Below are 50,319 nucleotides of genomic sequence, written 5' to 3' on the forward strand. Positions count from 1 at the left end.
CATTAAGGTCATTTAGGCATTAAGTTCTACGTTAAGGAAGGGAGGCTTGAGGGCAACCCTTAAGGTCATTTAGGCATTAAGTTCTACGTTAAGGAGGGGGCATCAGGTGGTAGCTTCTGCCTTCCTAAAACTGCCGGTACAAATATGCTTTCACCTTAGCCGTTAAGGTCGTCTCGACGTAAAGGCCGATGGGAGCTGCAATAAGGGTACTGATTACCATACCCAGCAAAACCAGCGTCCATGGAGAAAGGCTGTCGCCAAAGTGCATCCGCATCAGTTCCAGTACGCTGTAATGGGTCAGGTACAGGGTGTAAGAAAATGCGGCGTTGGTACGGGAGAACCATGCCAGTAACCTGGGCCAGGTAACGGTGGCAAAAAAGTGTACCATCAGCAGAATCACGGCCGTGGCGAGAAAGGCCAGAATGGGATCAAACTCCTTGCCGGTTTTCCAGAAACGGATGATGCCCAGCACCGTAAGCCAGCCAGCTAATAAAAGGGATTGCTTACGGGTAACGACCTTTAAATAGCCGGCTTCGATCACGAGATAGGCAAGGGAACCCATTAGCCAGGTTATCATCAGGCCATTGCCTTTGCCACCCCAGGTGTTGAACGAGGGGACAACAAGAAGCGGGATCAGGATGGCCCAGTCCGTCCAGCGTCGTTCAGCAGGGAGAAAAATGCGCAGGAGGCACCAACCGAAAAACATATAAATCCACCACTCAATGGCCAGCGTCCAGAGCGGCTGGCCGGAGCCAAATGAGGTTAAGGGCTGACCGATTAACTGGGGGACCCCCGGGATGTCTTGCAGCATGAGCAGGTTCCCCAGGAAGGTCGTCAGATTAAAGCTAGCCTCGTAGACGTAAGCGGTGGGGTAGAGCTGCCGGCTGATGGTGTCGAGTACAAGGACAATGAAAAGCGCAGGTAAAAGGGTGACATAAATGCGGGCGAAACGATCGATAAAGTAGGTTCGAAAACCATAATCTTCCCGTCGTCGTATCTTATTAGCCGTGGAGTAGGAAATTAAAAAGCCCGACAATACGAAAAAGATAAGTACGGCAAAATTCTGTACCACTAAAACTCCGGGGTCAGTATCTAAGCCAATGATACCAAAGAAGAAGAGGGCGTGGCCGAAAACGACGGCCTGGGCACTAAAACCCCGGATGAGGTCCAGCAGGATGGAGTTTCCGTCAGTAAGGCGGAAGACGGAACGTTGTTCGGGCATTCTCTATGGCTTAATTCAATCTGCCGGTATAGCCGGAAACGGGTGAAGGAAAACTAAATGAAAATTTCACATAAATGTTTAGACGTGTATTGTGAGTGTCCAGTGTGGATATAACCTGATAGCTTTGCAAACTAACCATGCTTTTTACTTCCGCCGCCTTTCTCATCTTATTGGTCGTCACTTTTGTGGCTTATTATCTGATCCCCAGTCAAAAGGGGCAGGTTGGCTTATTGATCTGCGCAAGTTTGGTGTTCTATGCATGGAATTTTCCCACCTTGCTTTTGTTGCTGATCGCTTCTATTCTGACGAACTGGGGTATTAGCTACGTTATAGTGTCCACCCTGGATTCCCCGCGCCGTAAATTATTTGCCACCCTGGGGGTCGCGCTCAACCTCTCTATCCTTGCCTTCTTCAAGTATTCGCCATTGATCGGGGAGACTTTCTTTCCGGATACTTCCGCCATCGGAGATTTTCTGCTCACCATCCCTCTTCCCATTGGCATCTCCTTTTTCACTTTCCAGGGAATCAGTCTGGTTGTGGATACCTACCGGGGTGAAGAATTACAACGGACCGAAGCCACCGATCGGCCGATGGGTTTGCTGGCGAATATCGCTTTTTACCTCGCCTTCTTTCCCCAGCTGATTGCCGGTCCCATTGTAAAGGCTCATGACTTCCTGCCACAGATCCGACGCAAATTCTTGCGCGACATCGATTGGGAGACGGCCTTCCGCTTCATGGTAACGGGGTATTTTCTGAAAATGGTCATTGCCGACAACCTTAAGGACTACACCTATTGGATGAGCTACCCCTGGTTCCAAAACCTTTCAGTCGCCGATCTGCTCGTTCTCCTGTTGGGTTATTCCGTTCAAATATTTGCCGACTTCGCGGGCTACTCCCTCATCGCTATTGGCATTGCCCGCCTGTTCGGCTACGTTTTAATGGACAACTTCGACTTTCCCTACATCGCTAAAAGCTTTTCAGAATTCTGGCGGCGTTGGCATATCTCTCTATCTACCTTCCTCAAGGAGTACCTCTATTTTGCGCTGGGCGGCAATCGGCACGGCGCACTCAAGACGTATCGTAACCTCCTGCTTACCATGGTGCTCGGCGGCCTGTGGCACGGGGCCGCATGGAGCTACGCCGTGTGGGGAGCCTACCACGGTATGGCGCTGGCTTTAGAGCGGCTGGCGCGCGACCATGGCTTCCGACCACTGACGAACATCTGGCTGCGCCGCTTGTGGGTGTTCGGAGTAGTAACCGTTGGGTGGCTGTTGTTCCGATTGCCGGAGTTCGGCCATGCTATATTGTACCTCCAGAAAATTTTTACGAACCAGCCCTTTGGTAATCTCGAACGCCTCGGCCTGGTCCTGGTATATTGTCTACCCGTCGTCTTTTACCACCTGGGGTATTTGTATCTCAACAAAGGAAAAACGGTGTACCGCTCCATTATTCAGCCGCTGGCCTATGGATTGATGATCTTCCTGATCTTCACCAATGCGGGTTCCTCCGGTGATTTCATCTACTTCCAATTCTAAAAGCATATGATCTTTCGGGCAATACTGGCGGCAGTGGCTTTGTTTTTGATCTGGATGGTGACCATTCGGTACCTGCCGGCCGATCTGGATACCAGCCAGACGTTGTGGGGGGAGAACTTAATCCATGCTCAAGACTACTTGTACACGGAAAAAGCAGCAACTGATCTCGCCATCGTGGGATCCTCTCTTTCGGAAAACCTGACGTTGGATCAAATCAATGGTCGGCAGGTACATAACCTGGGCTTTAGTGGCCAGGGGGTAAATGACGGGCTCAACGTTATCGTGGGAGCAGATAAGTTGCCTGGCTGCCTGTTGGTAGAAATGAACGTGATCATGCAGGAAGAAAACGAGCAATTTCGAAAGGTCGTTTTACAGCCAGCAACTAACCTCGCCCGGGAGTACTTACCGGTACTGCGGCAACGGTATCAGCCCGTAGGCGTGTTAAAAGGGATCGTTTCGGGCAAAAAAACTACTAAGGAGCTCAACGATTCTCTGCAGGACCGGCCGATCAACCAGTTGAGTCTGGACCTGAAAATCAAGGATTATTCACAGGGTGTTGACCGCGTCGAATTGAGGGAGGTGCTCGTCGCCTTGTCTGAGCGCATTCGTTGGTTGCAGGAGCACGGCGTACAAATTCTGTTTTATGAGTTGCCGGTGCACCCGAAATTATGTCAGGCACCTAAGGCGGTCGCCATTCGGGAGGGCTTCCGGTCCGTCTTCCCGCCCACTGAGTTTACTTACATCTTACAACCTCAGTGCGCGGACTATTCCACTACCGATGGGCATCACCTCGGAGAACGATCACTGGACCTTTATTCGGACTGGTTGAAGCAGGAGATCGCTCTCTTGCTTAAATAGGACAGGCCGCTACGAACTATTACCTTTGCCCCCTCATCCTAACCCCTTTTCTTTTTTCCTCGTTTTCTTTCCCCTCTTCCATGCCGTATACCCACGTATTCTCTACCCACGCTATTTTGCAGGAATACCTGACGGATGCCATCATCCGGCAAGAGGGGATAGATCCTGAGCGGGTACTCGTACTCAGGGTTCGGGGCAGTTTTCAGCCGGACGGAACGGCTGCTTATACCGTGTTGAATGGGGACAACTATCAAAGTCAGGGTGGCCGTAACATCCTTAAGCATCGTCGGTTTAACAAACGCCGGTACGCCAGCTTTAAAACGGATGTGCTCGATCAATTGGCCCCGGGCTTCCAGATGTACGCGCCGATGTATACCTACTGGTACCTGCAAGTGCTCGCCAGCAAAGCAGGAAGCTATCACGTGCTGGAAGATGGGTTTGGGAGTTACCAATCATTGGAAGAGTTACAACGATTTTTTGACCTCATCGTTCCCCAAAACTGGCAAGAACGATTCGCTCAAATGAGGCGACGAATGGTGTTGCTACCCGAACAAAAAGAAACTCCGGGACAAACCATTAAGATGTTGGAGGGGGTCGAGAGATGCTACGGCACCCTGGAGGGATGCTTTCCCTGGAAGCCGGTGCAGGAACGGGTGGTGGTTAAAGACGTTTTTCCTCCCAGCCATACCGGAGAGTATGAAGGTGCCTGGCTTATGGCGACTTCCTGCCTCGTGGAAACCGGGAACATTGATTTGGCCACCTATCTGGAAATTTTGCGGGAGACCCTGAAGCTTGTAGTTGGCCGAGGCATTAAAGTGTTGTACCTCAAGCTTCATCCTGCGCAATTCAGGCACCAGGAGAATGTCATTGCTTACCGTAAAGTGATGGCGGAGTTTTTGGGCCAAATTGATATTCGGGAAATGGCGCAAAATCTGTCACTCGAACGAATTGCCGCAGGCAATCGCATCCACTTCATTACCGGCATCAGTACGCTGGGCTTCCACGTAGCCTCCACCGGTTCGGAGGTGTACCGCTACCATGAAGTCATTGAGCGCCTTGCCCCCGGGGCTACCGATTATTTGGCGAAGACCGGCGTCGAGATTTTTCACCGCATCACCCGTCCGCTTTAGTATGGCTACGTTAATGATCACCCAACGGTTCCCACCACACGTGGGCGCTGCCGCCCGGCGACTGGGACACCTGGCTCAGGTGTTTGCCCGGGAGGGGGAGGTCTTCGTTATCCGCTCAGGAACCGACGGGGAAGATGATCCTGCAGTCACGGAAACGTTTAACCTGCCAACGCAGGATTTACGCCGCCTCTCCGCCGGGACGGGAAGTACACTGGACACCCGCAAGAAACAGCAGCCCATATTGCGGATATTGTTACGCCTCCGGCAGGCCTACCCATTTTTGTATTTGACCGATGATGGAGGCCCTGCCTACCGCCAGAAAGCTTTTGCATTGGCGGTCGAATTGGTTGAAAAAAACGAGGTGAAAACCATCTACTCTTCCTTCCGGCCCTGGACGGATCACCTGGTTGCCTGGCGGTTGAAAAAGAAATTCCCTGAACTGAACTGGATCGCTGATTTTCGGGACTTGCCGGTGGATCCCGTCCGCGCCGATGTATGGTTTCCCGCGCTCCAGCGGTGGTGGGGAAAACGAATCATTGCCGATGCGACGGAGGTGTGGACCGTGTCCGAAGGCCAAAAAGCTCAGCTGACTGGCTGGCATCCTAACCTGCGGGTGCGGTATAATTCCTTATTCGCCTTGCCGCCGGAACGGTCGGCGCCGGCTAGTGACCGGTTCACGATTACGTACACCGGGAGCCTTTATCCAGGCCTGCAGAACATGGACGTAATGGTACGGGCGCTGAGGGAATTGATCACAGAGGGCCGGATTTCGCCCTACAAAGTTTGCTTGCAATACCGCGGTAAGGATGCTGAAATATTCAGGTCCTGGACGGCTGGCTTACCCGCGCATTGCCTGGATGTGGAAACTTCCATTGCACCTGCGACCGCGCAAAAAATGCAGCATGCCGCTACAATTTTGCTGCTGTTGAATTGGTCAGCCCCAGGATATTATGGTGTGCTGACCGCAAAATTATGGGATTATCTTGCAACCGGACGGCCCATTTTGGCTTTGGTTAATGGGCCCGGTGATCAGGAATTGAACGACATTATTCTGGGCGCGGACGCAGGTGCCGTGTTCAAAACAGCGGAGCAAGGAGAGGTAAAAGCATGGCTCCTTGCCCGGTTCCAGCATTGGAAAACTGAATGTACCCTGCCTTGGGAGACCAATCGTGAAACCCTAAAGCGCTATTTGACGTAGTTAAGCGAACGGATCGACCAAAATACCAATAGACCAAAATTCCAACCTTGTCAACGAATATTCTCATCGTCATTCCGGCCCGTGGAGGCTCAAAGGGCATCCCCCGCAAAAACCTGCGTGCACTAAACGGTCGTCCACTTTTGTATTACAGCATCCGGACGACAACGGCCAGCAGGCACCAGCCCGACGTAGTGGTTAGTTCCGAAGATGAGGAGATCAGAATGGTTGCCCGGAAACTGGGGGCCGGGGTCATTAAACGGGATCCTTCCCTTAGTCAGGACGATACGACCCTGGATGGGGTGATCCATGATGCCATGCGCCAGGCGGAAGCTGCCAACGGTAAAACTTACGACCTGGTCATCACCGCCCAGGCCACCTCCCCTTTGCTGGAGACCCGTACGCTGGACGAGGCCATCGACCAGATGCTGGCTGACCCGAGTATCGATACCATGATCAGTGCCGTTGACGACCGTCACCTGAGCTGGGAAGAGGAGGGCGGGAAACTGGTGCCTGCTTATTCTGCCCGGCTCAACCGGCAGTACCTGCCCGTCCGTTACCGGGAAACCGGTGGTTTTTTCATTGCCCGTCGGCGGGTGGTTACCCCTACTTCACGGTTTGGTGCTTCGGTCAGGGTATGCCCCGTTTCTGACCGGGAAAGTATTGACATTGACACCTATGCTGATTGGGCTTTGTGCGAGTACTACCTGACCCGTAAACGGGTACTGATGGTCACGACTGGCTACCCCGAGATTGGCCTGGGCCATGTTTACAATTTACTGGCCATCGCCGGAGGTATGGTTGGCCATGAACTCATCTTTCTGGTTGACGATAAAAGCCGGCTGGCCTTTGATACGATTGCCGCTTACAACTATCTGGTCAGCATGACCGAGCCCGGAGGCTTAGCGGCCGCCATTAAAGCCTGTAAGCCAGACACGGTCATTAACGACCGTTTGGATACGACCAAAGCCTACATGGACGAGTTGAAGGCAACCGGCGCGACCTTGATCAACTTCGAGGATTTGGGGCCGGGCGCAGCCGTCGCCGACCTGGTTATTAACGCCATGTATCCTGAACGGGCGGTGATTCCCAATCATTTTTTCGGACATCGCTACTTTTGCCTACGGTCTGAGTTCTTGCTCACCCGGGAGACGGTAGTCATTAAGCCGACGGTCAGGCAAGTCTTGCTTACCTTCGGCGGCGTAGATCCCAACAATTACACCCGCCGGGTGCTCAGCCTGATCGTGCCGGAATGCCGGCAGCGGGGGATTAGCGTCCGGGTAATTCTGGGCCGGGGTTACCGGGAGCAGGCCAGTCTGGAGGCGTTTTCGGCCGACGTGGAGATCCTGAGCGATGTGGTAAATATGTCGGAGCTGATGCTCGACGCTGACCTGGCCTTCACCTCTGCGGGAAGAACAACTTTCGAGACGGCGAGCCTTGGCTTGCCGTCCGTTGTCATCTGCCAGAACCAACGGGAAATGACGCACTTTTTTGCGGGAGCCAATTATGGCTTCCGAAACCTTGGCCTGGGCACGGAGATTGGAGATGATACCATACGCAACGCCTTTTTGGAGTTGATTGACGACGAAGGGCAGCGGGGGTACATGTCGGAGTTAATGCTGGCCCAGCAGATTAAATCAGGGCGAGACAACGTATTACAACTAATAAAGCAAACCATCGACCAGGCATGAGCTTAGCTGATTATATAAAGCATTTCGACCCCCATGCAGCGGTCGTCCACCGTCCATTTGTTATTGCCGAAGCCGGGGTGAATCATGAAGGTTCGCTGGAATTAGCCAAGCGGCTGATCGACGAGGCCGCCGAAGGCGGCGCGCAGGCCATCAAGTTTCAATCCTACAAAGCAGACAAAATTGCTGCCCGTGAGAGCCCGGCCTACTGGGACCTGAGCAAGGAGCCGACCACCAGCCAACACGAACTTTTTAAGAAGTACGATAAGTTCTGGAAAAAAGAATTTGAAGCCCTTAAAATGTATTGCGATCAGGTCGGGATCGAATTCCTTTCTACCCCTTTTGACGTGGAGAGCGCAACTTTCCTTAATGAGCTGATGGACGTGTATAAGATCAGTTCTTCGGACCTGACGAATCACCCATTTATCGAATTTATGTGCGATTTCGGCAAGCCGATACTGCTTTCCACCGGAGCGGCAAACCTCGATGAAATATTTGCTGCGGTCAACCTCATCAAGGCAAAAGGAAATCCGCTTTGCCTCCTCCACTGTATCCTCAACTATCCGACCCCCGACCAGAACGCTAACCTGGGGATGATCCTGGATCTCCGTCGCCGGTTCCCCGACGTAGTACCCGGTTACAGCGACCATACCTTGCCAGGAGACATGGGGGTGCTTGAAACAGCGCTACTGTTGGGGGCTCCGGTTCTGGAAAAACATTTTACCCACGATAAAAGCCTGCCCGGAAATGACCATTACCATGCCATGGACCGGGAAGACCTGAAGCATTTCTTTCAGCGGGTGGACACGCTATTTGGCCGACTGGGAGGATTTAACAAGCAGGCGCTGGCCGACGAGGCTCCCGCTCGCCGAAACGCCCGCCGCAGCCTGGTGCTGAAGCGAGATGTCGCTAAAGGAGTTGCCTTGACTTATGACGACCTTACCTGGAAGCGGCCTGCTTTCGGTATCTCCCCACAATTTATCGATGAAGTAATTGGTAAAACGGCGCTGGACAACCTGGCCACTGATGCCATTTTACACTGGAACCAGTTATCATGAGCAAACCCTACTACGTAACCCTTACGGGATCCCGGAATAATGCCGGAGATTTTCTCATCCGACATCGTGCGCATGCCCTGCTCCGGCACCTGCGGCCGGACCGCAACATTGTGGACATGAATTCCTGGGAGGCTTTCTCCGACGAACAACTGGAGATCGTCAACGGAGCGGTTGCCCTCATTTTATTAGGTGGCCCGGCGCTGCGCCAGGACATGTACCCCAAGGTTTACCCCCTGGTGGCTGACCTTGACCGCATTAAAGTCCCCATCACCATTATGGGCGCCGGCTGGCACGCTTCGCCCGGTACGTGGGAAGACAGCCGGGAATACACCTTTACGCCAGCTACCCTGAGACTGCTTCAGCGGATAGATGCCGGGACCACTGCTCTGAGTGTGCGTGATTACCGGAGCCTGAACGCCCTGGCGGTGGCGGGGATCTCCAACGGCGTGATGACTGGCTGCCCGGCCCTGTACATTCCCGAAAACATAGGCTCCCCTTTTGTCGGGTTTCCCAAGGCGGGTGTTAAAAATCTGGTTGTTTCCCCGGGGGTGACCTTTATTCGCAGTGCAGCGCTGGAGCAGCAATTGAAAAACCTGATCGCGGAACTTCAGTCTGGATTCCCTGACGCGAACCTGACCGTTGCCTTTCACCATTCCATACAGCCAGACGTGCTGAAGAAGGCCTACGATAATGATCAGACGGCTGCTGCCAACCGGCAACTGGCCCTGGTGGAATGGCTCAATGAGCAAGGCGTTGATTATATTGACGTTAGCGGTGGCGTAGAGAAACTGATTCAATTGTACGATGCGGCAGACTTTCACGTCGGCTACCGTGTTCATGCCCATATTTTCATGTGCAGCCAGCGTAAGCCCAGCGTGCTACTGACCGAAGATGGCCGTGGCCGGGGGCTTAAAGACGTACTCGGCGGGGTGATTTTCGATTCCTGGAAAAAGCGGGAATATTCGGTTAAAGACAGAATTCGACAAAGGGTAACCCGACAAAGGCCGGAACGCTACGTTGCTTTCTCCGGAATAGCCGCTGATGTGAAGCGAATAGTTAGCTATGAAGCGGAATTTCGTTACCCCCGGTTTTCCCAGCCAAAACAAAGAATAGACTTGCATTATGCCATGATGAAGGGGTACATAATGGGGCTGCCGTAGACTTAGGTGAACCTCAGTAAAATGGGGTACTTTTGCGTTCCTGATTCCTGGAGAACCAGTCTTTGTTTCGTTATTAATAATTCTGCTGCTGTTATCAAAAGCAAAGCAACCCTGGCCCTGGTCGCTAATTCCGCCTGGAATCTTTACAACTTCCGGCGAGGCCTCATCGATGCTTTACAGGCAGAAGGTTATCGGGTGCTGCTTGTCGCGCCAGACGGTCCGGAGCGAAAGAAGCTGGAAGCGACCGGGGCGAAATTTGTCCCACTGGCAAACCTCCGGCGTAAGGGATTAAATCCCTTGCGTGATTTGAAACTAGTAATGGAGTTGTACCGCATCTATCGGCAGGAAGAGGTTAAGGGAGCCCTGCACTTTACCATTAAGCCAACGATCTATGGCTCATTTGCCGCCCGGAGGGCGGGCATCCGCAACGTATGTACCTTAACTGGATTGGGATATACCTTTCTGTCTGGCAGGAAAACCAACAGACTGGTGCGGATGCTGTACCGGCAGGCATTGGGAAGTGCCGATGCCGTCTTCTTTCATAATCCGGATGACCTGTCGTTGTTCCTAGAGGATGGCCTGACCCCAAAAGACAAATCCTTTGTAGTGGCCGGATCGGGTCTCCAACTTTCGGAATACCCATATACAACTTACGAGAATGCAATTCCCGGAAGGTGTCTTTTTGTTGGTCGTTTGCTGACGGATAAAGGTATTCGGGAGTTCGTCGCGGCAGCACGACTGGCTAAAATTCGTAACCCTAATCTGACGTTTCACATTCTCGGACCATTTGACCCCGGCAATCCCGCAGGGATTTCTGCCGATGAACTGGAGACCTGGACCCGGGAGGGCGTAGTAGAATATGATGGTGTAGCCACAGATATTCGTCCTCACCTGACGCGCTCATCGGTGGTGGTCCTGCCGTCTTATCGGGAAGGGTGCCCCCGGGTACTGTTGGAAGCTGCCGCCATGGGGCGTGCCATGATTGGAACTGATGTGGCAGGCGTGCGGGAGGTGGTGCTGGATGGCGAAAACGGTTGGTTAGTTCCGACAAAGAATGTGGAGAAGCTGGCAGATGCCATGCTGGACGCAGGTGCACCGGGAAGCCCATTGGTGGCAATGGGCCTGGCAGGGCGTAAGCATGTTGAACACCATTTTTCGGTAGAAAGCGTTGCTGAAAAATACCTGGAGGCTGTTTCTGCTTGCTTGCTGGTCGAAGACCTTTCCGGCGGCGAGTAGACACGTCGCGCTCCGCGAGCCTGAACTGCTCTGTTGGTGGAGGTAACATTACCGGATCATGGTGCTGTAATTGATACCTTTGCCGTAAGAAGGCCCCAAAAGGGATGATTTCAATATGGAAGGTGCTAAAAAAGTATTACTGGTTCCTTATTACTGGCCACCGAGCGGTGGGGCCGGGGTGCAACGTTGGTTAAAGCTCTCCCATTATTTAGCAGAGCTGGGCGTTGAGGTGCACGTTTTAACGGTGGATCCGGCGTATGCCAGTTATATGCAGACGGATGAAAGCCTGTTGGAAGATGTTGATCCTCGGGTGACCGTCCACCATACGAAGTCCTTCGAGCCGATCAATTACTATGGCAAACTTGTCGGGAAATCGAAAATACCTACGAATGGTTTTTCCAACGTGGATGAAAGCAACTGGAAACAACAGTTGGTCATAACGCTGCGCAGTCATCTCTTTATCCCTGATCCCCGGCGTGGCTGGAAACCCTTTGCCGTCAGGGCCGCAAAAAAGATCATCAAACTACACGGAATCGAAACCGTGATAACTACCTCAACGCCCCAGTCTGTACACCTGATCGGCCTGGCCCTGCAGCGTAGTTTAGGCATCCGTTGGATCGCGGATTTCAGGGACCCCTGGACCGACATATATTTCTACAACTTGCTGCGACACAGCCGCCTCTCGGCGGCAATTGATAAGCGGATTGAGCTTAAGGTCTTACGCAAGGCAGATCAACTGATCACCGCCTGGCAGGGTATTAAAACACTGTTTCTCCAACACGTGCCGGAACGCAACCCCAATGATATCCTGGTCATCCCTAATGGGTACGACGATCGGGACTTTGCCGGCCCAATTGGTATTCCTCCCTTTACGGCGTTTACCATTGCTTACACGGGGTCAATATCTGACCAGTACGAGCCCGAACCCTTCCTGGAGGCCCTGGCCAATGCCATTCAACGACGTAAGGAAATTAAGGTCCAATTACTGCTGGTAGGACATGCCTCCGAAGGTATTCGGGCAACGATAGCCGAAAAGGGAATACCCTTATTAGATATTGGTCCGGTGCCTCACGCCGAGGTCAATGATTACCAGCGACGGGCCGATGCACTGCTTCTTGTTGCCCCGAAGATGAAAGGAGGTAAGGGCATTTTGCCTGGAAAGCTTTTCGAGTATATGGCAGCACAGCGGCCAATTTTATCGTTGGGTATGCCCGGCGCTGATGTTCAGGGCATTTTGGAGAAAACGGGGACCGGGCGTCATTTTGATGGAGGAGAAGTGGCGCAAATGACCAACTACCTGATTCAACTCATTGACGGCGAACACCGTTGTAGTTTCAACGAAGCAGAAATTGCTGCATACAGTCGTCAACGACAGGCTGAACAGGTAATGGCGTTGATTTGATCCAAAAATTCGTTTTTCTCTGTTGCCATTGGCGCAAAACCACTCTAAGGAAATGACTGATACTTATTTCGTCCATCCCACGGCCATTATCGATGACGGTTGTCGTATTGGTGCCGGCACCAAGATTTGGCATTTTAGTCACCTGATGTCTGGCTGTGAGTTAGGAGGGAGTTGTAATGTCGGTCAGAATGTAGTCGTTTCTCCGGGGGTGAAGTTGGGCAAAAACGTAAAGGTTCAAAATAACGTCTCGATTTATACCGGGGTGATTTGTGCGGACGATGTTTTTCTGGGCCCCTCCTGTGTTTTTACCAACGTGATTAATCCGCGCAGCGCAATCAATCGCCAGGGAGAATACCAACAAACCCTCGTGGGGCAGGGGGCCAGTATTGGGGCGAATGCCACCATAATTTGTGGAAATGCCATTGGCGCGTATGCTATGATTGGCGCCGGAGCCGTGGTTACTAAAACTGTCCCTCCCTATGCGCTGCTGGTAGGTAACCCCGCCCGACAAATTGGCTGGGTCGGCGAATACGGACATCGGATAAAATTCGACGAAAAGGGGTGGGCGACCTGCCCGGAAAGCGGTCAGAAATACCAGTTGGAGGAAAATAAGGTACATCGGGTGAGTTGAACGAGTTCCCAAACAAAGACTTAGCTTTGCCTCCAATCTTGCACCATGAAAAACTTTGTACTCATCGGAGCTGCCGGCTACATTGCTCCCCGGCATATGAAGGCAATCAAGGATACAGGGAACAACCTCCTTGCGGCCTATGATCCCTGTGATTCCGTCGGTGTAATCGACAGTTATTTTCCTGAAGCTGACTTTTTTACGGAGTTTGAACGCTTTGACCGCCACCTGGAGAAGTTGAAACGTAAGCAGGTCAAAATCGACTACGTAAGCATTTGTTCCCCCAACTACTTACACGATGCACACATCAGGTTTGGCCTTCGCCTTGGCGCTGACGTGATTTGTGAAAAGCCCATCGTCCTGAATCCATGGAATCTGGAAGCGCTGGTGGACCTGGAAAAAGAATACCCCGGTAACATTTATAACATCCTGCAGCTTCGATTACATGAAAGCGTTGTGGCCCTGAAAAAACGAATCGATGACGGTCCGGCGGATACACTTTACGATGTTGATTTACAGTACGTCACCGCACGTGGTAAGTGGTATGATTACAGCTGGAAAGGAGATGTGTCAAAATCGGGCGGCATTGCCACTAACATCGGAGTACACTTTTTCGATATGCTGATGTGGATATTCGGTGAAGTAAAAGCAGTGGAAGTGTTTGAGCATGGCAAAAGCATTGCTCGAGGTCGCCTGAAATTGGCCAGGGCCAACGTCAATTGGGTGCTAAGTGTAGACTACGATAATCTCCCCGAAAGTGTTAAGGCTACCGGCGAACGAACTTATCGCTCGCTTAAGATTGGACGAGAAGCGTTTGAATTCAGCGGAGGTTTCACGGAGTTGCATACCCGTAGCTATCAGGACATCCTGAATGGCGGAGGCTTTCGGGCCGAAGCAGCTATGCCGGCTATTGAGTTGGTGCATGCTGTGCGAAATAGTGGTGGCTGATGGGGTGGGCGCGGGCGCGGGTGCAATTTTTGTTGGAGGGCAAGTGAAGCCAGCAGCGTAGTTTTTCAAGCTTAGCCTGGGCCAATGCCATTAAAGAATTACGCAACAACTACGCTTACTAAGCGTACTAATTTAATAACTACGAGGTATGAGAATTGGCATGATTTTGGACGAGAAATTTCCCCCGGATCCCAGAGTGGAGAACGAGGCCATGTCCTTAATTGCTGCAGGCCATGAGGTACACCTCTACTGTCTGAAGTTTGGGAGTGATTCACGCGAGAAAGTTATCCATAATGGTATTCATTTACACCGCTACGGGGTGCCGAAATGGCTTAGAAGCATCTCTGCATTGGCTTACACCATTCCCCTCTACCATCTCATGTTGAAGCCTTCAGTAAAAGATTTTATTGAAACAAGTGGAGTCGAGGTTTTACACATTCAGGATATGCGAAGTGCCCGGACGGTATTTTGGTGCAATGCCAGCGCAAAGCTTCCGGTTGTACTTGATTTGCACGAGAACCGTCCGGAAATCATGAAATTCTACGCCCACGTCAAGTCTTTTCTGGGCAGGTTACTCATCTACCCTTCCTGGTGGAAAAAGCGGGAGTACGAGTATATTCGAAAGGCAGATCGGGTCATCGTAATCACTGATGCAGCTAAAGACTATTACGTGGAGGAAGTTGGTAAACCGGCCAATGAAATCGTCGTTGTCCCCAACTCTGTGCGCAGAAATTTTTACGAAAAATACCAACTTGATCAAGAGATCATTGAACGTTACAAGGATTACTTCACGATCCTGTACTTAGGGGACACGGGGCTTCGCCGCGGGCTTAAGACCGCCATTGCCGGTATGCCAGATATCCTGGAGAAAATCCCTAGTGCGAAGCTCGTTATCGTAGGGTCTAGTAAGGATGATGATACTTTAAAGGCCTATTCTAAAGAAATGGGCGTGGAAAAAAATGTGGATCATCTTGGCTGGCAAAAATTTCCCTTATTTCCCTCGTTCATCCTCGCAAGTGACATCGGCATCTGCCCCCTGCATCGAAACCTCCATCACGATACGACGTTTGCCAATAAGATCTTCCAATCTATGGCTTTTGGTAAACCGATCGTAGTCAGCGACGCGACCGCTCAGGCGCGTCTGGTAAAGAAGTATGATTCCGGAGAGGTCTTTACCGAGCGTCAGGTAGATCAGTACGTCGCTGCGGTGGTGAAGTTATACCAAAATAAAGAGCATTACCACCGCCTTTCTGGGAATGCCAAGCGGGCAATTGAAGAAGAGCTACACTGGGAAGTCTACTCCAGGGAAATATTGAAAATGTACGCGGGACCTTTGACCAATCACTAGTTTGGCTTACTGTTGAAGCCCGCCCCCTTTTTGATGAAACCTAGATAAGCATTGTAGAAAAACGGCTTCGCATCTACATATGCTGACCAATCTTTCGTGAGCTGACGTTCCGCCTTGCGAGTTGTATCATCAATGAAAATGGTATAGCTTTCTGCCATGCGATCCCTGAAAAAGTGGAAGACACGGGAACGATCAGCGGTGCGTTTTTCCCGCTTTATGGCTGGCCCGTCAATGATCAGTAGATCAGGTTTGAAATCTGCTAATACTTCGTTCAAGACAGTTTCATCGTACCAAAAGCCTCCCGGCCCATTGGCTCGGGGAACATGAGTTACGCTGGCATAACCTTGGTTGTCGTTCGAAGAAATAACGTTAGATACGTGACTGGCCCATTCGGCATTCTCTTCAATGGATAGCAAGCGACGATCAACCTTGTCGTCAGATATTTGGGAAAGACACTGCGCAATTATCTGTGTGGAAGTACCAGCCCCTAATTCTAGTATCCTGGAGCGTTTATTGATAATAATCTCGTTAACTATCCAGTTGATAGTTGAAGGCTGAAGAGATACAATAGTAGAAGGTATTGGAACCGGGATATTACGGGTGATCCACTGCAATTCCTGAGAAGATCTGATCTCTGATTTGGCCTCCTGCAAGAGCCACTTTCTATAGGCTCTCGCTTTCGCCTTTATAAAAGTCCGCATTTTGTTACAAATTTACAGCGACGAAGGTAGCTTTACTTTTGGGTTTAAACAGTTGAATATTGGGAGTCATTCAAAGACAGGGCTTTAAACGAACCATAGTAACCTATTCCGCTACACTGCTGGGTGCAATAGGTACTTTGTTCATTTATCCTATGGCATTCGACGCTTACGGGGAAATTCGTTTCGTGTTGAGCATGGTGGCTTTTCTGTACCCGTTGCTCACTCTAGGCATCACAAGTCTTCCGGTTAGGTTTTTCCCAGACTTTTCTCAGGGGGAAGGCCGAAATGGATTTCTCTCCATTTTATTGATCGCTTTCTCTTGTGCTTTGATCTTGTCTGGAATAGGGGTCTACTTTTTTTTGGAATACTTCTGGGGCTTCCTTAATTGGATGAATTTTGACATAACGCTGTTCCAAAAGAATAAGTCGATCATAGCCTTCCTGTTGGTAGTCGTGGGGCTTTCCGACCTGCTCAAGCGCTACATCTCAAATTTTGGCAGAATAGTAATTCCTGAGATAATCACCAACACCCTGTTGAAATTCTTCCTGCCTTTACTGGTGTTGGCTATTTCTCTTCAGGTTATTTCGCCCAACTCCTTTGGCTGGATTCTGATCGCTGTTTACGCCTTGATGAATGTGCTGCTCATTATCTACCTTGGAACGCTCGGTGGACTAGAATGGAAGGTTAATTGGAAGTTCCTTACCAGGACAAGGACTAAAGAAATTGGAGGCTATGCACTCTACGGATTAATTGGCTCTTTGGGTAGTGTGATCGCATTTAATATTGACGCCATCATGGTGACGGGTATGAAGGACACCTTTGCAAACGGACAGTACACGAACGCATTGAATTTTGCCGGGTTTCTCTCCGTACCTCAGGTCGCAATCGCAGCTATTTCAGGACCAATCATTAGTAAAGCCGTGTTCGGCAATCGTTGGGATGAGGTCAGTGACATTTACAAGAAATCGTCTCTGAACCTGACCTTTATAGGTGGAACCGGCTTTATCCTGATTTTGACTAACCTGGCAGACCTGTTTTTAATCTCCTCTAATCCCAAGGATATGCAAGCACTCTGGTGGCCTGTGTGCTTTCTTGGTCTGGCAAAGGTGATCGATATGATGGGGGGGACGAACAGGGAAATAATGGGCTACTCCCACCTGTACAAGTATAATCTTGGAATAGTGCTGATCCTCGCCGTTAGCAACGGCTTTGCAAACTATTACTTAATCCCTATTTACGGTATTAACGGAGCGGCTGTTGCTACCCTTATCAGCCTCACCCTCGTGAACCTCATTCGCGGCGTATTTCTTTACTTCTCCGTCGGTATTCAGCCCTTCAAAAAGCAGCACTTTTTCGTGATCCTTGTGCTAGCGCTGCTCTTTTTAATCATCTTCAACCTGCGCCTGCCCTTTTGGCCCTTCTTCAACATTATTGTTCGTAGCGGCCTGACGGTCTTAGTGATTATAGGGATCAATCACCGGTTTAATATGTCCCCGCTAATTAAATCCGGCGTCATAGATATGATCGAGGTTGTTCGATCTCGATGGAATAAAAGCTTAAAAGAAGGAGAGTAGTTGCCTGGTAAGGCGGTCTATCCGGAATTGCTCTTTCAGGTCACTGCCGGACTTGGTTTTGCCTGAAACTTCTTCTTTCGCCAAGCGGATGAGCATTTCACTCACGGATGCTTCATTCACCCTGGCCTGGTAGTGGCCTTCGGCGTATAGCTGCTGAAAAATCTCTTTTTCAGGGCCGATGTAGAGTATTTTTTTGTCCAGCGCTAGGTACTCGAAGGTCTTCGAGGGTAAGGTCAGTGTATGGGCAGGGTCATCGAAGACAATAGCAAAACTTGCGTTTGAAATAAGTTGAAGCATTTCTTCGGCAGGAACGGGGTGCAGAATCGTCACGTAATGATCATACGCAGCTTGGAGATCATTCGGAACAGTCTCCACGGATATCGCGGTATTGGTATAAAGGTGGATTCGAAATTTCTCTCGAAGTATGGGCAAATCATTTTTGCTCAGTGCAGACAACAGAAAGAACAGAGACGTTTGTCGTTTGCCAGCCAGGGAGCCAGGGTGGATCGCGACCCAATAGTCCTCCGAGGGTTTACTCTCCTGTACACCCGTGATGTCTTCCGGATCGTACCCATTGGAAAGGACCCGCAACTTGTCCGCAATTAATGGGAACTTGTCAGCGTAGGCTTTCTGGTGATCCGTCGTTGTCACCCACACCTGATCCATTTGTTGCAGCGCTGCATATTCTCGGGCAACAATTCCAGCGGGTGATGAGGCATCACTGGCCTTTTGATAGTACGACCAAGGGTCACGATAATCCACCACAAAACAAACGTCCGGGAATTGTTCCTTGAGTTGTGGTAGTTTAAGCAAAGGGGAAAACGGACCTACCGTAAGGATTACGGCATCATACTTATGTTTATTAAGTAGTTCAGTACATTTCCGATGCATCGTTGAAGACCATCCCTGAGCAGCGTCGATAGGATGGGTCGTCCGCTTAAGAATTCGCGACCCGGCCTTGGTTACAAATCCTCGCGCTGGCTTAAGCAGGTAAGGCGGGTACCCGCCTTTAGTAGGGTGTGCCACAATCAGTGGATTATTGGATATGTCGTGACACCAGTTAACTTTGTCGGCGTATGGGTACTGGCTTGTCACCACGTCTACGTGTACACCATTTTGGCTCAGGTATTTAGCAAGCTTTGACCAACGCCTGGTCCCAACTCCTCCACGAGGACACCAAGCATGAGCAAGTAAAAGCAGCCGGTTATTTGTTGTGTGGTGCAATGGAGAGAAGTTGAAAATGAAAAAAATATGAAAGCAAATATAAGTTGTCCGGTTTGCTCAAGTGACGAGAGTGCCCAAATCGCCCACCATGTTTTTTCGTCTGAAGGGAAAAACGAACGAACCAATTTACTAAACAAACTCTACCGGGATCATTTCAGTCCGGCAGGAGAGGTTGCTGTAAAGGAATGTGAGAACTGTGGTTTTATTTGGACAGACCCCCGGCTGAGTCAGGAAGACCTGAAATTAAAGTATCGACTCATCTCTGATTTCGATCTGAGCAGCAGAAAGGGACGGCCTCCTCATCTCCCCGAACGGCGCGCAAGGACCGTAGCGCTTAGTCAACAGTTGTTGACAAATAAAACTAACGCCAGGATACTTGACTACGGTGGCGCTGAAGGATACTTGCTGTCACCACTCATTGATCGAGGCCATAGCGGTTACGTCATTGATTATATTGATTATCCCAAGGAAGATGACCGTATCACCTATCTTGGAAATGATCTGCAAGCCGGTCCGGTTTTAGAAGAACCATTTGACTTGATTTTTGCTTTACATACCCTAGAACATGTTAGCGATCCGGTAAGTGTTTTAAAGGAACTTGCTACGCTATTACGGCCCGATGGAAAACTGTATGTTGAAGTGCCACTGGGCGCCTGGCTGGAATGGGCGTTCCTCCGGGAACCACTTACCCACATTAACTTTTTCAGCGAACAATCTTTCGCCGCCGTAGCGCAAGAGGCTGGCCTCCATGTACACCACATTGATTCTGTATGGCAATATGTTACCCACTTGCGGAAAACTGCCTGTATCAATATGGTTGTCGGTAAAACCCCTCCGGCAGCATCAGTATCGCCACTTACCACCCGGCAACAAAAGCAGGCATTCAGCCAGGGCTTAACACCCTTGATGATCCATCCTCGTTTCTATCTGAAGAACATGGTGAAGTACACAACATCTGGTCCTGTCTGAACTTTCCCAACTTAATAACGCTTATACGAATTGGTGTAGCCATCGACGGTGAGTTCTCTATTGACTAATTCGACGTTGTTTCAATTTTTAGTTCGTCATCCCATGCTTTCGACCTTAGTCCAATCCCCCCTCCTCCTCCTCTTCACCGTCATTGCCATCGGCTACGGCATCGGTGAAATACGTATCCGGGGGTTTAAACTTGGCGTCGCTGCAGTACTCTTTGTTGGCCTGGGTTTCGGGGCGCTCAGCCCGGAGCTCTCCGTGCCAGAGTTCCTCATTTTTCTCGGATTAGCAATTTTTGTATACACCGTCGGGCTAAGTTCCGCCCCAGCCTTTTTTGCCAGCTTCCGTCACCACGGTTTCAAAGATGTCTATTTCGCCACCTTCACGGTGCTGATCTCTGCGCTCATGGCCATTGGCCTGGGTAAGTGGCTTTCCTTCGATGCGGCACTTACGGGAGGTTTATACGCAGGCGCATCCACTAATACGCCGGCTTTGGCGGGCTTGTTGGATGCCATTCAGAAGGGCGCGGACGCAGGTGCAATCGCCGGAGCAAGTGAGCAGGCAGTGGTCGGCTATTCCTTAGCCTACCCTATGGGAGTACTCGGGGTCATGTTGGCTTTGTTCCTCATGCAAAAAATCCTGAAGATTGATTACCAGACTGAAGCCGGGGAACTTCACCGCGATTATCCGCTGGGGGAAGAGCTGACGAGCCGGACCTTTGCCGTTAAGCACCCGGACATTGTCGGTAATAGCCTGCGCAGCTTCCGCCGCGACCACGACGTCAACGTTGCCTTCGGCCGCATTCAACATGAAGGGCTGACGACACTGAGTACCTGGGATACCGTTCCTCAGGAAGATGACCTGCTGGTCTTAGTTGGCACAGAAGAAAGCATCTTGCGGGCCGCAGCCTTCATTGGCCCTATCGCTGAAGGGCAGTTGTCTTATGATCGTACCATCTTTGACGTCCGGCGCCTTTTTATCTCCAATGATGACGTGGCGGGTAAAACCATCGCCAGCCTCAACCTGCAGCAGCGGTTCAACCTGCTCATCACCCGCGTGCAACGCGGGGACATGGACCTGCTTGCCACGGGAGACACCGTCCTCGAACTGGGAGACCGGATCCTCATGGTGGCACATCGTGATGACCTCCCGGAAATCTTCAAGGTCTTCGGTAATAGTTACGAGGCCCTTTCCCGCATCAACCTGTTGTCCTTCGGGCTGGGTATCGCCCTTGGCCTACTCCTGGGGATGATAAGCATTACCCTGCCGGGCGGTTACAGCTTCAGCCTGGGGTTTGCCGGCGGACCCCTCATTGTCGCCCTGGCCCTTGGCCAGCTACGGCGTACCGGCCCCATTGTCTGGACGCTGCCCTATGGGGCGAATCTTACGCTCCGGCAGGTAGGCCTCATCTTCTTACTGGCGGGGATCGGTATTCGCTCCGGACAAACCTTTTATCAAACCCTGCAAACAGAATTGGGCTACCAGGTCTTTTTGGCGGGAGGCGCAATTGCCATCATTTCCACGCTGGCAACATTGCTCATTGGTTACAAAATGCTGAAGATCCCCTTCAGCTTCTTAGGCGGGATGGTTGGTAGTCAACCCGCCGTACTTGATTTCGCCGTAGAACAAGCCGGGAACAAGTACCCGGTCATCGGCTACACCCGAATGTTGCCGGTGGTGTTGATTGGGAAAATTTTGGCGGTGCAGATTTTGTATAATCTGTTGAGTTGAGGATCGGAAAAGTCTTTGACTCGGGCACCGAGCGGTAACGCCGGCCGCGTGGCGAAGTGCGTTAAGTTCTACTTGCTTTATTAGATTAGTGCCCCTTTAAGTTTAAACGGGTTCAATATTGATTCCTAAACATTGGTTCCTCTCTGGAGAATAATTTTATGTAAATCTGGAATGGAATTCCAGGTTTACATAAAGTCCCCTTTATCGTTTAACCAGTTGTATAGGTTGATGCCAGCCAGTTCCCCATTGTAGATCAAACGTTTATCAACTCCTTGTTCAAGGTGGCTAGTATACTGTAACGTAAGTTTTTGTATTTCGCATAGCGAACACCCTACCTCTAGTTCACCCCGGACAAAGTCCGGGGTTGTGGATCAATCTCCAACAGCACGACGCGAAGCGTCGTCAGGCCAGAAGGACATTTTCGTTACTTGGGACTGTGTCGTTCCTCCTTGTCCCAGACAACTCAAAGGACAGTCGCTACGCGATAAGTAGGGAAATACATAAACTTATGATACAGAGACAACTGTCCGCGTTCTGCAAAACAAACAAAGCCCCCGCCTGCTTTCCGCAAACGGGGGCTTCAATTCTCCTCACCTGACAACCTCCGGTTAAGGTCCCACTATTGGGTGTATCTGTAACTATTGTCAGGTTTATACTTTTCTAAGCGGGTGCAACCACTAGCGAAAAGGGAGCGCTTGCCTTTCCCGGGCGTTGCCGCGCTCCAGGTTGGGTCTTAGTGTATTTTACTGAAGTGCGATCTGCTTTTCGTCGATCATCTTGCGCATGTTGATCAGGGCGTAACGCATCCGGCCGAGGGCCGTGTTGATGGAGACGCGGGTGAGCTTAGCAATTTCCTTGAAGCTCATGTCTGCGTAGTGGCGCAGGATAACTACCTCGCGCTGTTCGGGTGGGAGTGCATCGACCAGGCGACGAACTTTGTCGTGTGTCTGGGTGCGGATCATGTCTGCCTCGGCATTGCGCTCCGGGCTTTGTAGCACGTCGAAAATGTTGAAGGTCTCCGTTTGGCCAACCTTCGGCCGGCGCTTGTGGCGGCGGAACGAATCAACACACATATTGTAGCTGATGCGCATGGCCCACTGAAGGAACTTGCCCTCGTGGTTATACTTGCCACGACGGAGCGTGTCAATAATCTTGATGAACACCTCCTGGAAGATGTCCTCAGCCTGACTGTGGTCCTTGGTAAAGAGGTAGATGCTGGTATAGATCTTCTGTTGGTGACGGCCGAGGAGTTCCTCGAACGCGCGATCTTCGCCAGAAAGGTATTGTGTGATCAGTTCCTGATCATTGAATGACTTAAAGTCCATGACTTAACGTGTTATACTAAAACTTGGGATTATTCCCGGAGGAAACCGTGCAATTCCGGTTGAGTTAGAGTAGACGTTGGTCTATAGAAGTCATTTTTAATGAAAGGGACGATGATGGGCCACTACTAGTGGCAACGGCCCAAAGATAAGCAGCCCTTCCTGACAATAACAAATGGAAAGTGTCCGTTAGCTGCCTTTAACGTGCCTTTAACGGTGAATGGGGAGAAGAAAAGTAGCTGTTTTTCTATTGTTTACGTGGCTTGTAGGGCTTTTGTGGCTTGGGGCGGAATTTTCTTCCGCAGCAGAAAAAACTTAGGCGAGGCATACTTTTTTCGCCTGGGCATGTTTCGTTGCTTGTTTTTTTTGCTTTTTAACCTCTCTTTTGCACCTGCGACCTCGCCACCTGAAAAATAGCGGAAGTATTCCTGAAAAAAACCTTTCTCACTTCCATGAAAAGCAGTACCTTTGCGGACCAATTCAGACCCTGAATACTAAAATTAGAAGAAAATGGCACATCACCAGTCCGCAAAGAAGCGCATCCGTCAAGACGAAAAGAAGCGTTTACACAACCGCTACTACAAAAAATCCACTCGTACCGCCATCAAGAAGGTGCGTGAGATGGAAGATAAAGATGAAGCTGTGAAGCAGCTACCTGGCCTGTTCAGCATGATTGACCGGCTGGCCAAGCGCAACCTCTTCCACCCAAACAAAGCTGCTAACCTGAAGTCTGGCCTTGCCAAGCACATCCAACGCTTGGGCTAATCGCCATTTCTAGGGTTATGAAGGAAAGCCTCTTCTCCGTTCGCGGGGGAGAGGCTTTTTGCGTGCGCGCCTGCGGCGCGTAACGATATGGGGTAAGCGATAAGTGATATTTGATAGGCGATTTAGCTGCGCACGTACACGCTCGCTTCGCTCGTTTGGGTGAGGCTGATTTCCCCTTGCTACGACAGGACTTAATGCCTGAATACTCTTAATGGTTCCTCCCACACTTCCCTTAGTGTAGCTTCTTAGTGCGCTTAATGCCTTAGTGGTTAAATCTTCTTCCCCAAGATACTCCGAACAATCACCCCCCCATGATCCCGGGTATTCTCAATGAAGAGTTTGCTGGTCTGTTTGCCGGCGCAGGCCACCCCTGCCATGTAAACGTTGGGCAAGGTGGTTTCGAGGGTGTCCTCATTGAAGACCGGTTTGCAGGCGTCGTCGTCACTGATGGGCAGACCGAGGGCCTCAAAAAGGCTGTAATTGGGTTGGTAGCCAGTCATGGCCAGTACAAAATCGTTGTCAATAGTCAGCGGCCCGCCGGGCGTTACTAAGTCTACTTCCGTGGGGCGAATGGCGGATACGGTGGTGTTGAAGTAGGCGGTGATGCTGCCTTCCTTAATCCGGTTTTCGATGTCCGGTTTGATCCAGTACTTCACACGGTCGTAGATTTCACCGCTGCGGATGGCCATCGTTACCTCCGCTCCTTTACGCCAGCACTCCAGTGCAGCATCGCAGGCACTGTTGGCCGCGCCGACAACCAGGACCTTTTGCCCAATGTAAGCATGTGGATCATCGTAATAATGCTTGACTTTCGGCAAGCCTTCACCTGGAACGGACATCATGCGGGGCGTATCGTAAAAACCGGTAGACACACAGATCGCCCTGGCGTGGTAGTCTCCTTTGGTGGTATAGACGGTGTACGACCCGTCCCCAACGGGCATCATCTCCTTCACTTCCTCGTATAGGTTGATGTTGAGTTGCTGCGACTGCACGAGCCGCCGGTAATATTCTAATGCCTCACTCCGCGTCGGCTTGTCGCCATGGCTGATAAAGGGAATATCGTGGATTTCCAGTTTTAACGAAGTACTGAAAAAGGTCATATTGACCGGGAAGTAAAATAAGCTGTTGACTACCATCCCCTTTTCCAGAATCAGGTAGGACAGGCCCGCTTTGCGGGCACTGATGGCGACGTTGATGCCGGAAGGGCCGCCGCCGATGATGATGAGGTCGTAGGTCATGGGGATTGTTGATTTTTAATTGTTGATTGCTGAGCCTTAGACCCTGAAAACTGAATCCTGGGCCCTGAATTCTAAAAACTGAATCCTGAAAACTAATTCACTCCTCTTCAAAAGGAAGCAATAATTGAACGCCTCCAGCGCCTTCTCGTTCAAGGTTGGAAACACTTAGGCCAAGAAGCCGGACTACGGGGACTTCTTCAATGTTCTCGTCGAGTAGTTGATAAGCCGTTTCTTTAAAATCGGAAAGGGACCGTACTTCGCCGGCAAAGGATCTGGACCGGGTGTGGGTTACGAAGTCCGGCGTCTTCATTTTCAGGGTGATGGTGCGGCCAAAATTGTTTTTCTCCTTGAGGTAACTGAACACCTTTTCTGCCAACCAATCGAGTTTCTGGCGCATCTCGTGGCGGTTGGCTACGTCATCGGAATAGGTCCGTTCGGCGCCGACGCTTTTTCGAATGCGGTTAGGGTTGACCGGGCGATTATCGAGGGCGTGGACGATACTGTAAAGTCGACGGCCCATTTTGCCGAAGCGTTGAGCTATTTCCAGTTCGGTCAGGACAACGAGGTCCGCACCGGTCCGAAAGCCCATTTTTTCGAGGCGCGCAGCCGTCTTCTTTCCAACGCCGTGAAAGTCTTTGACCGGTAGGGCGGCGAGGAAAGCAGGCGCTTCTTCCCGGGTGATGACTTTCATACCGTTGGGCTTGTTGATGTCAGAAGCCACCTTGGCCAAAAACTTATTGAAACTCACGCCGGCTGAGGCGGTAAGCTGGGTGGTCTCCTGAATTTCCTTGCGGATGGCCTGGGCAATTAATGTCGCACTGGCCGGCCCGCGTTTAGGCTCGGTTACATCTAGGAAAGCTTCGTCCAGGCTGAGGGGTTCCACCAGGTCGGTATAGCTGAGGAATATCTGTCTGATCTGCTCGGAGACCTCCTGGTACCGCTCAAAATTATGCTTGACGAAGATTAGGTGGGGGCAGAGTCGCTTGGCCGTAATGCTCGGCATGGCCGAGCGGACGCCGAAAACCCGGGCCTCATAGCTGGCAGCGGCCACCACTCCCCGCATTTTGGAGCCACCTACAGCAACGGGCTTGCCTCGCAGCTCGGGATGGTCCCGCTGCTCAACACTGGCAAAAAAGGCATCCATGTCAATATGGATGATCTTCCTTTCCGTAGGTGGCTTTTTCATAAATGCTTAGTGGGGGAGTGCCGGTTTGCTTTTTTCTTCCATTTCATTCATCAGCACTTCGGTCTCGGCGGTGAGATCATCCAATTTACGTTTAGCATCCGTAGAGAGTTCACTTCCTTTTTCGCCAACCAGGCCTTCCAGCTCTTTGCGGCGCTCATCCAATTCATCGAGGCGGTCAAGTATGCCGGAGTCTTTAAGGTCCTGCGCCTTGCCTTTCAGGCTAGAGTAAAGACCGTCCAGCTTTTCGAGGGCATCATCATATTTGCCATCTTTCATTTTCTGGCGTTCGGCTTTCAACAGGTTCCAGGCGTCTTTACCCAAGTCGCCTACTTTGCCGACAATCTCCCGGCTTTGCTCCTTTTCCTCAACATTGCCGAAGAAGTAATTGTATCCGAGCAGGCCTACGACCAGCACTAGGCCGAGTTTAATAATGGTTTTGATCATGATAAGGGAATTTGATGCTAAGGTACGGGGTTTTAGGAGTCAGATAGTCAAAGAGTCAGATAGTAATGTGGTAGCTCGCTTCGCTCGTGGGGCTGCTACGCAGCTTGGTTCTCACAGTGGGCAGCACGGAGGGAGGCACGGAGGGGGCACAGAGTTAAGGAGCCGGGGAGTCCGTACTATTTGACTCCTGGACTATCTGACTAGTCACGCTTAGTCTCCTGATCCACCGCCCCCAAAACATCCGGCATCCGATATTTTCCCGCCATGCTACGGATGTGCCCGGCAGCAACCTGCGGCGGCATACCGTAGGCCGTAACGTACAACGGTTTTTTACTCTTTCCCCGCAGCACCGGCACGGCATTATTGTTCCGGAAATAAGACTTGGCCACCCCGATGACCGGAACCTTGTCGTTCAGCTCATGAAACAGGTGTCCGCCTAGTCCCAGCCGGCCATTCGCGTCGAGGTAGACGTAGCCATCCACAATGATCGCCTCTACGTCCTCCAGGTTGAAATCTTCCAATGCTTTGATGATTAGGGGCATCTCCCTTAGGTAGAATTGACCGGGCTGGTAGGGGGCGGCAGCGCCGGAGGTCCATACGTGGATATCCAGTGGAGTGGGATCGGTCCAATCGTTGAAACTGGCGGCTACCAGTTTGCTGGCGGTGTTGGAGTAGTGGGCGTCGAAGGCGAGGATCATGGTCTTGTAGTCTTTTAGTCTTGTGGTCTTGTAGTACGGCTCTGCTCGCTTCGCTCATACGGCGAACCTCTGTGAGAACCAAGCTGCGAAGCAGCCGCACGAGCGGAACGAGCTCCCCTTGCGGTAGCCTACAAGACTACCGAACTACAAGATCACAAGACTATTTCATATACTCCCAGGCAGTCTGATACAACCCATGCTTTTCAACATACTCCAGGAACCCCGCAAAGAACTTATCGTTCCCGATCGTAGCACTATCCCCAATTACGATGAGGTACTTCTTAGCCCGCGTAATGGCCACGTTCATCCGGCGGTAATCGCCGAGGAAACCAATCTCTTGTTTTTCGTTGGAGCGGACGAGGGAGAGGTATACCACGTCCCGTTCCCGGCCCTGGAAACCGTCAACGGTATTGATGGTGAGGTTGAAATCGTCAATGCGAGGTTCTTCATCGAAGAGGTCCTCGGCTTTCATCACTTGCTGGCGATAGGGGGTGATGACCGCCACTGTGGGCAGCAGGTCTTCGGGGGGGATGGCACTGCGCAGATCGAGCAAGTGTTCCATCAGGATGTTCAGTTCCCCGTCGTTGTACCGGCTTTTGAACCGGGGGTGCAGTTTTTCTTCGAAGCCCGTGCCGGCTGTATCGATAAAGACTACGGACTCCGCCAGTGGAACACCGGGCAGGCTCCACTTCGCGACCAAATCAGCTGCTTTCAACCGCCCCTCGTAGAAGTACTCGTTGCTGTAACCCATGATGGGTTCGTTCATTCGGTACTGTACTTCCAGCAGGGCGTTGCGGCCGTGGATGGCCAGAGATTTTTCCAGTAGCGTTTCCGTGAATCCCTTTTTCTCCGCCTCCCGGTTTTTGACCGTTGGTGGCAGCTGGTAGGGGTCTCCGGCCAGCACAACGCGGTTGGATTTCAGGATGGGAATCCAGGTGGCCGGTTCAAGTGCCTGAGCGGCTTCGTCGATGATGCAGGTCTTGAAGTCATGGTTACTCAGGATGCTGGCCGCGGCGCCGATGAGGGTGCAGACCACCACCTGGGTAGTGTCCAGTACGTGATCCAGCGTACGATCCTCGAGCTGGCTTGCCCATTTGCTCAGTCGACCGGCGTCCCGAAAAGCGAGGCCTTTTTCGCGGCCCTTTCTCTTGTTGGCCTTCTTGCGGAGGTCCGCCGCTTCTTTGCGCAGTTTTTTTACCTGTTCGGTGTCCGGATGTCCGGCAATCTGGATGTCGAGGGTATGGCGCAATACATCTTCTTCTACCCGACTGATGTTGCCGGTCCGGACGACGCTGAGGCCCATTTCTGCCAGTCGCATCGTGACCAGATCCGCCGCAGAGTTGCTGGGTGTACAGAAAAGGACGCGGTGTTCGGTTTTTACGAGTTCGCCCACTGCGGCTACCAGCGTCGTCGTTTTACCCGTTCCGGGTGGGCCGTGGATGAGACTGAGGTGGTCGGACCCAAGTACCTCCTGCACGGCAGATCGTTGGCTGTCGTTCAAGTGGCCGAGGTGGGCCACGGCCGAAGGATCGACGGGCCGGTATTCCGCTGGTCTTACGCCCATGATCACGTCGCGCAGCTCCGCGACGCGGCCGCCTTCGGCGTCTTCCAGCCGTTGCAGAGCGCGGTCCATTTCCACGTAGGTCCGTTCGTCGAACATCAGGTCAACGCCCACGCCGCCGCCGTTGAGCCAGTCTGGCAGGTCTTCGCCGCCCAGCACGATCTTCATCGTGTTTTTCTTGATGTAGTGAATCACCCCGGACCGTTGCGGACCATTGACCATCGGCTGGGTCGTCATCAGGTTGATGGACGTACCCGACCGGAACCGGTGGCTCTCTTCCCCTTCCCGCACCACCGTCACCGTCGGCCGGCCGCCAATACCGTAGCCCGTTTCGGTGACCTGCAGCGGGTACCAGCTGTAGCCTTTGGCTACACGTTTCACCAGCGGCATGGCCTGGATGACTTCCAGGTGCAGCCGCCGTTCTTCGTCCCGTTCCAGTTGGACCAGATGGCGTTGGTGGGTTAGGTAGGTTTTTTGCGCGTCGGTCAAAGTTGTGGGGTAAGTTGAGCCTGTTAACTCCTGGGGAGGGGGAAGGGTTGCAATAGTACGGTTATTTGGGGTTTTGGGGGCGGGGGCGCTGGTGCTATTTTGGTTGGAGGAGCAGGGTGGCCGTCCGACAAATCCTTTTCGGCCTGGCGCAGCCGGACGAAAAGTTTGTCTGCCGGCTTTGGAGAGGTTCTAAGTATGTTGGTCTGACTTTGGAGGTTTTTGCCCCTGACCCGTCAGACAAACTTTTTCGCGTTTGGCTCCTTCGTCGCCCCGCAAAAAAGGATCCGTCGGACGGGCACCGGCCTCAAAACCTCCACAGCACCCGCGTCCCCGCCCCAAAAAAAACACTCCATAAAAAACCTCACCAAAACCGATTAGGACAAACCACCCCCTCAGAAAAAATCCGGTACCCCACATGAATCTCATTGCTGCCAGCGGCAGCCGTCCGAATCTTAGACAGCACCAGGTCGAAGGAATAACTGACCGATACCCGATCATTGAGTAACAGCCCACCAAATACGGCAAAGGAGTCTTCGTGCCGGTAATTGCCGCCCAGCCAGTAGCGATCCTGCAGCATCACCTTCGCATTTAGTTCGTAAGAAATAGGCGCGCCGGCAACTTGTTTGACCAAAACAGAAGGCACTAGAAAGGCTTCGTAGCCCAGCTTTAATTTCACGCCAGCCATTACGAAGTAATGCCGTAAAAGGGCGGTTTCGGGCGCGAATTCGCCGGCGGTTCCCCCGGCCTCATAATCCGGGTTGAAGAGTTGAGAGGAGGAAGCGCCCGCAAAGAATTCCTCGTTGTACAGCCAAACGCCAGCCCCTAAATCCAACAGGACTTTGCCGACGCTTTGCTGAATCGTGGGATCATCCGGATCCAACACATGATCCGTGTAGCCCTCCGGATTAAAAGAGAAACCTTTGATGCCACCGTTCAGTCCGAAGGAGGCCCGCAACCCGTGTCGGTTCAGGGCAAAATTATAGGCGAAGGTGAGGCTGCCGTTGCTTTGCTTCAGCGGGCCAGTCTTGTCGTGCGACAGCGTCATCCCCACTGCTGTCCGGCTGGCGGTAGCGGCCTGTTTGCCATACCCCCTTCTCACGGGATTCAGGCTGGAATGAGCGGAGAAATAAGCCGTCTGCGGTGCATCCTTGAAACCACTCCATTGCGAGCGGTAGCCCGCCCGCAGGTCAATAAAGTCCTCCGTTCCGGCCAGCGCCGGATTCACCAAAAAAGGATTTAGGGAGAACTGGGTGTATTGTGGCAATTGTTGCGCGTGCAAGGCAACGAAGGTGGGAACGATAGTACCCAGTAACAGAAAACAAAGTTGGTAGATTGAATGCATATTTTATTGGGAGGTAAGTTGTTGGTATACAGAACTTGAATTTGAGGCGGGCTTAGGGATCACTCGTCGGCCGAGACGCGACGCAGGAGCTGGCTCGTCCGCCGAGGGGTTCCGGGTCTTCCACGACCGCTAACCCTGGCTCCTCCGTCGAGTGATTCCGGGCCTGTCACGACCGCTCGGCCGACGAGTCAGGCCTGACAGCCGCTTCGTCGGACGAGCTAAAATCAGCGAACAATCGTCACGCTACCAGTAACCACCTCAGTCCCGGCACGCTTCAAATCAATGACGAAATAATAGGTAGCCACCGGAAGCGGTTCTCCATTTTTCCAGGTCCCTGGCCAGTCGTTTTGGTATTGTGAGGTTTGATAAACGACGCTCCCCCAGCGATTAAAGACCGTTACGTCCGCATTGGGGTATTCCTCAATATCATCGATGTACCAGGTTTCATTAAGGCCATCTCCGTTGGGCGAGAATATTTGTGTCGGATCAATGAGGTAGATCAGGTCCACTTCTACGTCTACTTCCTCCAGGCAGTTGTCCGTCACGACCAGCGCGGTGAAATAGGTCGGCTCGGTGGGGCTCACGACGAGGGTCGTGCTGTCTGAATCCATGACCATACCCGTTTCATCCGTCCATTCGATGGTGTAACTGGTGTTTGCCGGAAACGTAGACACCCCAACCTCAATGGCCTGGGAATTCCCCTCGACCACTTCGTAAGGGCCGCCCGGTACGGCATCAATTCCGGCAACGGTAAGACTAATCGGAATGCGCGGTCCGGCACAACCAGAAATATTCTGGTTTACCCAGAATTGATAGGCCTGGGCCACGTCGGTATAGACTAGCGGCGAAGCTATACTTCCCGAATCTGCATTGGCACTTGCGTGCCAGCGCAGGCCTTCGCCGGTCACCAACCCAGCGAGGTCAGGGGACGGATCACCCACGCACAGGTCGGTCGGGTCCATGAGGTCGGGGGCTTCCGGGATGGCATTTACGACGAACCCAACTTCCACGCGGGGGCTTTCACAACCATTTTCGGACTGACTCACCCAAAAGGAATACACCTGCGCTGATTCGGAACTGGTGGTCGGCACGGTGCTCGTTCCAACGCCGCCGGTGGGCTCGTTGTACCACTGCAGATTCATACCCGCCACCGCACCTCCCAACTCGTGTGCCTGCGCACCCGCACAGATATCCGGCAGGTCAGCGACGACCTGCGGTAAAGGTGAGGTCGGTAATATCTTATAGGGCACTTCGGCCCGCGGACTCTCACACCCATCAAGTGTTTGGCTCACCCAAACCCCATAGCTTCCGGGAACATCGGTCGTTGCGATGGGGATGGTGTTGCTACCGCTCCCTCCGTCCCGGTTCTGGTACCACCTTATGTCGGTGCCCGTTACCATAGCATCCAGGTCGGGTGCTGCGGTACCTACGCATAATTCCTGCGGTTGTTGGACTTGGGGCGCGCTCGGAATTGGGTTGATGATAAACGAAACTTCGGCGCGCTCGCTTTCGCAACCGGCCACGGTTTGGCTCACCCAGTTGGTGTAGATGCCGGGCGCAGCGGAATTTATGGCTGGCGGCGTATCTGCGCTGGTTCCGGCCGTGGCATTCGAGTACCAGCGTAAGTTGTCGCCACTTACTGCCCGGGCAAGGTTGGGTACCGTGCCTCCTGCACAAAAATCAATTAGGTCGGCAACGGCTGGCGTATCCGGTACGGGATGTACGGTATACTGAAGCGGAAGGCGTTCGCTCTCGCAGTTGTTTTCGGTCTGGCTGATCCAAAATGTGAAGGTACCCGTGGTGTCCAGACTTGCGGCCGTAAACGCATCCGTGGCTACCAGCGTGTCTTGGTCTACATACCAACTCAACTGCTGACCAGTTGCGTAGGTGGACAGGTTAAGGGTGCCGTTGTCCCGGCACTGGTCAGCGGGGTCGGTAATCGTCGGTGGCTGCACCTCGGGCTGGACGGTGTAAGTAACCTCCGCGCGCGGACTTTCGCAATTGGTGCTGGTTTGGCTGACCCAGACGGAATACGTTCCGGGAGTATTTGTGTCAATATTTGGCGCCGTAGAACGGCTTGCTCCCCCGGTTTCACTCGGGTACCACAGCAGATCCGTTCCGGGCACCCTTGTAGTAAGGTCTGGCGGAGCATCTCCGAAACAGATGTTTGTGGGAGGTAACACTTGTGGTGGAGCACTCACGTCAATTACCGTATAGGAGACCAGCACGCGTTCACTTTCGCAGGTTGCATCTGCGCTGCTTATCCAGTGCTGAAAGGTCCCCGCCTGAGCGGTAGAAATCGCCGGCGTCTGATTACTCCCGGTACCGCCGGTTTCCTGATCGTACCAAATTATGTTTGGTCCCGTGACAAAGGAAGCCAGATCGGGCGCAGTTTCGCCTTCGCAAAGGTTTGGTGTCGGAGTTACGGACGGCGGGGCGGGCAGTTCAACTACGGTATAGGTGAACGGCGCGCGGGGGCCTTCGCACCCGCTGATGGTCTGACTGACCCAGTGGCTGAAGGTGCCCGGCGTATTGATCGGCATGTCCGGTGCGTCAAATCGCCCCGAATTATCGCTGGGAGAATCGTACCAGCTTAGCTGTTGGCCACTGACGTAAGTCGTAACGTCGATCTGGTCGGCTTGCCGGCAAAAATCGGCTGGATCACTTACCGTTGGTAGGGGGATGTCCTGTTTTATAACCGGAATCATCAGGCTGACGGTGTCCTTACAGAAATACTCGGACGTTAATACTAACATTTGGGTCCGGTCCACATCCTGTAGACTCAGGGCCGGCTCCAGGCAATCATCGCAGGAGAGTCCGGTAGCGGGCAACCATTCAATGCCGGTCAGGTCTCTGCCGTTGCTGTGTCCGGCCCTTAGCCGGACTTCCGTAAACTTGCAGGCTACGTCATCCACCATTTCGAGATTCGCCCGGAATTGAAAGTCTCTTTGGCCAGCCTGGTTATTCCCATAATTCAGCTCATTGAAACCGGTAGGGGGGAATTCGGAATTGACGGACATAACGTTTAAATCCGATGCAGGCCAGGTAATGGGTATGGGGACGTCCGCATCGGCGTTGAAAACTGCCCAGACCTGGTCGAGTTTGGGTTTGCTGGCGGGTACGATTGCGACAAAGTCCACCCGGTCATCTTTTCCGTACACCACTTCGTCCAGGTAATAGGTCCCCAATACGGTTGGTGCCGGCGTAGCGCTTCTCGGGTCTTCATCAAAGAAGGTAACCGGCATACCCACGCGGATGGTATCGTACCCGTAGTTGTCCATACGGAAGGACACCCGAAGGCTGTCTTCCCTATAGCAATCTACCCGGTTGATGCGTAAATGGCCGTCGATGGTAGGATCAACCACCGGTAATTTAAATGGCCCCATGGTATCGGTACACATCGCTCCGTTTCGTGCGATCAGCGTAATGAAATAGTCGCCTGGCTCCAGGAAAGTATGGTTCAGGTCGGTTGAGTCAGAAAAGAAATCGGGCTGGGCCGGTGCCATGCTGTCGTAGGGCTCGTGTACGACGGTCCATTCAAAGGAGGTGGCATTGACGGACCGGTTAGTGAAAAGTACGGAGTCGATCATTTTTCCCCCCGGTTGCTTGGCGGCAATGAATCGCACGTTGGGCGTAAAGCGGGCGTCGATCGCCAGGCAGGTAACGCGTATCGTTCGGGAATAGGAAGTATAGCAATCCGGGTCCGCGCTGTTCCAGGCTTTCAGGTAAACCCGGAACTTTCCCGTTTCGGAAAAGGTATGCGTTAAATCAGGCGTGGTCGCCACCGTTGACGTGGAGGGGGCGTAGCCTTCCAGCCAGGCAATGGAGTAGTTGAAAGAAGGGCTCCCCATGCGTTCTACGTACCATTCGTACGTGTCTACCGAATCGGTACCGGTGATCGAACTGGTAAAATCGTAAGGCACGTTGGGTTCCCGGTAGCGCTCGTTAATGTCAAACGAAATATTGAAGTCAGCCGTACATGGTCGGTTACAGGCATCATTGTTACTGGGGGCTTCTATGGCAAGTTGGTTTCGATAGTTGTCGATGACGAAATGCATCTTATCGGCCTGGCCCTGGGTGAATTCATTGGGGCAGGAACTGTAGTCCATGAAATTGGACGTCATGTCCGGTACATCAGTGGGGAAGAAACCATTACTGTAGTTGGACAAGGTATCGGTATCACAGCTGTTCTGGTTACAGCCCGCCCGACTGTTGTCGGGCGGCGTATCGCAAATACCGTCCCCGTCGACCAGGCAGTCATTATTGGAGCAGCCACCCGCAAAGGTGTGCGCTAAACTCAGGTAATGGCCGTTCTCATGGGCGACCAGGGCTGCGCCCAGGCCAACCACGATCACGCCATCCGTAGGCGCATCGGGACCCACTACGCCGCCGGGCCCGCCGGAATAACCTCCTAAGCCACTGTCCCGGTCCCAGCTGGTACTCCCCCGGTAGCTTTGGTCTATTTCCGTGTCGATGCCGCTCGAAACTACCCAAATGTTCAGGTATCGACGAGGGTCCCACTGGCCCTGTGTTTTTAGTTTGGCGTCCTCCAGGTCCACATCCATGCGGGCGTAGTCCGTTTCCCATCGGACGATGCCGTTGGTTAATCCGCCGTCTGGTGCCCGCTGTGCCAGACAAAACTCGATCTCGGTATCTACTCCACGGGTGCCGATGCTGAAGTCGCCACCGTTGGGATATTTTTGAGAATGGGTGTAGGCATTATTCAGGGAGGCTACGGCATTAACTACGGCCTCGTCCGATATGCCCGGTACGTCTTCCAGCAGGTGAATGACGATCGGAAGAGTGCGGGTCGTCGGGGCCTTCGACTGTTTTGACGCAGCTTGCTGCCAGGCTAAAAACAGGTCGGCTTCTTCCTGTTTTTCTTCCCGTGACCTTTCTTCAGCAGGGCCGCAAAAGGCCTGGTTGCTAATGCGAAAGGCGGTTGAATCACCTGGCGGGGTTTCCCCCTGGCTTTGGGCGACTAAAAAAGCCAGGTACTGAAAAACGAAAAACAGTGTCAAAATCCATTTCATATAAAGCGTGCGTTTCTGTTTTGAGTAAAAAAAGGTCGGTTTTGATGCGTAGCGTATCCTACCTCCAGCTGCATTTATGCACTGGGGGAATAGGTGAAAACGGGGTAGGGGGAAGGATTACACCGCAGGTAGGTACTTCAGAATATTGTCCGAACTAATGGGAATACGATATGGTGTCGATGGTCTTTGGGCAAAAGAAGGGACCTCTTCAGAGCGTCAGCTTGGTAAGCTCATAACACGCAGAAATGTGAAGATTCAAGATCCCATGGCATTGTTTCCAACCGAAAAACAACCTAAAAAATAAGTAACTAATGTTTAAAACGACTGGAGTCTAGCTGATCGAAAGTACCTGAAAAGCATTAACTGTTCCCACATCGAATCCTGTGGGTACGGAAAAAACGCTCAAAAGCATTGTTGTTATTGTCGACCACTAAGCTGTTTAGTGTACGGTGCTTGTTCTTTACGGACCGGCACTGAGTTGCAGAATGAGTGAGTGGTAGCTGCGGCATCAGTGATTCACCAATTCACCAACTCACTTTCTGGGCGGGGCCGCAGGTGCAAAGGGAAGGACAAGTGCAGTGCAACATAAATGTATCAACCTAATTGACGCTGGTTAATTTTAGCCTTCAATGATGAAGTCCCACTCGCCCTGAACGCAAAAAAGTGTTGCATTTTTGGCGACGAAACTTATGTTATACCGTACTAGTGCAGGCAGCGCGCACGATGTAGCTCGTCTGAATACGGTGGTGAAAAATTAATAGCATGAACTACGACAGCATTGCCACGCAAATAATTGGTTTGAAGAAGGCGGACTTAGCGCTTCGAAGCAGGTTAGTTCGGGCAGGACAACTCAACGAAGGCTACCACCCAGAAATGGAAGCCCTGCACGTTAGGAATGCTGATACTCTAAATGAGCTAATCGATGAAATTGGCTACCCGACAGTTAATAAAGTAGGGGAGGAGGCCTGCAGTGCCGCCTGGCTGGTTATTCAACACGCCATCAGTAAGCCAGGCTTTATGAAGAAGTGCAGGAGACTATTAGAAAAGGCAGTCGCCGAGAAAAAAGTTCCTGCCCAAAACTTGGTCTATCTGACTGACCGGATTGACGTCTTCGAGGGGAAGCCGCAACAATACGGTACCCAGTTTGACTGGGATGAAAACGGAGAGCTAAGCCCAAATCTCTTTGACGACTTAACCAAGGTGAACGAAAGAAGGAAAGCTGTAGGGCTAAACACCCTTGAAGTGCAAACATCCCTCATCCGAAGACAGGCAAAGGAAGAGAACCAATCTCCACCAATAAACCTGGAAAGCAAAAAGGCGGCCTATGAAAAATGGAGAAGAAAGGTCGGCTGGACAGTCTAAAACTGATATTATTAAGCAGAATACATGCCTCATGGAATTTCGAAAATTCACAGCAGCAGACTACCCTGATTACAGTAGCTGGTTTAATGATCCTCAACTTCAACGGGCATTAGGACCTATTGACGAAGAGTGGTTGAACCACATACTCAACGATGACGAAGAAGGCATGGAACTAGCGGTATTCTTGGATTCAAAACTGGTGGCTGTAGTCGGTATCACACTCCCGCATGATCAGTACGATTATCGCGTGATAACTGGTATTGGCGTTAAGCCCGCTCTACGTAATCAAGGATTGGGAAGCAAGGTGTTATTGCAGTTACTCGAGGAAGTGCAATTGGAAGCGGGCTGTTTTTGGGTGAGTTATGTGGAGAAGTTCAATTTTTGCGGGCAGGCTTTCTTTGAGAAGCATGAATGGATGAAATTCGAAGAAGAAGAGATGTACAGGTATACGTACAGCGGGTGAAATCGATTTGCTGCAGAACAGTGGGAGGGCAGGAATACTGAATTACTGCGTCGTGAATAAGTCGATGAAATGTTTGTCCCCTGCGACAATTTGGTCTAAGCCCATACACATCATTCTAAAGCGAAAGCAGTATTCCCCCTTGCCCTAAAAACCACCCCTGCACCCGCGTCCCCGCCCAAAAAATGGCATTAAAATAGGCGTGCGCTCCAAAACCTGGTGCGCACGCCTCAACTGTTATAATATTCAGCGCTGACCTTTTACCACCACGCGCTTAAGCTACTTCTGCTAATTCAGTCAGGTCCGAGGTCTCCCCAACGAATGTCTCCAGGACCTCAAAGAAATTCAAAATATCCGCCGCCGTATTATTAGCATTAACCGTCACTAAGCGAACGAAGGTATCCCCACCAAAAGAGCCAAAGCCTACGACCGTAACCTGGTGCTCGTAGAGTGCCGTACAAAGCGCCTTCGGGTCAATGTCCTTATAGTTGAAGCAAATGGAAACGGAATCGTCGAAGCTGTACAGGGTATAGTCGGGGTTACTTCTGATGTAGTCGAGCGCAACGTTGGCCAATTCAAACTGGTGGTCGATGATCTGCCCCAGGCCGTTGGTGCCAACAGACTTCCACAAGGTCCAAAACTTCAGGGCATCGTTTCTTCTGCCACATTGGAACGACGTTTTGCCCAGGTTGAAATCGTCACCGTCGGTTTGGTACAGGTAGGAGGCGTCATTGCTGAACGAATCATACAACCGCTTCTTATCCTTCCCCTTAGCCTGCTGCAGTGCGCGCGCCAGATGTTTCTGCGGTGCTTTTGGGCGCGGCCGCAGGTGCAGTGGGAGGTTTGGGGGCAGGGTTTTGCTTTGCTTTACGTCTCTCTACCCCAAACGCCTGGTACTAACCCAAATCCTAAGACGGGGTATACTGCTGACCATCTTTAGGGAATGTATAGACATTTCCTGACTTCTACGACAATGGGATTAGAAACATCATCGTAGGCGCGGTCGCTAACGTGAGCGCCAGAACTGACATTGGTGCGCTTTGGGAAAATTTTCTCGTCTCCGAAAGAATCAAACAGAATAAATACAAGTTGACACTAGCCAAGTCTCATTTTTGGAGGACCACCCAACAACAGGAAATTGACTACGTAGAAGACGTCGGAAATTCCCTGAAGGCCTTTGAATTCAAATGGAATCCCAAAAAGAAAGCCAGAATATCGAAGACTTTCACCAACCAATACAACGCTGAAGGTTCTGTTGTTAATCGAGATAATTTTAGATCGTTCGTGATCATTTGAATTAAGTCATCCAAGCGTGTGCATAACTAAATGCACAACCTGCTAGTGCCGGGCTTCACTCATTGCCCTGACCTTGAGCGCCGGTAGTGCATGCGGTGGCAAGGCAGCAATACCGGAGCTTAGCCGTAGCTAAGTGAGGATATTGCTAACGTCGCCACCGTGCGGAATAACCAGCTGAAGCCCGGCACTAGTGGGTGAGTCCGGACGCCCGCAGGTCAACCAACCCCCTCCGCTTCGCTTCTGGGTTTGGCTGACGCTAAGGGGTCCTAAGCGAGTCGAGGACTCCATGGCGTCCCGGGCCCTGAAATTGCGTAGCAGTTAAGGGGCTAAGGGACCCGCGGGCGTCCGGGCTGGAAAGCTTCAATTTGTGCAATTTGTTATGCACACACACTTTGTCAGTGAATTTGCACCACCTGGAAAACGAGCTATCTTTATCGTGAAGAGGTCTATTTCAGGTGCCTGTAATCGCTGTGCGATGAAGGTTGTTAACCTCAGCTAAATCATTGGCCTTGATCAAATTTTCGATCGCGCTGAAGCTGTAATAAAATGCTTGTTGTCTGATACCATAATTTCGTAATTAATGATGAGAGCCGTACTATTTACATTTGTTTTCTGCTGTTGGATTCCAATAATCCAGGCATCCCCGATTGAAAAGGATACTTTAAAAAAGAAGCCGAACATCGTCCTGATCATGTCGGACGATCACGGACAGTGGGCAATGGGGTGCTCCGGGCAAGAACTTATCCGCACCCCTAACCTGGACGCTATGGCCAACGCGGGGGTGCACTTCACCAACGCGATGACCGTCGCCCCGGTATGCTCTCCGGCGCGCGCTTCCTTTTACACCGGTCGAACGCCTTCGCAGCACGGGGTGCATGATTTCCTGTCGGACGGTCCGGGGTATAATTCAAATTGGCTCAAAGGGGAGGAATTGCTTTCCGAAAAAATGCAGCAACTGGGCTATCGGGTAGGACTGTTTGGCAAATGGCATTGTACCACCAATAGCCCTGAGCCGCAGCGGGGGTTCGATCAATGGCTGAGCTACGTGGTGAAAAACGGCGAGTGGATAACGCAGTACGCGCACAGTGGCACGGTTCACTTTTCGGACAATGGCGTAGCTAAAGATTACACCGGGTTCCAGGCCAATTTCCTGACGAGTGCGGCCATAGATTTTATGGATGAAAAGGAAGACAAACCATTTTTCATCAGCCTCAACCTTGTGGAACCTCATTTTCCCTTTGAAGGCCTTCCGGAGAGATTGGTGGAGTACTATCGGGGCGTTGCGCAGAAAATAGTACCTGCAGGATCAGCCTCTGAAGCCAAAGTGGTCCGCGATTTTGCCGTTGTGGGCCGGGACCACAATGAAAAACTGGCGCAATACCTGGCGGCGGTATCCCTGATCGACGAGCAGGTCGGTAGAATGTGGGAAGGCCTGGAAGGACGCGATCTACTGGAGAACACCATTTTCGTTTACACCTCGGACCATGGTCACCTGACGGGGCAGTACGGCGCTTATGGTAAGACCAATTCTACCCAGCCCTTCAATTTTTATGAAGAAAACATCAGAATTCCACTCCTTGTCATGGGACCCGAAGAAATGGTCTGGCCGGGACAAGTGCGTAATGAATTTGTGGATTTATGTGACCTGCACCAGTTTTTCCTCGACGTTGGGGGCGTCGATCAGAACGTGAAGCACGATCCGAAAGACGGACCGGGACGTTCCATTACCCCCTTAGTGATGGGCGAAAGAAATGCAGACTGGAGGTCTTTCCAGTGTTCAGAACATGGCAACGGTAGAATGATCACTGACGGCAGGTGGAAACTGGTGCGTTATTATGCGCAAGACCCTGCCGAAAAACCAACCGACTATTGGTACGATTTGTCCCACCCATTTGGGGAAGCCCGTACGAGCCCTCCGCCCCGGGAAGCGGTCAAAACCCTGCTGGTGAAGCAGCTGGAGGAGTACTTTAAAACCTATGAAAATGAGGCGCATAGCGGAAGGCATGTCTGGAGTCAGCCACCCTGCAATGGGGGGGAGCCCTGGCGGACTGAGCCTGTGCCGGTGCGGCGGTTCTCTCATTGATTTTTCAGGTAGGGCTGGCGGTTTTAAAATCTCCTACGCGCTGTACTTCGTACTCGGGATGACCCATGTTTCAAACGGTCGTTAGCCCAATTTGAAAAGTTTTGTTTCGCTGCTACTTCGTAGTCTCGAAGGTCCTCTACCTTAGACTACTCCGCTGCCGCTCCGGGTACCAAGTGGTCAGAAATTGAACATGGTGTTATCGTTCGCCAGGTTCGCGGTCGGGATTTCCTGAATGACGTCCCAGTGCTCCACTACCTGCCCGTTTTCCATGCGGAACAAATCGTAGAACACCTGCTGTTTCCCACTCCATTCGCCTTCACTCACGATCAGGACAAAGTTGCCTTCCCCCAGCACCTTGTGGATTTTGGTGTACTTGAACATATTGTTTTGCTCGGTCAGGTACTGTACCGCTTCGACGATACCGCTCAGGCCGTCTTTGATGCCCGGGTTGTGCTGGTCGTACTGTTGGGCACTGATGTACTCCGTGATCTTACCTGGGTTTTTGCCCATCAGAACGTCTTCGATCAGTGCTACGGCCAGGGCCTTATTCTCCGCTGTTTTGTCCAGGTCTGTAATGGTGGTCGGGCCGTCCGTTTGCGTTCTCCCGCTGGCCGTTTCTTTTACTACCGGGGTCATCGCATCCCAGTGTTCCGCTACTTTGCCGTTTTCATCGACACGGATGATGTCGAACGAGACCATCTCGTCGGCACCAAACGGTTTGGCGTTTTTCCAGACGTTGTGCATAAAGACGTAGTTCCCGTCCTGAAACATGCGAACGTTCTCGGCGGTCGTACCGTTTTCCTGCAGCATAGGTAGCATTTGGATAAATGGTTCCAGCCCCGTTGGCAGGAATGGATTGTGCTGAACGTAATCGGCGTTGGCCAGTTCGCGCATGGTGCTGGGGTTGTTAGTTAGTACGGCACCTAAAAAGGTGCCCACGGTTTCTTTCGTACTCATGGTTGGCGTTTTTGGAGTGGAGTTTTCGGTTTGGTTGGTACTTCTCGTCGTAGTGGTTGCCGGGCTGCACGCTACGAGAAGGCTGGTGAGCAGTAGGAGAATGATGGAGTTTTTCATGTGTTGAATTATTATTACTTTTGTTTCGAAAGCAAAACTAAGAGTATAACTTGCAAAATGCAAGTGATTTTAAATTCAATTGCGTTTTGCAAGTAAAAATTAACATTGACTTAACATGGACCGTAAATTTCGTTGCGACTGCCCGATCACTTCCGCCCTCGATATGCTGGGCGACAAGTGGATGTTGGTAATCATAAAGCAGATGCTGATGGAGGACAAGCTGACCTTCAAAGACTTCACGGAAAGTGATGAAGCGATTGCCACTAACATTTTGTCCGCAAAGCTGAAGCTGCTCGAAGAGATAGGACTCCTCACAAAAGCCAAACTGCCGAACAACAAAAAGACGAACCTCTACCTCCTGACCGAGAAGGGCTTGTCGCTAACGCCCATTATCGTGGAACTCGCCAAGTGGAGTGACAGTTATCTCAGGGACCTTAATCCGTCCATCCGGAATGGTGAGGGAATGGTGTTGCTACGCAATGACAAGGCGGCTTTTGCCGACGCGTTGGAAAGTGCATACCGGGAGAAGTTGGCGGGGATGGTGTTTGTTAAGTCGTGACTTGTTCCTTGCGGCGACTGTTTAAAGTATTCAGAGGATCTTTCCACCCGGCCGCGAGCTGGAGGCAAGCGCTCCGCGCGTAGTCATCTGAAGCCGTCAGTCTATCCAGAACTTGTTTCCACGTTCAATTTGAATTGCGGATTTGGACGGATTTCACGGATCGACACGGATTGGATGGGAGAAGATCCGCAACGCATCTGCCCGAAACAAAGGTTTTGCTACGCTATATTCATAATTTACTGGACCATACCAGCAGCCAACCCTGAGAAGTTACGCATACAGTATGGGAAGTGGTTCTGTATGCGTAAACTGCATTGGATGCCCAACTTCTGGAGCGGGGTTCGTATTTTGGCGGGGTGTTTGTACTGGATAGAAGCCACCGACAAAAACATCACTTGGGGAGCTATGGAATTTTTCCGATTGAAAGATGGAATAATTACTGAAATATGGGAAAGTTGGCCTCTTCACGATATGACTGACCTGCTTACTTCAGAATAACTTCATATAAACTAGAACAGAACAACTAAGGTATGGAAGTTGAAGAATTAGCAACATGCAGGTTAAAATTACGAAAACTTACTCCGGAAGTATTTGATTATATCTATCGTGATTTCTCTGAAAAGAAACAACTAGCGTTTTTAGGGTTAAAATCAACTGTAGAACTTAAGGTTGAAAAGAATAAATACGAAAAAGGACTTTGGACACACAATAAGAGGTTCCTGTATTTCCAGCTGCTAGATCAAAAATGTATGAAAATAATCGGCTGGTGTGGTTATCACACCTGGTATTTGGATCATGAACGAGCCGAAATAGGTTATGGATTATTTGATGACAAGTATAAAAGAAAAGGATTAATGTCAGAAGCAATGTACCCAATAATTGAATATGGATTTAAGCAGATGAGATTAAACAGGATAGAAGCCTTTATTGGCCCAAAAAACGAAGCCTCAATAAAATTGATAAATAAATTCAATTTTGTAAAAGAAGGCCAGTTAAGAGAACATTATCGTGAAAATGACAGAGCTGAAGATTCGATAGTTTATTCCTTGTTAAGGAAAGAGTATGAAAATTGCTAAAGCAACTGCTTTGAAAAAGCAAAAGAGAACTATCACCACTGCACCCGCGTCCGGGCCAAAGAATGGACGTTTCGTACGGAGGTAAGGTCGAACTCCAATCGGACGAACCTCAGATTTACCAATAATTCAAAAGCGCATCAAAAACAAAGGTAGAGTACCTCCGATCCGAAAGGGCGTTGCGGAGCGACAAAAGCGGGCAAGCATTTTTAGTTGCTCCGCAACCCACGTTAGGGCCAGAGGCCCTCAACCCCAGACTACTCCGCCCCCGGCAACAAAGACATAGCTTTCAGCTTCGCGGCAAACGCCCCCCACACATCAAGCCCAAACCGTTCCACCGCTTGCTCGAAATCCTCGATCAACGCTTCCGCCTGCTCAACCGTCTCCCAATCCTGCGCGGAGGGCACCGTCGTCCGGGACATGGCTTTTTGCTGCGCCTCCCGAACCTTGGAATGCGCCGTAACCGCGTAAGACTGCCAGGCCCCAACCTGCCGCTCCGTAGGCCGGGAAGTCTGTCCAAGCGCCCGCGTCTCCTTTATCGTAGCCAGCATCGCTTCAATGGAATCCGGCAGATCCGCCCACGCCGCTTGCTCAACATCCTCCAGGTACCGCAGCACCTTACGAAGTTTCTCCGCCTTGTTATCCAAACCAGTTAACAGCGCGGATAGCCGGGACGCCTGGCCATCAACCTCCTTCTGATAGGCGTATAATTGCTTGTCCACCTCCGGGTCCAGAGAAAAACGGGGGTCGCTGATCACGGTCACCCGCGTAGTATCCGAATAGTCGCCGGCCCTTACTACGATCTGATAATCGCCGGGTAGAACGGGGATGCCCCGCGATTCTTCGTCTCCCCCGTCGGCGCGTTGCTCGTCCAACTTCCAGGTCAGGTACTGCAGGCCCGGGCCTACGTCCTTCCGGCTAACCGTGTTGATCTTTGTTCCGGATGCATCGTATATGTCCGCCGAAACGGTAGCCCTGGCATTTACATGCGCATTCAGGTAGAAGGGAATCTCCGTGCGCTGAAAGACGCGGTTTTCGCCCTCGAAGGTGGTGTGGAAGCCGGTCCAGATGTTCCCAGGCGGGTTGATGAAGCGGCCCTTGACCTGCACCGCATCGTTCATCGGCATGGCCCTTAACCGTCTTTGCACCCGCGGCCGCGCCACCAACTCCCGCAAGCTCTTCAGATCGTCCAGCACCCAGATGGCGCGGCCGAACGTGCCGATGATGAGGGCGGATTCCCGCCGCTGAATCTTCAGATCCATCGTGGAGACGGACGGGAAGCCGTTGCGCACCTGCCGCCAGCTGCCGCCGTTGTCGCCGCTGACCCAAAGGCCGTTTTCGGTGCCGAGGAACTGCAAATTTGGCTCTTCCGGGTCCTGGATGAAGGAGAGGGCGTACCCCTTCACGTCGTCGCTATCCACCACGCGCGTCCAGGTATTTCCGTAGTCGTCGGTCCGGAACAGGTAGGGCGCGTAATCGCCCCTGCGGTAGTCGTTCACCACCAGCCAGGCCGTGGCGGCGGCGTGCTCGGAGGCGATCACGCGGGCGATCCACGCCTCTTTGGGCAGGCCGGTGACGCGGGCGGTGAGGTTGGTCCAGTTGTCGCCGCCGTCGCGGGTGAGGTGCACCTGGCCGTCGTCGGTGCCGGCCCAGATCAGCGAGCGGTCGAGCGAACTGGGGGCGATGGAGAGGATGCTGTTGTACATTTCGGCACCGGACAGATCGAGGGTCAGGCCGCCGTAGTCGCCCCGTTGTTGCGCGGGATTATTGGTGGAGAGGTCCGGCGAAATGACGGTCCAGTTGGCCCCCTCGTCCGTGCTTTTGTGGACGAACTGGGAACCCGAATACACCGTATTTGCGTCGAACGGATCGCGGGCGAAGGCGGCGTTCCAGTTGAAGCGCAGCGTCTCGCCCCGCGGAGCCGGCGGCTGAACGCTGGAGTAGTAGCCCCCGATTTTGTCGTAGCGGTACAGGTCGCCGTTCTGCGAGGTGCCGTAGCCGGCGCGGGAATCTTCGGGGTCGGGCGAGATGTAGAAGCCGTCGCCGCCCACCAGGTACTGCCAGTAGAGGGTGCGGATGCCGCCGCGCCGCCAGGTGTAGCCCGGGCCGTACCAGTTGCCGTTGTCCTGCATCCCGCAGTAGACGTTGTAGGGCATGTCTTCATCGACGTTGACCTGGTAGATCTGGGCCACCGGCATCGTTTCGGGGAAGTACCAGCTCTTGCCGTGGTCGTGGGTGATGCCGAGGCCGCCGTCGCCGCCGATGATGAAGTTCTGTGGGTCGTTGGGGTTCACCCAAAAGGCGTGAAAATCGGCGTGGACGCCCTTCGTTTCGTCGGCGGGGATCATCGGCGTGGGGTCGAAGGTCCGTCCGCCGTCGTAGCTCAGGTGCAGGGGCTGGTAGATGTTGTAGAGGCGGTTGTGGTCGGCCGGGTCGACGGCCAGTTCCTGGAAGTAGAAGGGGCGGTTGTTGGTGTAGCGCGGGGTGTCGTTGATCAGCGTCCAGTGGTCGCCGCCGTCGTCGCTGCGGTACAGGGCGTTCTTCGTGGCCTCCACCTTGGCGTAGATGCGGTCGGGGTTCGAGGGGGCTATGGCCAGGCCGATGCGGCCCAGGTCGCCGGGGGGCAGTCCGTCGGCGGCGGTAAGCTGCCGCCACGTATCGCCCGCGTTGTAGGTGACGTACAGGCCCGAGCCGGGGCCGCCCGAGGTGAAGTACCAGGGCGTGCGGCGGTGTTCGTACAGGGCCACGAAGATCTTGTTCGGGTTCTTGGGGTCCATCACCATGTCGGCGACGCCGGACTGGTCGTTGGTGAACAGGATTTTGTCCCAGCTCTCGCCGCCGTCGGTGGTGCGGTACAGTCCCCGGTGCTCGTTGGGCGTAAACGGATCGCCCATCGCCCCGGCAAACACCACGTCCGGATCGTCCGGGTGGACCAGGATGCGGTGGATGGTTTTGGTGGCTTCGAGGCCCATGCTTCGCCAGGTCTTGCCGCCGTCGATGGTCTTGAAGATGCCCTGGCCGAGGTTCATCGAGTTGCGCGGGTTGCCCTCGCCCGTGCCCGCCCACACCACCGCCGGGTTGGATTGCTGGATGCGGATCGCGCCGATGTTCTGCGTCGGCAGGTCATCGCCGACGGGGCGCCAGGCCGTGCCGCCGTTTTCTGATTTCCAGATGCCGCCGGAGGCTGCTCCGGCGTAGATTGTTTTGGGGTTGGCCGTCACCGCGTCGAGGGTGGTTATTCGGCCGGACATGTTGGAGGGGCCTATGTTTCTTATTTTTAGGTTGGTTGGTTGGAGTGGGGTTAGTTGGGCGGTGGCGGGGAGGGTGGCTAGTGTTAGGAGGAGGGCGAGTAGTAGTTTTGGCATGGGGTTGGTTTGGGGGGTAATTTAGGGGTTTGGGCGGGGACGCTGGTGCTGGGGGAGGTTTTGGAGGGGCAGGGCTGGAGTGCGTGTTGGTACGTTTAATGTTTATTCTCTGGTATTGGGTTTTGGAGTGTATTTTAGCGGAGCTGGGCAGGTAGGAAAAATGACGTACGTGAAATTGGCTACTGTGAAATTTATTATTACACTTATTGGGCGTAATCAACAATACTGATATCTTAACTTTAAAGCTAATAGTTGTAGACTCTCTATAAAATAATAATTGAGTTTTAAGGATAAATTATACAGATGAATTATTTCTGTATTTAACGAATAGCCGATGAAACAATAACAGAGATCAAAGGTTTCCTTGGTAGTTGTACCAAACAAATTTGAATGCCTAGAATAAGCGAACAAGTACTGGAGAATTGGACTAATCCACCGAGTAACAGCGAAGAAAATAAGTTGAGCAATTCTGAAAGAATGGTGAGAGAAGCGATATCTGCAAGTCCTAATTTGAAATCCAAAACTACAGAAACATTTGGGCAAGGCTCTTATGCAAATAACACTAATGTAAAACTCAATAGCGATATAGATATAAATGTCATGTATAGTGACGGAATGTTTTACGAACTACCTGCTGGTGCATCTAGCAAAGATTATGGAATTACTCCTCACAGCTATACATTTACCGAGTATAAAAAAGATATTTATGATGCCTTAGTTAGTAAATTTGGCGTAAATGACGTTCAGTGGAATGATAAATGTATAACAATAAGAGGCAATACATATAGAGTGGAAACTGATGTTGTCCCTACATGGTTGCATACCCGCTATGAAAGCCCAAACTCGACTGTAGAAGGTTGTAAATTTTTTAGCGACAATGGAAAAGGAATTTTAAACTACCCCAAACAGCATATCCAAAACGGCATTAATAAAAGTAATCAGACTCATAGGAGATTCAAGAAATTGACGCGTATTCATAGAAAATTACGTTATCAATTAATTGATGAAGGAGTTATAGCAAAAGACCCGATTTCATCTTTTCTATTAGAGTGTTTAGTATTTAACTGTCCAAACGATACATTTAATAAAACTAGCTGGAATGACAGACTAAAGAGTTCTATTACCTTTTTATATTTAAGTACTGATGATGCGCCAAAGAGTAACGAATGGGGAGAAGTTTCAGAGTTGCTATACTTATTTAAAGGGCGAAAATGGACACAATCCGATGTAAAACATTACATGGGTATTCTTTGGACATATTTAGAATATTAAAGCGATGGTTACATACAATATGAGAAGTTATGCCTTTGTTTTTCTGGGACTGGCGATAGTAGTATATGGCATAATATTTTTACTAACTCAAGACTTCACAAATATAGATATAGCCTTGGCTCTATCATCTATATCAACGGCTATAGGTATCAACATCCCCATTTGGTTGTTATTTGTTAAATATGGTTGGAAATTAAAAATCTTCCACCCCTGGTTAGTACCTATTCCTAATATATCTGGAGAATGGTCAGGCTTTATCCATACCACTTGGGATGGAAAGAAACTTGCCCCTATTCCCATTAATTTGTCAATAAAACAAACGTTAATGAATATCCAGGTTAGGATGAAGACAGGTGAAAGTAAGAGCAGTAGTATCGGAGGTGCATTTGATATTGATGAAGATCGAGGCCATTCTAGATTGTTTTATTCATACATGAATGTGCCCAAAGAGTCCGTACGGCACCGAAGCCAAATACATTATGGTACTACAAGGTTAGACATTAATATGTCTGATTTATCAAAAATTGAAGGAGAATATTGGACTTCGAGAAAAACAACTGGTGAGATATCTATAACTAAAAAAAATAAATAACACGCACACTACAATACATCCACCGTACATACTCATATCGTTGCACGTCGTTTGTGCCTCCCCATTCGCTTCCACCAAGAAAAGAACCTATGATAAATCAAGAAGAAGTATACAAATGGTTAAGCAATGAAGAGTATGGGAAGTTAATTGATTTACTTCATCGTAACAAAGAAGCGATAAAATCTGATCAAAATTTAATTCATGCCGCCAATATTTCGGTGGCAGAAATATTGCGCGTATCAAAAGGAAAAGAAAATCCGACTGAAGATTTCATATTTATTCTAGAAAAATTAAATATGATTCATGTAGGGAAATTCTTTCAAATGGAAGAAGTACAGCATAAAGAACTTATAGAAATATTGATAAGACTTAGCAATCAAAATTTAAAAAAAGCTTATCAATATGCAAAGGAATATCCGAATGAAAAATTTGCACAATCAACGATTGAAGAGTTCGAAGCAACTCAACCAAAAGAGGTCGTGCATACCCAAAGCGGATATATTAAATTGACTCACAACAATCAAATCCAAGAAGAGGATTGCAGAATTTCGCTGTTTAAATCGAAAGAAGAACAAAAGATGTTTCTTGCATTTAAGAGAATATTTGATACATACCAAATCTACCCCAATGTTGCTTTAAGTAGTTTGATTGATTACCAAAAAATAAAGGAAATGTTGTCTAAGAGTGAACAAAAATATTTTTTTAATGCATCAATAGATTTAGTCGTTTTTGAACCCTTTAAGCAGTATGAACCGATTTATTTTTTTGAATTGGATAGTGTTTGGCACGATGAAGAAGGTGCAATAGAAAAAGATAAAATGAAAGATAGTATTTTCTCAACAGCAGGATTAAAACTCTTTCGAATAAGAGATAAAGAAAACAAAAGAATTAATGAAGAGGAATTCGAAGAATTAGTTAAAGAAGTGAGGTCATTGGTAGAAAATAAATAAAAGGCGAGAAGCAGCCTGAGCGAGCGTAGTCTGCCGTTATACTTTTGCTAAGCTAACCCGCCTTACACGATCGGCTCTATAGGCATTGAACCCAAGCAGCTCCCCAAAATCGTAGAACTGAAAGGGAGAAATCCCATATACTAAGCCGGATAAAGCGATCACCAAATCAAAAAGTCCAGACCAAAATCCGTTAATTTTGGTCAAAATGGAAGTGGTGGTGGGAGCGAATACCAAGTGGTCTGATCGTAACCGTCCGAGCAACTACAGGCCGCCGCCTTGTTTTTCCGCCCACCGCTCCGGCAACAACTCCTCCAACCGATTAACCGGATGAGCACCGATCCTGCCTAAGACGTCAGCCAGCCATTCCCAAGGATTAACGCCAGCATATTTGCAACTGGCGAAAAAGCTGTACATCATCGCCGCCCGTTGAGCGCCCTTATGGGATCCGGCAAATAAATAATTCTTCCGGCCCAGGGCCAGCGGCCGGATGGAGTTTTCGATCAAGTTGTTATCTATTTCAATACGGCCATCGTCCAGGTAATGCC

40 protein-coding genes and 1 pseudogene are annotated in these 50,319 nt (G+C 51.3%); 26 read left to right on the forward strand and 15 right to left on the reverse strand.

The genetic code is table 11. The features are described from left to right. Positions 1-124: 124 nt before the first annotated feature. On the reverse strand, positions 125-1,222 hold the full coding sequence (locus tag B036_RS0108815) for an acyltransferase family protein (protein ID WP_020568338.1): 1,098 nt from the start codon (positions 1,220-1,222) through the stop codon (positions 125-127). Positions 1,223-1,359: 137 nt separating this feature from the next. Here B036_RS0108815 and B036_RS0108820 point away from each other — a divergent pair, with 137 nt between their 5' ends. The 12 genes from B036_RS0108820 (at position 1,360) to B036_RS0108875 (ending at position 15,408) form a co-directional block, all read left to right on the forward strand. Then, positions 1,360-2,757 (forward strand): MBOAT family O-acyltransferase, encoded by a 1,398-nt coding sequence (locus B036_RS0108820; RefSeq protein ID WP_020568339.1) that lies wholly within the window; start codon positions 1,360-1,362, stop codon positions 2,755-2,757. A gap of 6 nt (positions 2,758-2,763) precedes the next feature. Then, entirely contained in the window at positions 2,764-3,615 is an 852-nt protein-coding gene (locus B036_RS0108825) for a hypothetical protein (protein ID WP_020568340.1), read from the forward strand. 80 nt (positions 3,616-3,695) lie between these two features. Then, positions 3,696-4,745 (forward strand): hypothetical protein, encoded by a 1,050-nt coding sequence (locus B036_RS0108830; RefSeq protein WP_020568341.1) that lies wholly within the window; start codon positions 3,696-3,698, stop codon positions 4,743-4,745. Position 4,746: 1 nt separating this feature from the next. Continuing rightward, on the forward strand, positions 4,747-5,943 hold the full coding sequence (locus B036_RS0108835) for a glycosyltransferase family protein (protein ID WP_020568342.1): 1,197 nt from the start codon (positions 4,747-4,749) through the stop codon (positions 5,941-5,943). 47 nt (positions 5,944-5,990) lie between these two features. Next, positions 5,991-7,631, forward strand: coding sequence for a cytidylyltransferase domain-containing protein (locus tag B036_RS0108840; RefSeq protein WP_020568343.1), 1,641 nt, complete (start codon positions 5,991-5,993; stop codon positions 7,629-7,631). Further along, positions 7,628-8,686 (forward strand): N-acetylneuraminate synthase family protein, encoded by a 1,059-nt coding sequence (locus B036_RS0108845; RefSeq protein WP_020568344.1) that lies wholly within the window; start codon positions 7,628-7,630, stop codon positions 8,684-8,686. The genes B036_RS0108840 and B036_RS0108845 overlap by 4 nt, the downstream gene beginning before the upstream one ends. Continuing rightward, the gene (locus B036_RS0108850; RefSeq protein ID WP_020568345.1) at positions 8,683-9,846 is read left to right on the forward strand and encodes a polysaccharide pyruvyl transferase family protein; all 1,164 of its coding nucleotides are present in this window, start codon (positions 8,683-8,685) and stop codon (positions 9,844-9,846) included. Before B036_RS0108845 ends, B036_RS0108850 begins: the two co-directional genes overlap by 4 nt. A gap of 21 nt (positions 9,847-9,867) precedes the next feature. Further along, positions 9,868-11,082: a glycosyltransferase family 4 protein gene (locus B036_RS28630; RefSeq protein WP_020568346.1), complete on the forward strand. Its 1,215-nt coding sequence runs from the start codon at positions 9,868-9,870 to the stop codon at positions 11,080-11,082. Positions 11,083-11,197: 115 nt separating this feature from the next. Next, positions 11,198-12,484 (forward strand): glycosyltransferase family 4 protein, encoded by a 1,287-nt coding sequence (locus B036_RS28635; protein WP_020568347.1) that lies wholly within the window; start codon positions 11,198-11,200, stop codon positions 12,482-12,484. Positions 12,485-12,536: 52 nt separating this feature from the next. Next, positions 12,537-13,115: an acyltransferase gene (locus tag B036_RS0108865; protein ID WP_020568348.1), complete on the forward strand. Its 579-nt coding sequence runs from the start codon at positions 12,537-12,539 to the stop codon at positions 13,113-13,115. Positions 13,116-13,160: 45 nt separating this feature from the next. Beyond that, positions 13,161-14,060: a Gfo/Idh/MocA family protein gene (locus B036_RS0108870; protein ID WP_020568349.1), complete on the forward strand. Its 900-nt coding sequence runs from the start codon at positions 13,161-13,163 to the stop codon at positions 14,058-14,060. A 148-nt stretch (positions 14,061-14,208) separates the two neighbouring features. Then, positions 14,209-15,408, forward strand: coding sequence for a glycosyltransferase family 4 protein (locus B036_RS0108875; protein WP_020568350.1), 1,200 nt, complete (start codon positions 14,209-14,211; stop codon positions 15,406-15,408). Here B036_RS0108875 and B036_RS0108880 read toward each other — a convergent pair. Further along, positions 15,405-16,109: a class I SAM-dependent methyltransferase gene (locus tag B036_RS0108880; protein ID WP_020568351.1), complete on the reverse strand. Its 705-nt coding sequence runs from the start codon at positions 16,107-16,109 to the stop codon at positions 15,405-15,407. The genes B036_RS0108875 and B036_RS0108880 overlap by 4 nt on opposite strands. Positions 16,110-16,261: 152 nt before the next feature. Between B036_RS0108880 and B036_RS0108885 the strand changes: the two genes are divergently transcribed. Beyond that, on the forward strand, positions 16,262-17,683 hold the full coding sequence (locus tag B036_RS0108885; protein WP_020568352.1) for an oligosaccharide flippase family protein: 1,422 nt from the start codon (positions 16,262-16,264) through the stop codon (positions 17,681-17,683). Here B036_RS0108885 and B036_RS0108890 read toward each other — a convergent pair. Continuing rightward, complete coding sequence (locus B036_RS0108890) at positions 17,666-18,907, reverse strand: glycosyltransferase (protein WP_071596766.1); 1,242 nt, start codon at positions 18,905-18,907, stop codon at positions 17,666-17,668. The genes B036_RS0108885 and B036_RS0108890 overlap by 18 nt on opposite strands. A 27-nt stretch (positions 18,908-18,934) precedes the next feature. Here B036_RS0108890 and B036_RS0108895 point away from each other — a divergent pair, with 27 nt between their 5' ends. Next, complete coding sequence (locus B036_RS0108895) at positions 18,935-19,876, forward strand: class I SAM-dependent methyltransferase (RefSeq protein WP_026231829.1); 942 nt, start codon at positions 18,935-18,937, stop codon at positions 19,874-19,876. A gap of 102 nt (positions 19,877-19,978) precedes the next feature. Then, a complete protein-coding gene (locus B036_RS0108900) occupies positions 19,979-21,610 on the forward strand; it encodes an aspartate:alanine exchanger family transporter (RefSeq protein ID WP_020568355.1) in 1,632 nt (543 codons plus the stop codon). 743 nt (positions 21,611-22,353) lie between these two features. Here the strand turns inward: B036_RS0108900 and B036_RS0108905 are convergent. After that, positions 22,354-22,935 carry an RNA polymerase sigma factor gene (locus tag B036_RS0108905; protein WP_020568356.1) on the reverse strand — a complete coding sequence of 194 codons (582 nt, stop codon included), beginning with the start codon at positions 22,933-22,935 and terminating at the stop codon, positions 22,354-22,356. 507 nt (positions 22,936-23,442) lie between these two features. On the opposite strand from B036_RS0108905, the gene rpsT reads away from it, so the two are divergent. Beyond that, positions 23,443-23,697: a 30S ribosomal protein S20 gene (gene rpsT / locus B036_RS0108915; protein WP_020568358.1), complete on the forward strand. Its 255-nt coding sequence runs from the start codon at positions 23,443-23,445 to the stop codon at positions 23,695-23,697. Between the two features lie 269 nt (positions 23,698-23,966). On the opposite strand, the gene B036_RS0108920 is transcribed toward rpsT, so the two are convergent. The 7 genes from B036_RS0108920 to B036_RS0108950 all read right to left on the reverse strand — a co-directional run bounded on the left by B036_RS0108920 (position 23,967) and on the right by B036_RS0108950 (position 35,688). Further along, positions 23,967-24,935, reverse strand: coding sequence for a YpdA family putative bacillithiol disulfide reductase (locus B036_RS0108920; protein WP_020568359.1), 969 nt, complete (start codon positions 24,933-24,935; stop codon positions 23,967-23,969). Between the two features lie 97 nt (positions 24,936-25,032). Then, a complete protein-coding gene (gene dinB / locus B036_RS0108925; RefSeq protein ID WP_020568360.1) occupies positions 25,033-26,121 on the reverse strand; it encodes a DNA polymerase IV in 1,089 nt (362 codons plus the stop codon). A gap of 6 nt (positions 26,122-26,127) precedes the next feature. Then, a complete protein-coding gene (locus B036_RS0108930; RefSeq protein ID WP_020568361.1) occupies positions 26,128-26,565 on the reverse strand; it encodes a hypothetical protein in 438 nt (145 codons plus the stop codon). Positions 26,566-26,765: 200 nt separating this feature from the next. Then, complete coding sequence (locus B036_RS0108935) at positions 26,766-27,263, reverse strand: endonuclease V (protein ID WP_020568362.1); 498 nt, start codon at positions 27,261-27,263, stop codon at positions 26,766-26,768. A 160-nt stretch (positions 27,264-27,423) separates the two neighbouring features. After that, a complete protein-coding gene (locus B036_RS0108940; RefSeq protein WP_020568363.1) occupies positions 27,424-29,313 on the reverse strand; it encodes an AAA domain-containing protein in 1,890 nt (629 codons plus the stop codon). 361 nt (positions 29,314-29,674) lie between these two features. After that, complete coding sequence (locus B036_RS0108945; RefSeq protein WP_020568365.1) at positions 29,675-30,655, reverse strand: PorP/SprF family type IX secretion system membrane protein; 981 nt, start codon at positions 30,653-30,655, stop codon at positions 29,675-29,677. A 224-nt stretch (positions 30,656-30,879) separates the two neighbouring features. Next, a complete protein-coding gene (locus B036_RS0108950; protein ID WP_020568366.1) occupies positions 30,880-35,688 on the reverse strand; it encodes an Ig-like domain-containing protein in 4,809 nt (1,602 codons plus the stop codon). Positions 35,689-36,450: 762 nt separating this feature from the next. On the opposite strand from B036_RS0108950, the gene B036_RS0108955 reads away from it, so the two are divergent. Next, positions 36,451-37,050: a DUF6624 domain-containing protein gene (locus B036_RS0108955; protein WP_020568367.1), complete on the forward strand. Its 600-nt coding sequence runs from the start codon at positions 36,451-36,453 to the stop codon at positions 37,048-37,050. Positions 37,051-37,081: 31 nt separating this feature from the next. Continuing rightward, entirely contained in the window at positions 37,082-37,513 is a 432-nt protein-coding gene (locus tag B036_RS28640) for a GNAT family N-acetyltransferase (protein ID WP_020568368.1), read from the forward strand. Between the two features lie 271 nt (positions 37,514-37,784). Here the strand turns inward: B036_RS28640 and B036_RS0108965 are convergent, their stop codons facing one another. Further along, on the reverse strand, positions 37,785-38,363 hold the full coding sequence (locus B036_RS0108965; protein WP_319922326.1) for a pyridoxal-dependent decarboxylase: 579 nt from the start codon (positions 38,361-38,363) through the stop codon (positions 37,785-37,787). Between the two features lie 122 nt (positions 38,364-38,485). Here B036_RS0108965 and B036_RS34550 point away from each other — a divergent pair. After that, positions 38,486-38,806, forward strand: a pseudogene (locus tag B036_RS34550) (DUF4143 domain-containing protein); the annotation flags it as partial. A 583-nt stretch (positions 38,807-39,389) separates the two neighbouring features. Beyond that, a complete protein-coding gene (locus tag B036_RS28645) occupies positions 39,390-40,889 on the forward strand; it encodes a sulfatase family protein (protein WP_052333939.1) in 1,500 nt (499 codons plus the stop codon). Between the two features lie 177 nt (positions 40,890-41,066). Here the strand turns inward: B036_RS28645 and B036_RS0108980 are convergent, their stop codons facing one another. Then, positions 41,067-41,963 carry a nuclear transport factor 2 family protein gene (locus B036_RS0108980; protein WP_020568373.1) on the reverse strand — a complete coding sequence of 299 codons (897 nt, stop codon included), beginning with the start codon at positions 41,961-41,963 and terminating at the stop codon, positions 41,067-41,069. Between the two features lie 115 nt (positions 41,964-42,078). Here B036_RS0108980 and B036_RS28650 point away from each other — a divergent pair, with 115 nt between their 5' ends. The 3 genes from B036_RS28650 (at position 42,079) to B036_RS0108995 (ending at position 43,598) form a co-directional block, all read left to right on the forward strand. Then, on the forward strand, positions 42,079-42,522 hold the full coding sequence (locus B036_RS28650) for a winged helix-turn-helix transcriptional regulator (RefSeq protein WP_020568374.1): 444 nt from the start codon (positions 42,079-42,081) through the stop codon (positions 42,520-42,522). A gap of 318 nt (positions 42,523-42,840) precedes the next feature. Next, positions 42,841-43,020, forward strand: coding sequence for a hypothetical protein (locus tag B036_RS33480; protein WP_157472090.1), 180 nt, complete (start codon positions 42,841-42,843; stop codon positions 43,018-43,020). Positions 43,021-43,052: 32 nt separating this feature from the next. After that, a complete protein-coding gene (locus B036_RS0108995) occupies positions 43,053-43,598 on the forward strand; it encodes a GNAT family N-acetyltransferase (RefSeq protein WP_020568376.1) in 546 nt (181 codons plus the stop codon). A gap of 254 nt (positions 43,599-43,852) precedes the next feature. Here B036_RS0108995 and B036_RS0109000 read toward each other — a convergent pair whose 3' ends face one another. Then, positions 43,853-46,846 (reverse strand): VPS10 domain-containing protein, encoded by a 2,994-nt coding sequence (locus B036_RS0109000; RefSeq protein ID WP_211217382.1) that lies wholly within the window; start codon positions 46,844-46,846, stop codon positions 43,853-43,855. Positions 46,847-47,350: 504 nt separating this feature from the next. On the opposite strand from B036_RS0109000, the gene B036_RS0109005 reads away from it, so the two are divergent. The 3 genes from B036_RS0109005 (at position 47,351) to B036_RS31825 (ending at position 49,774) form a co-directional block, all read left to right on the forward strand. Next, complete coding sequence (locus tag B036_RS0109005; protein WP_020568378.1) at positions 47,351-48,232, forward strand: nucleotidyltransferase domain-containing protein; 882 nt, start codon at positions 47,351-47,353, stop codon at positions 48,230-48,232. Between the two features lie 19 nt (positions 48,233-48,251). After that, positions 48,252-48,824: a Cap15 family cyclic dinucleotide receptor domain-containing protein gene (locus B036_RS0109010; protein ID WP_211217383.1), complete on the forward strand. Its 573-nt coding sequence runs from the start codon at positions 48,252-48,254 to the stop codon at positions 48,822-48,824. An 89-nt stretch (positions 48,825-48,913) separates the two neighbouring features. Next, positions 48,914-49,774: a DUF2726 domain-containing protein gene (locus tag B036_RS31825; RefSeq protein WP_020568380.1), complete on the forward strand. Its 861-nt coding sequence runs from the start codon at positions 48,914-48,916 to the stop codon at positions 49,772-49,774. Positions 49,775-50,035: 261 nt separating this feature from the next. Here B036_RS31825 and B036_RS28660 read toward each other — a convergent pair. Further along, on the reverse strand, positions 50,036-50,319 hold a 284-nt coding region (locus B036_RS28660), incomplete at its 5' end, for an IS66 family transposase (protein ID WP_020568382.1).

Origin of the sequence: Neolewinella persica DSM 23188 (genome assembly GCF_000373105.1) — a bacterium.
Taxonomy (GTDB): Bacteria; Bacteroidota; Bacteroidia; order Chitinophagales; family Saprospiraceae; genus Neolewinella; species Neolewinella persica.

Excerpts from the sequence above, each read along its gene's own strand:
- B036_RS0108815 (WP_020568338.1), bottom strand. The coding sequence starts at position 1,222 with ATGCCCGAACAACGTTCCGTCTTCCGCCTTACTGACGGAAACTCCATC.
- B036_RS0108820 (WP_020568339.1), top strand. The coding sequence starts at position 1,360 with ATGCTTTTTACTTCCGCCGCCTTTCTCATCTTATTGGTCGTCACTTTT.
- B036_RS0108825 (WP_020568340.1), top strand. The coding sequence starts at position 2,764 with ATGATCTTTCGGGCAATACTGGCGGCAGTGGCTTTGTTTTTGATCTGG.
- B036_RS0108830 (WP_020568341.1), top strand. The coding sequence starts at position 3,696 with ATGCCGTATACCCACGTATTCTCTACCCACGCTATTTTGCAGGAATAC.
- B036_RS0108835 (WP_020568342.1), top strand. The coding sequence starts at position 4,747 with ATGGCTACGTTAATGATCACCCAACGGTTCCCACCACACGTGGGCGCT.
- B036_RS0108845 (WP_020568344.1), top strand. The coding sequence starts at position 7,628 with ATGAGCTTAGCTGATTATATAAAGCATTTCGACCCCCATGCAGCGGTC.
- B036_RS0108850 (WP_020568345.1), top strand. The coding sequence starts at position 8,683 with ATGAGCAAACCCTACTACGTAACCCTTACGGGATCCCGGAATAATGCC.
- B036_RS28630 (WP_020568346.1), top strand. The coding sequence starts at position 9,868 with ATGGGGTACTTTTGCGTTCCTGATTCCTGGAGAACCAGTCTTTGTTTC.
- B036_RS28635 (WP_020568347.1), top strand. The coding sequence starts at position 11,198 with ATGGAAGGTGCTAAAAAAGTATTACTGGTTCCTTATTACTGGCCACCG.
- B036_RS0108865 (WP_020568348.1), top strand. The coding sequence starts at position 12,537 with ATGACTGATACTTATTTCGTCCATCCCACGGCCATTATCGATGACGGT.
- B036_RS0108870 (WP_020568349.1), top strand. The coding sequence starts at position 13,161 with ATGAAAAACTTTGTACTCATCGGAGCTGCCGGCTACATTGCTCCCCGG.
- B036_RS0108875 (WP_020568350.1), top strand. The coding sequence starts at position 14,209 with ATGAGAATTGGCATGATTTTGGACGAGAAATTTCCCCCGGATCCCAGA.
- B036_RS0108880 (WP_020568351.1), bottom strand. The coding sequence starts at position 16,109 with ATGCGGACTTTTATAAAGGCGAAAGCGAGAGCCTATAGAAAGTGGCTC.
- B036_RS0108885 (WP_020568352.1), top strand. The coding sequence starts at position 16,262 with ATGGCATTCGACGCTTACGGGGAAATTCGTTTCGTGTTGAGCATGGTG.
- B036_RS0108895 (WP_026231829.1), top strand. The coding sequence starts at position 18,935 with ATGAAAGCAAATATAAGTTGTCCGGTTTGCTCAAGTGACGAGAGTGCC.
- B036_RS0108900 (WP_020568355.1), top strand. The coding sequence starts at position 19,979 with ATGCTTTCGACCTTAGTCCAATCCCCCCTCCTCCTCCTCTTCACCGTC.
- B036_RS0108905 (WP_020568356.1), bottom strand. The coding sequence starts at position 22,935 with ATGGACTTTAAGTCATTCAATGATCAGGAACTGATCACACAATACCTT.
- rpsT (WP_020568358.1), top strand. The coding sequence starts at position 23,443 with ATGGCACATCACCAGTCCGCAAAGAAGCGCATCCGTCAAGACGAAAAG.
- B036_RS0108920 (WP_020568359.1), bottom strand. The coding sequence starts at position 24,935 with ATGACCTACGACCTCATCATCATCGGCGGCGGCCCTTCCGGCATCAAC.
- dinB (WP_020568360.1), bottom strand. The coding sequence starts at position 26,121 with ATGAAAAAGCCACCTACGGAAAGGAAGATCATCCATATTGACATGGAT.
- B036_RS0108930 (WP_020568361.1), bottom strand. The coding sequence starts at position 26,565 with ATGATCAAAACCATTATTAAACTCGGCCTAGTGCTGGTCGTAGGCCTG.
- B036_RS0108935 (WP_020568362.1), bottom strand. The coding sequence starts at position 27,263 with ATGATCCTCGCCTTCGACGCCCACTACTCCAACACCGCCAGCAAACTG.
- B036_RS0108945 (WP_020568365.1), bottom strand. The coding sequence starts at position 30,655 with ATGCATTCAATCTACCAACTTTGTTTTCTGTTACTGGGTACTATCGTT.
- B036_RS0108950 (WP_020568366.1), bottom strand. The coding sequence starts at position 35,688 with ATGAAATGGATTTTGACACTGTTTTTCGTTTTTCAGTACCTGGCTTTT.
- B036_RS0108955 (WP_020568367.1), top strand. The coding sequence starts at position 36,451 with ATGAACTACGACAGCATTGCCACGCAAATAATTGGTTTGAAGAAGGCG.
- B036_RS28640 (WP_020568368.1), top strand. The coding sequence starts at position 37,082 with ATGGAATTTCGAAAATTCACAGCAGCAGACTACCCTGATTACAGTAGC.
- B036_RS28645 (WP_052333939.1), top strand. The coding sequence starts at position 39,390 with ATGAGAGCCGTACTATTTACATTTGTTTTCTGCTGTTGGATTCCAATA.
- B036_RS0108980 (WP_020568373.1), bottom strand. The coding sequence starts at position 41,963 with ATGAAAAACTCCATCATTCTCCTACTGCTCACCAGCCTTCTCGTAGCG.
- B036_RS28650 (WP_020568374.1), top strand. The coding sequence starts at position 42,079 with ATGGACCGTAAATTTCGTTGCGACTGCCCGATCACTTCCGCCCTCGAT.
- B036_RS33480 (WP_157472090.1), top strand. The coding sequence starts at position 42,841 with ATGCCCAACTTCTGGAGCGGGGTTCGTATTTTGGCGGGGTGTTTGTAC.
- B036_RS0108995 (WP_020568376.1), top strand. The coding sequence starts at position 43,053 with ATGGAAGTTGAAGAATTAGCAACATGCAGGTTAAAATTACGAAAACTT.
- B036_RS0109000 (WP_211217382.1), bottom strand. The coding sequence starts at position 46,846 with ATGTCCGGCCGAATAACCACCCTCGACGCGGTGACGGCCAACCCCAAA.
- B036_RS0109005 (WP_020568378.1), top strand. The coding sequence starts at position 47,351 with ATGCCTAGAATAAGCGAACAAGTACTGGAGAATTGGACTAATCCACCG.
- B036_RS0109010 (WP_211217383.1), top strand. The coding sequence starts at position 48,252 with ATGAGAAGTTATGCCTTTGTTTTTCTGGGACTGGCGATAGTAGTATAT.
- B036_RS31825 (WP_020568380.1), top strand. The coding sequence starts at position 48,914 with ATGATAAATCAAGAAGAAGTATACAAATGGTTAAGCAATGAAGAGTAT.